General features: G+C 65.2%; 54 protein-coding genes and 1 pseudogene (1 of these 55 running past the window's edge). 18 read left to right on the top strand and 37 right to left on the bottom strand.

What is annotated here, in order from left to right; all coding sequences use genetic code 11:
• A protein-coding gene (locus ACQP2U_RS10255; RefSeq protein ID WP_433714452.1) for a metal-dependent hydrolase crosses the window boundary here: on the bottom strand, positions 1 to 134 show its 5' portion. Its footprint begins 769 nt before the window's first position; only the first 134 of its 903 coding nucleotides appear in the window; its start codon is at positions 132 to 134; the stop codon falls past the left edge of the window.
• Between the two features lie 231 nt (positions 135 to 365).
• Here ACQP2U_RS10255 and ACQP2U_RS10250 point away from each other — a divergent pair, with 231 nt between their 5' ends.
• Positions 366 to 1763, top strand: a complete 1398-nt coding sequence (locus ACQP2U_RS10250; RefSeq protein WP_433714451.1) for a WS/DGAT/MGAT family O-acyltransferase — start codon at positions 366 to 368, stop codon at positions 1761 to 1763.
• Here ACQP2U_RS10250 and ACQP2U_RS10245 read toward each other — a convergent pair.
• Both ACQP2U_RS10245 and ACQP2U_RS10240 read right to left on the bottom strand, forming a co-directional pair.
• Complete coding sequence (locus ACQP2U_RS10245) at positions 1760 to 2725, bottom strand: alpha/beta fold hydrolase (RefSeq protein WP_433714450.1); 966 nt, start codon at positions 2723 to 2725, stop codon at positions 1760 to 1762. The genes ACQP2U_RS10250 and ACQP2U_RS10245 overlap by 4 nt on opposite strands.
• Complete coding sequence (locus ACQP2U_RS10240; protein WP_433714449.1) at positions 2722 to 2943, bottom strand: hypothetical protein; 222 nt, start codon at positions 2941 to 2943, stop codon at positions 2722 to 2724. The genes ACQP2U_RS10245 and ACQP2U_RS10240 overlap by 4 nt, the downstream gene beginning before the upstream one ends.
• A 112-nt stretch (positions 2944 to 3055) precedes the next feature.
• Between ACQP2U_RS10240 and ACQP2U_RS10235 the strand changes: the two genes are divergently transcribed.
• On the top strand, positions 3056 to 3799 hold the full coding sequence (locus ACQP2U_RS10235; RefSeq protein ID WP_433714448.1) for a glucose 1-dehydrogenase: 744 nt from the start codon (positions 3056 to 3058) through the stop codon (positions 3797 to 3799).
• Between the two features lie 289 nt (positions 3800 to 4088).
• Positions 4089 to 4247 (top strand): hypothetical protein, encoded by a 159-nt coding sequence (locus tag ACQP2U_RS10230; RefSeq protein ID WP_433714447.1) that lies wholly within the window; start codon positions 4089 to 4091, stop codon positions 4245 to 4247.
• Between the two features lie 106 nt (positions 4248 to 4353).
• Here the strand turns inward: ACQP2U_RS10230 and ACQP2U_RS10225 are convergent, their stop codons facing one another.
• Both ACQP2U_RS10225 and ACQP2U_RS10220 read right to left on the bottom strand, forming a co-directional pair.
• Complete coding sequence (locus tag ACQP2U_RS10225; protein WP_433714446.1) at positions 4354 to 4725, bottom strand: hypothetical protein; 372 nt, start codon at positions 4723 to 4725, stop codon at positions 4354 to 4356.
• The gene (locus ACQP2U_RS10220) at positions 4725 to 5084 is read right to left on the bottom strand and encodes a hypothetical protein (protein ID WP_397032985.1); all 360 of its coding nucleotides are present in this window, start codon (positions 5082 to 5084) and stop codon (positions 4725 to 4727) included. Before ACQP2U_RS10220 ends, ACQP2U_RS10225 begins: the two co-directional genes overlap by 1 nt.
• Before the next feature lie 325 nt (positions 5085 to 5409).
• Between ACQP2U_RS10220 and ACQP2U_RS10215 the strand changes: the two genes are divergently transcribed.
• On the top strand, positions 5410 to 6300 hold the full coding sequence (locus ACQP2U_RS10215; protein WP_433714445.1) for a helix-turn-helix domain-containing protein: 891 nt from the start codon (positions 5410 to 5412) through the stop codon (positions 6298 to 6300).
• Positions 6297 to 6503, top strand: a complete 207-nt coding sequence (locus tag ACQP2U_RS10210; protein WP_433714444.1) for a DUF397 domain-containing protein — start codon at positions 6297 to 6299, stop codon at positions 6501 to 6503. Before ACQP2U_RS10215 ends, ACQP2U_RS10210 begins: the two co-directional genes overlap by 4 nt.
• A 162-nt stretch (positions 6504 to 6665) precedes the next feature.
• On the opposite strand, the gene ACQP2U_RS10205 is transcribed toward ACQP2U_RS10210, so the two are convergent.
• A complete protein-coding gene (locus ACQP2U_RS10205; protein ID WP_433714443.1) occupies positions 6666 to 7109 on the bottom strand; it encodes a PIN domain-containing protein in 444 nt (147 codons plus the stop codon).
• Entirely contained in the window at positions 7106 to 7336 is a 231-nt protein-coding gene (locus ACQP2U_RS10200; protein ID WP_433714442.1) for a ribbon-helix-helix domain-containing protein, read from the bottom strand. The genes ACQP2U_RS10205 and ACQP2U_RS10200 overlap by 4 nt, the downstream gene beginning before the upstream one ends.
• A gap of 185 nt (positions 7337 to 7521) precedes the next feature.
• Here ACQP2U_RS10200 and ACQP2U_RS10195 point away from each other — a divergent pair, with 185 nt between their 5' ends.
• Positions 7522 to 8376, top strand: a complete 855-nt coding sequence (locus ACQP2U_RS10195) for an NAD(P)H-binding protein (RefSeq protein WP_433714441.1) — start codon at positions 7522 to 7524, stop codon at positions 8374 to 8376.
• A 9-nt stretch (positions 8377 to 8385) separates the two neighbouring features.
• Positions 8386 to 8799, top strand: a pseudogene (locus ACQP2U_RS10190) (anthrone oxygenase family protein); the annotation flags it as partial.
• Positions 8800 to 8825: 26 nt separating this feature from the next.
• Here the strand turns inward: ACQP2U_RS10190 and ACQP2U_RS10185 are convergent.
• The 5 genes from ACQP2U_RS10185 to ACQP2U_RS10165 form a co-directional block, all read right to left on the bottom strand.
• On the bottom strand, positions 8826 to 9506 hold the full coding sequence (locus ACQP2U_RS10185; protein WP_433714440.1) for a TetR/AcrR family transcriptional regulator: 681 nt from the start codon (positions 9504 to 9506) through the stop codon (positions 8826 to 8828).
• On the bottom strand, positions 9503 to 11767 hold the full coding sequence (locus ACQP2U_RS10180; protein ID WP_433714439.1) for an MMPL family transporter: 2265 nt from the start codon (positions 11765 to 11767) through the stop codon (positions 9503 to 9505). The genes ACQP2U_RS10185 and ACQP2U_RS10180 overlap by 4 nt, the downstream gene beginning before the upstream one ends.
• 101 nt (positions 11768 to 11868) lie before the next feature.
• Positions 11869 to 12666 (bottom strand): N-acetylmuramoyl-L-alanine amidase, encoded by a 798-nt coding sequence (locus tag ACQP2U_RS10175; RefSeq protein ID WP_433714438.1) that lies wholly within the window; start codon positions 12664 to 12666, stop codon positions 11869 to 11871.
• A gap of 34 nt (positions 12667 to 12700) precedes the next feature.
• Positions 12701 to 13507, bottom strand: coding sequence for a hypothetical protein (locus ACQP2U_RS10170; protein ID WP_433714437.1), 807 nt, complete (start codon positions 13505 to 13507; stop codon positions 12701 to 12703).
• 90 nt (positions 13508 to 13597) lie between these two features.
• Positions 13598 to 14227 (bottom strand): LysE/ArgO family amino acid transporter, encoded by a 630-nt coding sequence (locus ACQP2U_RS10165; protein ID WP_433714436.1) that lies wholly within the window; start codon positions 14225 to 14227, stop codon positions 13598 to 13600.
• A 65-nt stretch (positions 14228 to 14292) separates the two neighbouring features.
• Between ACQP2U_RS10165 and ACQP2U_RS10160 the strand changes: the two genes are divergently transcribed.
• Positions 14293 to 15186: a LysR family transcriptional regulator ArgP gene (locus tag ACQP2U_RS10160; protein ID WP_433714435.1), complete on the top strand. Its 894-nt coding sequence runs from the start codon at positions 14293 to 14295 to the stop codon at positions 15184 to 15186.
• A gap of 40 nt (positions 15187 to 15226) precedes the next feature.
• On the opposite strand, the gene ACQP2U_RS10155 is transcribed toward ACQP2U_RS10160, so the two are convergent.
• The 3 genes from ACQP2U_RS10155 to ACQP2U_RS10145 form a co-directional block, all read right to left on the bottom strand.
• The gene (locus tag ACQP2U_RS10155; RefSeq protein WP_433714434.1) at positions 15227 to 15625 is read right to left on the bottom strand and encodes a MerR family transcriptional regulator; all 399 of its coding nucleotides are present in this window, start codon (positions 15623 to 15625) and stop codon (positions 15227 to 15229) included.
• 27 nt (positions 15626 to 15652) lie between these two features.
• Positions 15653 to 16660, bottom strand: coding sequence for an NADP-dependent oxidoreductase (locus tag ACQP2U_RS10150; protein ID WP_433716416.1), 1008 nt, complete (start codon positions 16658 to 16660; stop codon positions 15653 to 15655).
• A gap of 215 nt (positions 16661 to 16875) precedes the next feature.
• Entirely contained in the window at positions 16876 to 17838 is a 963-nt protein-coding gene (locus ACQP2U_RS10145; RefSeq protein WP_433714433.1) for an EamA family transporter, read from the bottom strand.
• Between the two features lie 38 nt (positions 17839 to 17876).
• Between ACQP2U_RS10145 and ACQP2U_RS10140 the strand changes: the two genes are divergently transcribed.
• Positions 17877 to 18407: a CGNR zinc finger domain-containing protein gene (locus tag ACQP2U_RS10140; protein ID WP_433714432.1), complete on the top strand. Its 531-nt coding sequence runs from the start codon at positions 17877 to 17879 to the stop codon at positions 18405 to 18407.
• Positions 18408 to 18423: 16 nt separating this feature from the next.
• On the opposite strand, the gene dgoD is transcribed toward ACQP2U_RS10140, so the two are convergent.
• From dgoD to ACQP2U_RS10100, 8 genes are read right to left on the bottom strand one after another with little or no spacing between them, the layout of a single operon-like run.
• Complete coding sequence (gene dgoD, locus ACQP2U_RS10135) at positions 18424 to 19569, bottom strand: galactonate dehydratase (RefSeq protein ID WP_433714431.1); 1146 nt, start codon at positions 19567 to 19569, stop codon at positions 18424 to 18426.
• A complete protein-coding gene (locus ACQP2U_RS10130) occupies positions 19566 to 20321 on the bottom strand; it encodes an SDR family NAD(P)-dependent oxidoreductase (RefSeq protein WP_433714430.1) in 756 nt (251 codons plus the stop codon). Before ACQP2U_RS10130 ends, dgoD begins: the two co-directional genes overlap by 4 nt.
• Before the next feature lie 8 nt (positions 20322 to 20329).
• Positions 20330 to 21274 carry a sugar kinase gene (locus tag ACQP2U_RS10125; RefSeq protein WP_433714429.1) on the bottom strand — a complete coding sequence of 315 codons (945 nt, stop codon included), beginning with the start codon at positions 21272 to 21274 and terminating at the stop codon, positions 20330 to 20332.
• Positions 21275 to 21302: 28 nt separating this feature from the next.
• Positions 21303 to 21914 (bottom strand): bifunctional 4-hydroxy-2-oxoglutarate aldolase/2-dehydro-3-deoxy-phosphogluconate aldolase, encoded by a 612-nt coding sequence (locus ACQP2U_RS10120; protein ID WP_433714428.1) that lies wholly within the window; start codon positions 21912 to 21914, stop codon positions 21303 to 21305.
• Positions 21911 to 22798, bottom strand: a complete 888-nt coding sequence (locus tag ACQP2U_RS10115) for an SMP-30/gluconolactonase/LRE family protein (RefSeq protein WP_433714427.1) — start codon at positions 22796 to 22798, stop codon at positions 21911 to 21913. Before ACQP2U_RS10115 ends, ACQP2U_RS10120 begins: the two co-directional genes overlap by 4 nt.
• A 16-nt stretch (positions 22799 to 22814) precedes the next feature.
• Positions 22815 to 23849 (bottom strand): ABC transporter permease, encoded by a 1035-nt coding sequence (locus ACQP2U_RS10110; protein ID WP_397033019.1) that lies wholly within the window; start codon positions 23847 to 23849, stop codon positions 22815 to 22817.
• On the bottom strand, positions 23846 to 25366 hold the full coding sequence (locus ACQP2U_RS10105) for a sugar ABC transporter ATP-binding protein (protein ID WP_433714426.1): 1521 nt from the start codon (positions 25364 to 25366) through the stop codon (positions 23846 to 23848). The genes ACQP2U_RS10110 and ACQP2U_RS10105 overlap by 4 nt, the downstream gene beginning before the upstream one ends.
• Entirely contained in the window at positions 25357 to 26403 is a 1047-nt protein-coding gene (locus ACQP2U_RS10100; RefSeq protein ID WP_433714425.1) for a substrate-binding domain-containing protein, read from the bottom strand. The genes ACQP2U_RS10105 and ACQP2U_RS10100 overlap by 10 nt, the downstream gene beginning before the upstream one ends.
• A gap of 148 nt (positions 26404 to 26551) precedes the next feature.
• Between ACQP2U_RS10100 and ACQP2U_RS10095 the strand changes: the two genes are divergently transcribed.
• Positions 26552 to 27772 carry an ROK family protein gene (locus ACQP2U_RS10095; protein ID WP_433714424.1) on the top strand — a complete coding sequence of 407 codons (1221 nt, stop codon included), beginning with the start codon at positions 26552 to 26554 and terminating at the stop codon, positions 27770 to 27772.
• A gap of 169 nt (positions 27773 to 27941) precedes the next feature.
• Here ACQP2U_RS10095 and ACQP2U_RS10090 read toward each other — a convergent pair whose 3' ends face one another.
• The 6 genes from ACQP2U_RS10090 to ACQP2U_RS10065 all read right to left on the bottom strand — a co-directional run bounded on the left by ACQP2U_RS10090 (position 27942) and on the right by ACQP2U_RS10065 (position 33093).
• Complete coding sequence (locus ACQP2U_RS10090) at positions 27942 to 28997, bottom strand: DUF4185 domain-containing protein (protein WP_433714423.1); 1056 nt, start codon at positions 28995 to 28997, stop codon at positions 27942 to 27944.
• Positions 28998 to 29013: 16 nt separating this feature from the next.
• Positions 29014 to 29343, bottom strand: coding sequence for a hypothetical protein (locus ACQP2U_RS10085; protein ID WP_433714422.1), 330 nt, complete (start codon positions 29341 to 29343; stop codon positions 29014 to 29016).
• 20 nt (positions 29344 to 29363) lie between these two features.
• Positions 29364 to 30314, bottom strand: coding sequence for a hypothetical protein (locus ACQP2U_RS10080; RefSeq protein WP_433714421.1), 951 nt, complete (start codon positions 30312 to 30314; stop codon positions 29364 to 29366).
• A gap of 143 nt (positions 30315 to 30457) precedes the next feature.
• On the bottom strand, positions 30458 to 31060 hold the full coding sequence (locus tag ACQP2U_RS10075; RefSeq protein ID WP_433714420.1) for a DUF4232 domain-containing protein: 603 nt from the start codon (positions 31058 to 31060) through the stop codon (positions 30458 to 30460).
• Between the two features lie 266 nt (positions 31061 to 31326).
• Complete coding sequence (locus tag ACQP2U_RS10070) at positions 31327 to 32025, bottom strand: hypothetical protein (RefSeq protein WP_433714419.1); 699 nt, start codon at positions 32023 to 32025, stop codon at positions 31327 to 31329.
• 138 nt (positions 32026 to 32163) lie between these two features.
• The gene (locus tag ACQP2U_RS10065) at positions 32164 to 33093 is read right to left on the bottom strand and encodes a PDR/VanB family oxidoreductase (RefSeq protein ID WP_433714418.1); all 930 of its coding nucleotides are present in this window, start codon (positions 33091 to 33093) and stop codon (positions 32164 to 32166) included.
• 144 nt (positions 33094 to 33237) lie between these two features.
• On the opposite strand from ACQP2U_RS10065, the gene ACQP2U_RS10060 reads away from it, so the two are divergent.
• Genes ACQP2U_RS10060 through ACQP2U_RS10025 form a run of 8 tightly spaced genes read left to right on the top strand, consistent with a single transcriptional unit; the run spans position 33238 to position 41008 of the window.
• On the top strand, positions 33238 to 34395 hold the full coding sequence (locus tag ACQP2U_RS10060; protein ID WP_433714417.1) for an acyl-CoA dehydrogenase family protein: 1158 nt from the start codon (positions 33238 to 33240) through the stop codon (positions 34393 to 34395).
• A gap of 9 nt (positions 34396 to 34404) precedes the next feature.
• Positions 34405 to 34983, top strand: a complete 579-nt coding sequence (locus tag ACQP2U_RS10055; RefSeq protein WP_433714416.1) for a YiiD C-terminal domain-containing protein — start codon at positions 34405 to 34407, stop codon at positions 34981 to 34983.
• Positions 34980 to 35867 carry an alpha/beta hydrolase family protein gene (locus tag ACQP2U_RS10050; RefSeq protein ID WP_433714415.1) on the top strand — a complete coding sequence of 296 codons (888 nt, stop codon included), beginning with the start codon at positions 34980 to 34982 and terminating at the stop codon, positions 35865 to 35867. Before ACQP2U_RS10055 ends, ACQP2U_RS10050 begins: the two co-directional genes overlap by 4 nt.
• Before the next feature lie 8 nt (positions 35868 to 35875).
• A complete protein-coding gene (locus ACQP2U_RS10045; RefSeq protein WP_433714414.1) occupies positions 35876 to 37003 on the top strand; it encodes an ABC transporter ATP-binding protein in 1128 nt (375 codons plus the stop codon).
• Positions 37004 to 37027: 24 nt separating this feature from the next.
• Entirely contained in the window at positions 37028 to 38416 is a 1389-nt protein-coding gene (locus tag ACQP2U_RS10040) for an ABC transporter substrate-binding protein (protein WP_433714413.1), read from the top strand.
• The gene (locus ACQP2U_RS10035; protein WP_433714412.1) at positions 38413 to 39264 is read left to right on the top strand and encodes a metallophosphoesterase; all 852 of its coding nucleotides are present in this window, start codon (positions 38413 to 38415) and stop codon (positions 39262 to 39264) included. The genes ACQP2U_RS10040 and ACQP2U_RS10035 overlap by 4 nt, the downstream gene beginning before the upstream one ends.
• A complete protein-coding gene (locus ACQP2U_RS10030) occupies positions 39265 to 40206 on the top strand; it encodes a carbohydrate ABC transporter permease (protein WP_433714411.1) in 942 nt (313 codons plus the stop codon). It abuts the gene before it with no gap.
• Positions 40196 to 41008: a carbohydrate ABC transporter permease gene (locus ACQP2U_RS10025; RefSeq protein WP_433714410.1), complete on the top strand. Its 813-nt coding sequence runs from the start codon at positions 40196 to 40198 to the stop codon at positions 41006 to 41008. The genes ACQP2U_RS10030 and ACQP2U_RS10025 overlap by 11 nt, the downstream gene beginning before the upstream one ends.
• A gap of 20 nt (positions 41009 to 41028) precedes the next feature.
• On the opposite strand, the gene ACQP2U_RS10020 is transcribed toward ACQP2U_RS10025, so the two are convergent.
• From ACQP2U_RS10020 to ACQP2U_RS09985, 8 genes are all read right to left on the bottom strand, one after another.
• Positions 41029 to 41841: an SDR family NAD(P)-dependent oxidoreductase gene (locus ACQP2U_RS10020; protein ID WP_433714409.1), complete on the bottom strand. Its 813-nt coding sequence runs from the start codon at positions 41839 to 41841 to the stop codon at positions 41029 to 41031.
• A 399-nt stretch (positions 41842 to 42240) separates the two neighbouring features.
• Positions 42241 to 43803 (bottom strand): PfaD family polyunsaturated fatty acid/polyketide biosynthesis protein, encoded by a 1563-nt coding sequence (locus ACQP2U_RS10015; protein WP_433714408.1) that lies wholly within the window; start codon positions 43801 to 43803, stop codon positions 42241 to 42243.
• Positions 43800 to 45851 (bottom strand): beta-hydroxydecanoyl-ACP dehydratase, encoded by a 2052-nt coding sequence (locus ACQP2U_RS10010; protein ID WP_433714407.1) that lies wholly within the window; start codon positions 45849 to 45851, stop codon positions 43800 to 43802. The genes ACQP2U_RS10015 and ACQP2U_RS10010 overlap by 4 nt, the downstream gene beginning before the upstream one ends.
• Positions 45848 to 52417 carry an SDR family NAD(P)-dependent oxidoreductase gene (locus ACQP2U_RS10005; RefSeq protein ID WP_433714406.1) on the bottom strand — a complete coding sequence of 2190 codons (6570 nt, stop codon included), beginning with the start codon at positions 52415 to 52417 and terminating at the stop codon, positions 45848 to 45850. Before ACQP2U_RS10005 ends, ACQP2U_RS10010 begins: the two co-directional genes overlap by 4 nt.
• A 29-nt stretch (positions 52418 to 52446) precedes the next feature.
• Complete coding sequence (locus ACQP2U_RS10000) at positions 52447 to 53046, bottom strand: GDSL-type esterase/lipase family protein (protein ID WP_433714405.1); 600 nt, start codon at positions 53044 to 53046, stop codon at positions 52447 to 52449.
• A gap of 64 nt (positions 53047 to 53110) precedes the next feature.
• Positions 53111 to 54361, bottom strand: coding sequence for an NAD(P)/FAD-dependent oxidoreductase (locus ACQP2U_RS09995; RefSeq protein WP_433714404.1), 1251 nt, complete (start codon positions 54359 to 54361; stop codon positions 53111 to 53113).
• A gap of 41 nt (positions 54362 to 54402) precedes the next feature.
• A complete protein-coding gene (locus ACQP2U_RS09990; protein WP_433714403.1) occupies positions 54403 to 56064 on the bottom strand; it encodes an AMP-dependent synthetase/ligase in 1662 nt (553 codons plus the stop codon).
• A 115-nt stretch (positions 56065 to 56179) separates the two neighbouring features.
• Complete coding sequence (locus ACQP2U_RS09985; RefSeq protein ID WP_433714402.1) at positions 56180 to 57112, bottom strand: LysR family transcriptional regulator; 933 nt, start codon at positions 57110 to 57112, stop codon at positions 56180 to 56182.
• Positions 57113 to 57360: the final 248 nt, after the last annotated feature.

The raw sequence follows: 57360 nt of genomic DNA, 5'->3' as shown, positions 1-57360 counted from the left end.
TGCGAGGCGATGGGTTCCGCGGGCATCCAATGCAAGGGAGTGTCCGCCCAGTCGAACCGCACATTGCGCGCGTTGAGGGCGATCTCGCCGGGATCGACATCGACCCGCCGCTGTGCCCTGCGAAGTAGCTTCATCGGTACTCCTTGATCTCACCGCCGCGCCTCAGCCCGAAAAAGACCGCGACATTGCGTACCTTCCTTCATCGCCGTAGCAATAATCATACACATATATGAAACCCTCGGTTACACACATGCTCGACCAGCGCGAACGCCGGCGGAAAGCCCCCTGACGATAGAACGCTCCACTGTGACCGAGATCCCCGCGATCAGGCAGTAAACTAGAACACGTTCTAGTAGGCTTTGGCTATGGAACGACTAACCGGACTGGATGCCAGCTTCCTGTATCTCGAGACCGAGACCCAGCACCTGCACGTCTGTGCACTGCTGATCCTGGATCCCACCGCAGGGGGCGCGCAGTACACCTTCGAAAAATTCAAAGCAGAACTCGGCCGCAGGCTGCGGCTGATCCCGCAGATGCGGCGGCGGATCCATGAGGTGCCGTTCAATCTCGACCATCCGGTCTGGGTGGAAGACCCGAATTTCGATTTGGACCATCACATCCGGCGCATCGAAACGCCGCGCCCGTTGGAACGTCGGGAACTCGCGGACTTGGTCGGCGAGATCGCCAGCGTGCCGATGGATCGCAGCCGTCCGCTGTGGGAGATGAGCGTGGTGGAGCACTTGTCGGACGGGAAAATGGCGGTGATCTGCAAGTACCACCATGCCGCCGTGGACGGCATCACCGGCGCCAACATGATGATGCATCTGTGCGATCTGGAGCCGGGGCTCAGCAAGACCGAACCGGCCGAGGAGTGGCACGCCGAACCCCAGCCCAGCGACTTGAAGCTGGCCGCCGCGGCGGTGCTCAACCTGCCGAATAAACTGGGCCTGTTCGGCATGGTGCCGAAAACCCTTGGCATGGTCGCTGGTTTCGCGCAGCGACGTCGAAACAGCCAGGCGGGCATGGCCTTACCGTTGACCGCACCACGAACCCCGTTCAACGGCGCGATCAGCCCGGATCGCGTGGTGGCCTGTGCCGAGACCGAGCTCGCCGCGATCAAGGAAATCAAGACCGCCTTCGATGTGAAAATCAACGATGTCGTCTTGACCATCGTGGCGGGCGTCCTGCGCACCTACCTGGACAAGCACGACGAGCTGCCCGACAAATCCCTGATCGCCTCGGTGCCGGTGTCAGTGCACGACGCTTCCCGGCACACCGCGGGCATCAATAAGGTCTCCTCGCTGTTCTGCCAGCTCGGCACCGATATCGCCGAGCCGGTGGAACGCCTGCGACAGGTCGCCGAGGCCAACCGCGACGCCAAACAGGAACACGAATTCGTCGGGGCGGATTTCCTGATGGACTGGTCGAAGTACGCTCCGCCGAACACCTTTCAGTTGGCCGCGCGCGTCTACTCGTCGCTGAAACTGGCCGAACTTCATCCGGTGGTGCACAACCTGGTGGTGTCGAATGTGCCGGGCCCCCCGATGCCATTGTATTTCCTCGGCCTTCAGGTCGAGGCCATGTATCCGTTCGGGCCGGTGTTCCACGGCGCGGGACTGACCGTCACCGCGCTGTCGAATAACGGTGATCTGGACTTCGGGTTCATCGCCTGCCGGGAACTGGTGCCCGATCTGCAGGTGATCGCTGATGCGGTTCCCGACGTTGTCGATGAATTGCTCGCCGCGGCACGCGATCTGGGCTAATGCCCGCCGCTGCCCTGTTCGCCATCGCCGCCGAACAGGGCCGCATTCGAAGTTTCCTTCAGTCTTGCGACAACGGCGGCGCAGGCCTCGAGCAGTACCGGTACGAAGCGGTCGGCCTCGAGCACGCAGGATGCGTGACCGGCCTTGACCAGATGAATGCTGGCACCGGGAATCATGGTCGCCATCTCCAGTTGCCGATAGACCGGAATCGCACGGTCACGCGTGGTGATCACGACGGCGGTCGGCATGCGCAGCGTGGAAAGCCAAGCGGTGGCATCGAATCGGCCGACCTCGGCGATGACCTGCGCCATGGCCCAACCGCTACTGCTGCGAAATTCGGTGAGCGCCCAGCGATTCAGCTTTCCCGGGGTCCACGTGCACTCCGGCAATTCGGGTAGCCGACCCACATACTCCGCCGCACGACGGTACGCATACGGGCCGATGGCTCCTGCCACCGCGCCGAAGGCCAGATGAAATGCGCGCTCGCGCAACTTTTCCTGGAACCGATACGGCGTCGCGCACAGCACCAGGCCGCTCACCCGATCCGAATGCCGTTGTGCGGCAAGCAATGCCACGACACCGCCCAGGGAGTATCCGGCCAGGATCGCACGCTCGATGCCGATCGCGTCCGCCACCGCGACGACGTCGTCGGCACAGTCCTGCACCGAGAACCGCTTCGAGCGGATGCCGCGGCCGTGCCAGCGCTGATCGAAGAGGATCACCCGGTAATGCTCGGCCAGCGCCTCGAGCGCCGGGAACCAGGTCAAGTAGCCCGTGCAGGCGGTGGCGTGCAGCAGGATCAGGGTCGGTGCACCCTCGGGGCCGGTGATATCGACGACGTAGGTGCGCCCGCGCCCCGGCAGCTCGACGAGCCGTCCACCGGGCACCTCGGCGATATCGGGCACCCCGGAACGCCGCGAGAACCGGCGCATGGCCACCGCCGCGGGATTCGAATTCGTCATCGTCGGCCTCCTCGCGGTCTTACTAGAACACGTTCTACATCGATGATGCCATAGAGGCCCGTTCGGGCGAGGGCGCGGACGACGCATTCGGCGATGCAGGCGGGCTTATCACCACCCTCGCGTTCGATGGTCGCGTGGACGACGACCTGCAGGCCGCCGGGAACCTCGTCGACGCTCACGATCCGAGCGCGGCCACGGATGCGGGAACCGGCGGACACGAGAGATCGCACAGTAGTGCGCAGTCCCGTTGGTCGATACCGAACCAAGAGCGGAGCGACAATCCTCTGTAACGTGTTTCAGTAAGTTCACGGGGATCGAGAGGAGGCCGCGATGGGGCGGTTGACCGGCAAGGTGGCACTGATCAGTGGCGGTGCGCGGGGTATGGGCGCCGCCCACGCGCGGGCGCTGGTGGCAGAGGATGCACGGGTGCTGCTCGGCGACATCCTCGACGAGGAGGGCGCGGCACTGGCCAAGGAGATCGGCGACAATGCCGCCTATGTCCATCTCGATGTACGCGAAAAGCAGCAGTGGCAGGATGCGGTCGCCGAGGCCGTGCAGTGCTTCGGGTCGCTGAATGTTTTGGTGAACAATGCCGGGATCGTCAATGGCAATCTGCTCGTCGACTTCGAATTGGCCGAGTGGCGCAAGATCATCGATATCAATTTGACCGGGACCTTCCTCGGCATGCAGGCCGCCACGCCCGCAATGATCGAGGCGGGCGGCGGTTCGGTCATCAATATTTCCTCGGTCGAGGGCATGCGCGGCAGCCCCGGCCTGCACGGGTACACCGCCACCAAATTCGCGGTGCGCGGACTCACCAAATCGACCGCACTCGAGTTGGCGCAGTATGGAATTCGGGTGAATTCGATCCATCCCGGAATGATCCGGACGCCGATGACCGAGGGTATTCCGGAGGATTTCCTGCAGATCCCGCTCGGGCGCGCCGCCGATCCATCCGAAGTGTCCGCGCTGGTGACCTACCTGGCCAGCGACGAATCGTCCTATTCGACCGGTGCCGAATTCGTCATCGATGGCGGGCTGACCGTAGGAGTTCCACACAAGACGTTCTCGTGAACGCTACTTCGCGCCAGCGGGCAGCCTACCGATCGACGACTCACGCGGCGTGAACACACTTGTCTGCCAGGGTATTTCGACGCTGCTATGACATCGATCCGTTCGAGGTTGCCGCTGTAGACGCGCTCACCGTCGATGTCCAAGAGTTGCCCCGCACGGCGGCTGATCGTCACCGACCAGTCGATATCGGGCATGGGCTCGAGGAAACGCGCTCACGTAGCAATCGAATCCGGATGCGGTGCGTTCACCACGGTCTCCCCCACAGTCTGTGACGGCGTGCGGAATCGGGGTGGATACGACCGGCCGCTACCAGCGCGTCGAACGCGGCGTGCTTGCGGGCGCAATCGTGGTCGCGGTGCAGTTGCATCGCGAGATGGGCGTCGGCCAGGGTGAACGGGTGATCGGGCGGGCCGCACGTCCATGCCTTCGGCCATTCGATCGGACGTAGACGGCAGCGACCCGCGGCGGGCCGGTGGCGTCGCGGTCGGTCGACCGGCCACACGCAAGCAACCCCGACCATCGCGAACGCACCGCCCCCGATGACCGCGAGCACGCTATGCACCACCTGCCACGTGCCCATGGTCGGTCACCGCCCGCCATCCCTGGTCCGATCGGGTCGCTGGTACCGCTAGTTGCGTGAGCCCGTCGAGCACCTGCTGGAACGTGTGGAGTCCGGGCGTGCCGATGGGCAGGCAATACTCGATGGTCTCGGCCGGGAAAGCGATGCCGCGCCGGTGGGCGCGCTCGCGCGGGCTCAACGCCTGCGGCGTGATCCGACCGTGCCGCACGAGTGTGTAGAAGGCCGCCCACTTCCACGCGCACCGCTCGATCCGGCACGCGCGGTGTTGCCGCATCTGCTGGTGCGCCAACTCGACCTCGGCGCGGCCGCAGATGGTGGGTGTGATGAGGATGGTGTCGTCGGTCATCACTCCACTTCCTGTTCGACGCTGGGCCCGGACATACCGGAGCGCATCCAGATGCCTTGCGGGCAAACGGTTTCCAAATCAAACCCCGCGTCGCAGATCAAGGACGGTCGACAGCCGACATGCTCGAGGTCGAAGACAACGATCACCTCGACCTCGAGACCGGCCGCCAGCCTGAGCGCATACCCGATCGGATCATCGATATCGTCCGGTGGCCGAGCCGTGTAGACGTACTGGTAGCCGCGCGTATCCGCATGCCGCCGAACATCGGTGGCGTGGCGTGGCGCATCCGGACCGGACACGTCATCGCGGACGAACCCGATGGCTTTTGGTTTGTCGCTGGTGGATTGCGTATGTGTCATAGTTCCCCCGGAACGTGGTCGGTGGTCGGTATCTACGTCCGGCGACAACAACCGCCATCGCGCGCGGGCACGTGATCCGAGCCGCGCAGCCGGATAGCTGAAGTTGTTGTGGCTCCAGTAGATTGGCGCTGTTCTCGTGGAGCCGACCTGCGGTGTCATCCGAACGTCGGGGCCAAGCACACCACGAACTTCGAGTGAAATACGCGCTTCCGGAAGTTCCGGACCCAATTGGCCCGAATCACCAAGAAGAGGTCCACCGCCCACGTAAAGTCCCTCCCGCGTTCGGGTTTCGTTTCGTTCCGCTTCTGCAAAGGATGCAAACACCATGACCAGCGACGATGAACCCTCGACCCTGCCCAGGCGACAACTGGGACGTTTCCTGCGCGAGGCGCGCGAAGGCACCGGGCTATCGCTCGAACGAGCCTCTCACCTGGTGGAACTGAGTAAGACCGCCCTGCATCGCCTCGAGACCGGCGGTGTCAAGAAGTCCCGTATCCGCGACATTCAAGCGCTGTGCGAACTGTACGAGGTCAAACCGGCCGACATCGACCGCGCCGTCGAACTCGCCAAACAAGCACGGGTCACCTCGTGGTACACCGCATTCGGCGGGCTCTACAGCGATGCGACGTTCAACATGTACGTCGAACTCGCGGCTGCCGCACGTCAACTGATCGCGTACCACGAGATCGTGCTCGGGCTCGTCCAGACCGCTGACTATGCGCGGGCGCTGATCAGCGCGTTCTACCGTGACAGCGATCCGGAAGACATCGAACGCCGGGTCGAGTTGCGGTTGAAGCGGCAAACTATCGTCACCCGCAAAGCCGATCCGGTGAAACTCGAACTGCTGCTGCATGAATCGGCGCTGCACCGCGTTGTCGGCGGGCCGAAGGTGATGGCCGCACAGCTGAATCATTTGGCCGAGATCGGCAAGCTGCCGAACGTCTCGATCCGTATACATCCGTACGTCGGCGGATGCGCGTTGGGTGTGCTACATGGTCCGTTCGTGCTCCTCGACTTCGGCACAGACGCCAAGGGCCACACAGTGGAACCCCCGTTGGTCTATCTCGAAGGGAACGGGAAGCCGGACTTGTACCTGGAACACACCGATGACTTCCGCCGCTACCATGACATTGCTTCGGCCATACGGAGTACAGCACTGGATGAGACGCAAACGCGAGAACTGCTCAGGCGGGCAGCAAGGAGTTACAGAGCGTGAATACCGAACTATCCAAAGCGAATTGGTTCAAGAGCAGCCACAGCGGCGGCCAGACCGACTGTGTCGAGGTGGCATGGCTCGATGGAGGCAGCGTCGGCATTCGTGACTCGAAGAACCCAACCGGCCCAGCACTGATCTTCGCCCCGGGCGAATGGGATGCGTTCACAGCAGGCGTCACCAACGAAGAGTTCAATCCCGTCTGAGCTAGGCAGAATTCGAGCACCACAACGGCCCCGTGCGACGAGCCCAAGCGTCGCAACGGGGCCGTCTGCTGTCACCCCTGAAAGATTTCTCGCAACAGGTTCGATGGCACCGTAATCATGGGTCGTACGCGGATGTTGCAGGAGGTATGCCCGACCGGAAATTCATTCATCCTGCAGAAGTAGCCGAAACGACGGGTGGGCGGGGGTGAGTGGCCTGAGAGCGCGAAAGTCCTTCTCGTCCAACGTAAGGAGGTCATTTGTAAGGTAACGCTCGGCGAGTACCACAGTGACAGCGTCGGCCAGGTCCAGGCGAAGCCCGCGATACTGTTCGATGATCTTCTGCGCCACTCGAAGATCATCACGGTCGACCGCCGGAACGAGTACCGCGCCCTCCTCGGCCGAGGTGAGCAGGTCGTCGAGGACGAGATCGGCGATACGACGATCCTTGCCAAACCTCGCGATCAGCAAATGATCGATCTCGTCGAGCACCAGCGGCGACACGACGGCCACCGAGGTAGCCAGGAAATCTCGCGCGCGGGTGTGCAACTCGGCGGCACGATCGTAGGCGGCGATGATGGCCGAGGTGTCAGCGATGAAGAAGCTCACTTCCCGTATGCCTCGCCGAGAAGTTCTGCACTGTCGGCGGCGAAGTTCGGATCACCGGAGTCGAACGACGGCCATGGCCGACTGCGGCGAACCTGGTGCGCGCGGAGCAACACGAGGGCGATTCCCTCCCGGATCAGGTCGGCTTCCGATCGTCCAGACTCCTCGGCGGCCTGCTTGAGGCGTGCAGCCTGCTCCGCTTCGAGATACACGCTAGTTTTGGTCTTCATAGAATGTAGGGTACAACGTAGGGCACTCCCGGCGCACCCTGCGGCTGATGCGCGCGACCGGACGCTCCGCGCCCACCTCGTCGACGGGTGCGCACTCCAATGTTACGGAAGCCATATCTCAATGACGCTCCAGCTAATGTAATATGAAAGTCGTACAATATGATTCTCAGAGAGATGGGAGTGTCATGATCCTTGTCACCGGAGCTACTGGAACCGTCGGCCGTCCACTCGTCGAACTGCTTGCCACACAAGGCGTTCAGGTACGAGCCGTCACCCGGTCCCCCGAAAGTGCCACACTGCCCGCCGGGGTCGAGGTGGTGGCCGGTGATCCGGCCTGGCCGGACACTGTTGCCGATGCTCTCGACGGTGTGGCCGCGGCATTCCTGCACCCACGGGCCGTGGGCGATGCCGCCTTCGACTTCGCGGAACTGGCCGGTAAGCGTGGCGTGCGCAGGCTGGTCGCCCTCTCCGCCATCAATATCGACGACCCGCTCGCCGCACAGCCGTCCCGCTTCCGTGGCGACCGGAACAAGGAAGCCGAGCAGGCAGTAGCGGATAGCGGTCTGGAGTGGGTGAGCCTGCGCGCCAGCAGCTTTGCCAGCAATGTCGTGCAGAGCGGCTGGGATGCCCAGATTCGCGCGGGCGATGTGGTGCGCGGGCCCTTCGCCGAATTCGCCGAAAGTCCGCTGCACGAGCGCGATATCGCGGCGGTCGCGGCGCATGCCCTCCTGACCGATGATCTGCTGAGCCGACGAGTGGAACTGACTGGGCCCCAATCGCTTACGCATGCCGATATGGTTCGGATCATTGGCGAGGTCATCGGTAGGCCGCTGCGCTATGAAGAAGTTCCCGCCGCCGTGGTGCGGCAAGGCATGGTGGCGCGCGGCTTTCCGGAGGATTTCGTCGACTCCCTGCTGACGCGCTACGCCGACGGCGTCGGCCAGCCCGCACCCGTCACCAATGATGTCGAGAAAATCCTCGGCAGCACAAGAAATTTCGCTGAGTGGGCCGCCGAGCACGCTGCCGCCTTCCGGAATTGAGTGCGAACCATGCGCGCAATCGCCCAATTCGCGGCCCAGATTTTCAGCGGTGTCTTCGCCGGATTCCTTATCGCCGTCCTCGTCCTCGAACTATCAATGCGTGACGCCAGCGCTGCCGTCTATACCCAGGTCCGGCAGATCGAACTGGAATGGCTCGACGTCCTCGCCAGCGCCACCCTGCTACCCGCTCTGATCGCGACCGCCTTCATCATCGCGATCCGCGTCCGCGCCCGCAGTCCGGTCCGCTGGCTCCCGATCATTGCGTTCGCCCTGCTCGCGGGCGTGCTGATCCTGACAGTCATCGTCAACCTGCCGATCAATGCCGACCAACGCGACTGGCTCGTCACCGTGGCGCCCGATGACTGGGCAACCGTCCGCGACCGCTGGCAGCTCGCCCATGCGGTGCGAACGGTAGCCGCGACCCTCGCCTTCGCGGCCCTCAGCGCGGCTCAGGACACCCGACGGTTCTGCACCGCCCACTCGGCGAGGGCATCGGCGGACACGTCCACACCGAGCACGCTATCGATGACAACCCGACCGACACAGATCGAGCGCATTACCCGATCGGTGAAGGCCTCCACATCACCCCAGGGCAAATAGGGTTTCGCGATCAGCAGCGAGGCGATGCCGTGCGCGCTCGTCCACAGCTCCAAGACGACCGGCACCGGGTCGCCGGGAGCGATCACACCGAGGTTCATGCACTCGGTGATTGTCGCCGCGAAGTGGGCGAAGGCGCTGCTGGTCAGCACTTGGTCGACCGCGCCCGCCGTCTCGCCGGGCGTCATGGCCAGGCGGTACTGCTCGGGATGCTCCCTGGCGAACCGGACATACGCCAGGCCCTGTTGACGCAAACGCTCCATCGGCGACTCGTTCGGATCGGATGCGGCCAGCATTTCCGCGTTCAGATCCTCGAATACTTGGGCCACCACCGACTCGATCAGCTGATCTTTGTCCGCGAAATGGCGGTATATGGACGGTGGGGTGACGCCGACGATCTTGGCGATCTGCCGGATCGACACCGCGTCTACATGCCCGCTACGAGCCAGTAATTTCCTTGTGGCATCGAGGATTTCGGCACGTAGTTCCGCACCGGAGCCACGTGCCGAACGCTGCCTCGGAGTAAAATTCACGGTCGTCCGGCTAGTTGGTGTTTATCGGATTCGTTTGCGCCCAGCAATGTTTCGCCCTCGCTCAAACCGATCTTGGTGTGCAGCTTGGCGAGCGGCACGGGGGCCCACCAGTTCGCGGTGCCGAGCAGCCGCATGAGTGCGGGCGCGAGCAGGCCGCGGATCAGCGTAGCGTCCGCGAGCACCGTCAAAGTCAGCCCCAGGCCCGTCATCTGGATGAACGATACCTTCGAGGTGACCATGGCTGCCATCACGATAGCCATCAAAAGTGCGGCCGCGGTGAAGATCCGGCCGGTGCGCGCGACGCCCAGCGCGACCGCGCGAGCGTTGTCCGCAGCGGTGCGCCCCGAGGCCAGCCACTCCTCGCGAATGCGCGAGAGCAGGAATACCTCATAGTCCATGGACATTCCGAAGGCGAGACAGAACATCAGGATCGGCATGGTCGGGACGAGATATCCGGTCGCTTCATTGCCGAAAACGCTGGACAAATGCCCGTTCTGGAAGATCCAGACCATTGCGCCGAACGCTGCGGTCAACGAAAGCGTATTGAGGGCAAGGGCTTTCAGCGGCAGCAGCACACTGCCGGTGAACAGGAACAGCACCACGAAGGCGGCGAGGGCGATCAGCGCGCCGGCCAGCGGGAGTCGCGCCCCCAGTGCGTCGAGGGAGTCGCGATTGATCGCGGCGCTGCCGCCGAAGAGCGCCGGTCCCGGGCTCGGGACGTCGCGCAGCCGGTCCAGCTGCGTCTTACCCGCGGCGGTGAACGGATCGACCGTCGTCGCGACAGTGAGGAATGCGCCGGTGTCATTCGTCATCTGCGGCGATCCGAGCGCGACCTTCAAGCCGCGGCTATATAGACCGGCACCCGACAGCACTCCGGACACGCCGTCCACCTTCGACAGCGCGGCGGCGTAGTCGCCGATGGCGGCCGGATTTCCGTGGTAGTCGTCGAGCACCACGGTGGCATTGGTCGCGGCGTTGGATTGGAAGTCGGAGCGCAGTGCGTCGCCGACCGTGCGGCTGGTGGCGGAGGCCCCCGCATTGAGGACGCGGTCATCCGGATAGCCGAATTTCACGCCGAGGAACGGGGACCCGATCGCCAGCATCAGCACGATGATCGCGATGGCGACCGGTGCGGCGTGGCGCATAACCCACTGCACCGTGCGGTACCAGAAGTTCTGCTCCGGAGCGCGCTCAACGTGCACGGCACGGCCGAGCAAGCGCGCCAATGGCTTTCGCAGATCCAATGCGTTGACCCGATGCCCCAGCAGCATCAGCACCGCGGGCAGGATCAGGATCGATGCGGCGGCGGCCGCGGCGACCACCGCAACGCCCGCGTAGGCGAAGGATTTGAGGAAGTACAGATTGAAGACGCCCAACGCGGCCACCGACAAGGCGACGGTCAGCGCCGAATACAGCACTGTGCGTCCCGCCGTCTGCACCGCGCGCACCACGGCCGCCTCGATATCGAGACCATTGCCGAGTTCTTCGCGGTAGCGGCTGACAATGAACAGGCTGTAGTCGATCGCGAGCGCAAGACCCAATGCCGTGGTCAAATTCAGCGCGTAAATCGACACATCGGTGAAGACCGTGAGGGTGCGCAGGATCGCCAGCGTCGTCAAGATCGCGAAGATCCCGACGGCCAGCGGCAGGAAGGCCGCGACCAAGCTGCCGAACACCAGGATCAACACGATGAACGACAGCGGGATAGCCACGCTCTCGGCGACCGCGAGATCATGGGTGATCTGCTCGTTCGAGTCGTGGTAGATGGAGCTGAGGCCGCCCTGATAGATGCTGACGCCGTCCTTGGTGCCAGTGACTTCGTCGGCGATAGCACCGGCGGTCCGCTGGGCCACGGACTCCTCGCCGGTGATATATCCGAGCACCAATGCGCTCTTACCGTCTTTGCTGCGCAATACCGACGACAGTGTTTGCGGCGCGTTCCAATAGGACTGGATGCCGATCACATCACCGCGCGAGCGCAGGGTGTCGGTCAACTTCGCACCCGCGGCCTTGGCGGCCGGACTGTCCGCGCCGGATTCGTCGCGCACCAGCAGGATGAGGTTCGGTTCCGCGCCGCCGAAGTTATCCGCGATCAACTTGGTAACCTGCGTGGATTCGGCGTCGCCCGGAGTGAAACCAGCGGTCTTCATATGCGAGGTCGCCGTGGCACCGAATACACCGCAGAGTACGGCCAGCAGTGCGGCGGCGAGCAGGATCGTCTTCGGATGCCTGGTGGCCAGATGGGCGATCCGTACCAGCATGAGCGACTCCCCTAGTTCGACTACTCTCAGGTAACAGCGTTAGCGTAACGCCGTTAACTCAATGGCGATAGTGGTGCACAGCTAACGAATAGTGATCCCGGTCACCCGAGGAATGTGACGATCGCATCGGCGATGGCTTCGGCGTACCTCGCCCGCCCATCCGGCGATTCGATCAGCGCGGCGTCGCCAGGATCGCGCATATTTCCGCATTCCACGAGCGCGGCCGGGCGTTCGGAAAGGTTGAGACCCGCCAGATCCGCACGCGGATTCATGCCATCGGAGCCGACATAGGTCGACGGGACGAAGCCGGACCCGAGCATGGTGTCGCGCAGCGTCGTCGCCAGTCGCTGCGAAGGCTCACCCTGCGCCGGGTTCAGTGGCGGCGACGAGTAGGCGACGTGGAAGCCGTGCGCGCCCGCAGCCGCGCCATCGGCATGGATCGAGACGACAGCCGCTGCGCCACTGCGGTTTCCGATAGCGGCACGTTCATCGACGCAGGGGCCGACGCCCGCATCGTCGTCGCGGGTCAGCACGACGCGAATGCCCCGCGCGGCCAGGGAATCCCGGACCCGAGTGGAGACGTCCCAGGTGAATTCGTGCTCGGTATAGCCATCAGTGCCGGATGTGCCGGTTGTGTTGCAGGCCTTGGTTTTTCCGCGACCGTCCGGCACCTGACGGTTGATCTCGCCGGGCTGGTCGGCATTGCCGCCATTGTGGCCGGGGTCGATGACGACGACGCGGTCATCGGCCATGAAGTGCGGCGGGTTCGTCGTCGGTTCGTCGCTTATTCGCGGCGTCGTGGTGCGCGCCGATGAACCGGAGGCGTCGTGCGCGCATCCGCCGAGCAACATGCCCCACGCGCAGATCGCGGCGGTCGTCTTCCAGCTTCGCCAACGCATGACACCGACACTGCCACAGGCCGCATCGACACAGCTATCGGAAGGCCAGCGCGCCGAGCGTATCCGCGTGCCGGTACTGCAGATACTTCTTGACCGTGTCCGCGGCGACGGCCGCATTGGCGGTGGCCACCGTGACCACGACGAACTCCTTCTCGGTCCCGTCGCGCCATTTGCCGGTGACGAAATTGTCGATGTAGGTGCCCGGCCGCAGGTGCAGGTCCGCATCGGTGAACTTGCCGAGCGCGGCCGTGGCCTGACCCTCGGTCGGCATCGCGAGGACGAATTGGGTGATCTTCAGCCCGCCGCCCTCGGCCCGGTACACCATTTCCGCGGCGTACTGGCAGCCCAGGCCGGTGAGCGTGCCGTTGACCTCGAAATCGCGGCAGTTGGCGTGGTCGCGGCCCTCCACCCAGTCGGCGTGCAGTGACACGTTGTCGAATGTGAAATTCCAGTCCCCGGCGAAGTCGGTGTAGGTGAGCTTGCCCGAGGACGGTTGGCCCGGTCGCGGCGTTGTCGTGGTCGTTCGCGGGGTGCTCGTGCGCGGCGCGCTAGTCGCCGGGACCACGGTGGCCGTGACATTCGATGCCTGCGGTTGATCCTCGTCGCGCGCGGTGATGACGACCAGTCCGACACCGACCACGGCGAGCACCGCGACCAACCCGAGCACCACCGCGACGATCACACCGGTCTTCGGTTTCGGCGGCGGACTCGGCGTCGGCGCGCTGGGATAACCCATCGGATAGCCGGTCTGCCCCCAACCCTGCTGCGCCGAATATTCCACCGGCTGCCCCCATGGCGCCGGGTCCTGTCGCGGCTGCTCCCCGCCGTACGGATTACTCACTGCCTGCCCACCTCTCCCACCGGGGCGGCGACCCCCACCCATCATGTGCTGATCGCGATCCGATCCCACGGCGTTGCAGGTTCTAGCAGCTTAGCCGGTGAGCAATAGGCCCAGCGCAAGCCCGAACATCACGACCGCGATCACCGAATCGAGTACGCGCCACGCGCTCGGGCGGGCGAACAGCGGGCCGAGTTTGCGGGCACCGTAGCCGAGCGAGGAGAACCAGATAATGCTGGCGACCATCGCGCCCCCGCCGAGAAACCAGCGGTCCGGGCTGGTGTAGGTATTGGCGAAGGAGCCGAGCAGTAGCACGGTGTCCAGGTAGACGTGCGGGTTGAGCCAGGTCAGGGCCAGACAGGTGAGGACGGTCGCGCCGAGTGCGACAGTGGCGCCGGTGGATTCCGTGGTCAGGCTCGATGCCGCGCAGACGCGGCGGGCGGCGAGAATGCCGTAGCCGAGCAGAAACGCGGCTCCGGCGTAGCGGATCACCGACAGCAGCGCGGGTGCGGATTCGACCACGACGCCCAACCCGCCGACTCCCGCCGCGATCAGCACGATGTCGGACACGGTGCAGACCGCGACCACGGCGAGCACATGCTGGCCGCGCAGACCTTGGCGCAGGACGAAGGCGTTCTGCGCGCCGATCGCCACGATCAAGGAGAGTCCGAAGCCGAGTCCCGAAATGGCCGCCATGGCCGCCGATGATGCCGTCACATGCATCGACGCTAGATCTGCGGCCGTGACCAGACCAGCTAAATATTCTGAACTACCTTTAGAATTTCTTAATGGACCTCCAGCTCGATCAGCTCCGTGCGCTCAACGCGGCGGTCACCGAGGGCACTTTCGATGCGGCCGCGCGCAGTCTGCGCGTAACGCCGTCGGCGGTCAGTCAACGCATCAAGGCGCTCGAGGACGCCGCCGGTCGGATCCTGCTGCAACGCACAAAACCGGTGCGGCCCACCGAATCCGGGCTCGCGGTGCTGCGCTTGGCGCGACAGATCGAACTGCTGGCTGGAGATGCCGCACGCGAACTCGGCGATATCGAGCGACCCGCGGATCAGCCGATCCGGGTGCCGATCGCGGTCAATGCCGACTCACTGGAAACGTGGGTGATGCCCGCATTGCGCCAGGCGCCCACCGGGGTGTGTTTCGAAATACATCGCGAGGATGAGGAACACACGACTCGATTGCTGCGCGACGGGACGGTGATGGCGGCGATCACCGCCACCGCATCGGCGGTGCAGGGGTGTCGGGTGGAACGGCTCGGCGCCATGCGGTATCGACCGATGGCGAATCCGCGGTTCGCGCGGACCTGGTTCGCCGACGGTTCGAGCGCTGAGGCATATTCCGTTGCGCCCGTTGTGCTTTTCGATCGCAAAGATGATCTGCAGGATCGGCATCTACGGCGGCGGTGTGGGCATCCGGTGGATCCACCGCGGCATTATGTGCCGTCATCGGCCGGATTCGCGGAGGCGATTCGGATCGGGCTGGGGTGGGGCATGTTGCCGGATCTGCAGACTCGGGGTGGTCGGGACCTGGTGCCCATCGATGGGGATTCGTATATCGATGTGCCGCTCTATTGGCAGCAGTGGAAGGTCGATTCGCCGGCGCTCAGTGGGGTTGCTGGTGCCATTGCGGCTGCCGCGGCCGAGGCGCTGTCGGATGGCCCACGGCGGTGAGTCCGATGGTCGGGTTGCCAGGCGGCACCTGCCCGCGCCGCTATTGGACTTCGTCGCGCCGAGCGGTCGGGGAGTCCGCTGCGAGCCAGGGCATGCGGTCGAGCAGCCGATCCCGCAGTTGCGTCAACCGAGTAATGCGCTCGTTCAACTCGGCAACTCGTGGCGGTCCCACGGCCGCGTATCCGGTCGCGCAGCGCGGTTCGAAGGGAAATACGGCGGGCAGGTCCTGGTCCAGGTAGGGAAGGAAGGCCCGGACATCGTCGATGGTGAAACCGATCTCCAGCAGTTCGCGGATGTTGTTCACCTGTTTGATCGCGTTTTCGTCGTAGGTGCGGTACCCCGAGCTGGTGCGTTCGCAGGTGAGCAGGCCCTGTTCCTCATAGAAGCGCAGGGCGCGGGTGGTGATACCGGTGCGCGTCGCGAGTTCACCGATCAGCATCTGTTTTCCTTCCTTCCGTCCGTACGGTCAACGCGCGAGACGTACGACCACCTTCCCGGTGTAGTGGCCTCGGACCAGATCGAGCAATGCCCGCGGCGCGTTTTCCAGCCCGTCGACGAGGGTCTCGGTTTGGACGAGTTGCCCGTCGGCAACCCAGCGACGTAACCGTTGCCCGAATTCCGCCGCCAGATCCAGATGGTCGAGCATGGTGAAGCCACGCAGCGTAATCCGCTTACCGATCACCGGCAACAGATCTCCGGGACCCTCGTCGGGCAGACCTCCGGACCGCTGCCGAGCGAGAGCACCACAGAGCGCGATGCGTCCGCCCACATTCATCACCTCGATCGCCGCCCGCAATTGAGCGCCACCCACATTGTCGAAATACACATCTATTCCGTCCGGCGCGACCGCTCGCAACTGCTCGGCCAGGGGTGCGTCGTGATAATCGAACGCCGCGTCGAAGCCGAGCTCGTCGATGACATGGCGTACCTTTCGCGCCGAGCCTGCGCTGCCGACAACCCGACCCGCGCCGAGCAGCCGCGCGATCTGGCCGGCCATGCCACCGGTGGCGCCCGCCGCGCTGGAAACGAAAACCGTATCGCCGGCACGCAGACCCGCCACGGCGGTCAGGCCCGCGTAGGCGACCAACCCGAATCCGAGATACGTGGACGGCGACGGGTACGCGTTCGGATCCACGATCCGAATCGCGCTCGCCTCGGCCACCGCGTACTCCCGCCAACCGAGCCGATGCAGCACCAGCGCGCCCTCCGGAACAGTCGGATCCGCCGAGGCGACGACCTCGCCGATCGCGTCCCCGAACATCGTGGCGCCAACAGCGAACGGCGGCATGGGAATTCCCGGATAGGCACCGATCTGCATGAGCATGCCCGGATCGATCGACATGTACAGATTCCGCACCAGCACCTGCCCCGGCGACGGATCTGGCACCGGCTGCTCGACCACACGGAAGTCGGACAGTTGCGGAAACCCGTCCGGTCGTGCGGAAAGCTGGACAGCCCGTGCGGTTCGCGTCATAACAGTCATGGGAGTGACGCTAAAGATTGACGTATACGTGAAGGTCAAGCCTGGGCCGGATGCGGTTTCCGCCATAGCCCGGCCGATGTGCCGCGTCCAGATAGCTTCTGAGGCGATTGAGATCCGTCGAGCGCAGTCATATGGCGGTGCCCGCTGGGCGTGTGCCGCGTTTCGACTGCGCTCGGCGAGTGAGCCGGAACGGACAGCGCGGCAACCTAATTGGACGGGGCAGCAGTGGTTTGCGGAGCAGGGGTGGTTTCGCCTTGGCGGACGGTGATTACGCCTATGAGGATCAGGGTGCCGCCGAGGAGCTGGAGGGGGCGAGGGGCTTCGCCGAGGAGGATCCAGGCGAAGGCCAGGGCGGCCAGGACTTCGAAGAGGGCTACGAAGGAAGCGAGGCGCGAGCCGAGAAGGCGGGTGGCGGCGATGCCGGAGACGTAAGCGAGGGCGGCGGTTATCGTGCCGAGCGCCAGGACGGGAAGCCACCAGGAGACGGTGCGGTATTGGAAGACAACGGGGTTGGCGGTCGCATGGAGCGGGACGATGCCGATCGCGCCTGCCGCGAGAAGGGCGAGTCCACCGAGGAGGAGGCCACCGGCGGCGAGTACGGTGCCCGGCAGGGTGCCATCGCCGTGGGCGGAGAGCAGGAAGTAGGCGGCGGCTCCGATCATGGCGGCGAGCGCCCATGCGATGCCGATGCCGCTGGCGGCCAGCCCGGAGCGCAGGTCGATGACCAGGAGCAGACCGGTCATCCCGAGTAGTGCACCGAGAACCGTTGCGGTGCTCGGCCGTTGGCTCTTGCGCAGCCATAGCCAACCGACCACGGCGACCGGAGCGGTGTATTCGATGAGCAGCGCCACGCCGACTTGCATGTGGGCGACGGCGTTGAAGTAGGCGAGTTGGGTACCGGCCACGGCGAGCAGTCCGTAGGCGGTGATCAGGAATGCGTTGCGGCGCAACAGATCCCAGTTACCGCGCAGCTGCACCAGCGCGATCGGAACCAGAACCGCCGCGGCGACCAGCACGCGGACCGCCACCACGGACGCGGAACTCCAGCCCGCATTCATCAAGCCGCGAGCCAGTGAACCGGATAGTCCGAACGAGGACGCGGACACCACCGCGCAGAGCAGTCCCATTCGCAACCGCTGCGCAGTGCTGTCATGAGTCATCGCAACCATGAGTAATGACGCTAAAGTCGGTCAGGTAATATGTCAACATGGTCTTTGCTCATGACACTGAGGCGGCGTTGGTTGCCGCGGTGGAGTTGGTGAATTCGGCGGAGGAGCCGGATACGTTGACCGAGATCGCCCAGCTCGACGAGTTTTTCGTCAAGCACGTCTACACCGGCGCGCACTCCGGGGACGCCGTCGAACTGGCGGCGGTACGTGCCTTACGCACGCCGCTGCGTCGCATGCTGACCAGTGATCGCGATACCACGGTGCGGCTGATCAACGAGACGCTGGCGAAGCATCGTGCCCTGCCGCAATTGGTCCGGCACGGGGATGTCGATTACCACATCCACGCGGTATCCGCGCAGGCTCCGCTCCCTGTCCGCATAGCCGTAGAGACCGCGATGGCAATGATCGATCTGGTCCGCTCCGATGAGCTGAGTCGGCTGTCCCGCTGCGCCGACGAGGGCTGCGAAGGACTGGTTCTCGATCTCTCGCGCAATAGATCGCGCCGCTACTGCAGCACCGCATGCGGGAATCGCAATGCTGTCGCTGCCTATCGCGCCAGGAAGAAGTGAACGGACAAGGAAGGCATCACCACTCGGCGAAGGAACCGTCCTTGCGGTGCCAGATCGGGTTTCGCCAGCGGTGGCCCTGTTCGGCGGCGCGGGTCACCGCCGCTTCATCGATCTCGATGCCGAGGCCGGGGGCTTGGAGCAGGTCGACGTAGCCGTCGCGGTAGGCGAAGACCCCCGGGTCGGCGAGGTAATCGAGCAAATCGGAGCCGGTGTTGTAGTGGATGCCGAGGCTTTGCTCCTGGATGAGCAGGTTGGGGGTGGCGAAGCCGACCTGGAGGCTGGCGGCGAGTGCGATGGGGCCCAGGGGGCAGTGGGGGGCGAGGGCGATATCACGGGCCTCGGCGAGGGCGGCGATGCGGCGGACCTCGGAGATACCACCCGCGTGGGAAAGATCGGGTTGGACTACGGCGATGCCCTGATCGAGGACCGCATTGAAATCCCAACGCGAATAGAGCCGTTCACCGGTGGCGATGGGAATGCTTGTCGCGCGGGTGATCTCGCCGATCTGGCTGCTGCACTCCGGCACGAGTGGTTCCTCGACGAAGAACGGCAGATACGGTTCGAGCAGCGGCAGCACCCGCCGCGCCATCGGAATGGACAGGCGCCCATGGAAATCGACGGCGATATCGAAGTCGTCGCCGGTCGCCTCGCGGACTGCCGCTACTCGATCGACAATGCCGCGGGTCGCGCGCGGTGTATCGATCAACTCCAGTTCGGCGGAGCCGTTCATCTTGATCGCGGTGAAGCCCTGCTCTTTTCGTTCCACGGCCGCCTGTGCGACATCGTCGGGGCGATCGCCGCCGATCCAGCTGTACACCCGAACCCGATCGCGCACGGCACCGCCGAGCAACTGCCAAACCGGTACGCCCAGTGCCTTTCCGGTGATATCCCACAGCGCCTGGTCGATGCCCGCGACCGCACTCGACAGGATCGGTCCGCCCCGATAGAAGCCGCCCTTGGTGAGCACCTGCCAGTGTGCTTCGATGCTCATCGGATCCTTGCCGACAAGGTAGTCGGCCAGTTCGTCGACAGCGGCGGCGACCGTGTTGGCGCGGCCCTCGACTACCGGCTCACCCCAGCCGGTGATGCCCTCGTCGGTCTCGATCTTCAGGAAGCACCAGCGCGGAGCGACCAGGTAAGTGGTGAGTGCGGTGATCTTCACCGGGACTCCTTTCGCACACTCCAGCCGCCGTCGACGACCAGGTTGGCACCGGTGATGAAGGATGCGTCGTCGGAGGCGAGGAAGGCGACCGCGGCGGCGACCTCCTCGGGTGCACCCATCCGGTCCAGCGCGGTGGCCTGGGCGGATTGCCGCCGACCTGCCTCGTCTACGTCATCCCACACCGGGGTGAGAATCGGGCCGGGCAGTACCGCATTGACCCGCACATGCGCGCGCCCGTACTCCACGGACAGCTGCCGCACCAATGCGGTCAACCCGCCTTTGGCGGCGGCATAGACCGGATAACCGGGCAGCCCGAAGTGGGCGTGCACGCTGGAGACCGCGACCACATTGCCACTGCGGCTGCGCAGATCATCGATGAAGGTGTGCAAGCCGAGGAATAGCGGGGTGAGATTGACCGCGAGACCGTCATCCCATGCCTGCCTGGTCAACTCGTGTGCCGGGATGGTGGCCTGTCGGGATGCGTTGCTGCACAGGAAATCCAGCGGTCCGAACAGTTCGTTGACGCTATTGCGTAGCTCGATCCAGGAAGCCTCCGAAGTCACATCGCACCGGACGAATTCGGCGCGATGACCGGCAGCACGGATCTTCGAAGCGACCTCGCGCCCAGCCGTTTCGGCGATATCGGCGATGACTACCGCCGCGCCATCGGCGGCGAGCCGGTGGGCGGTGGCCGCACCGATGCCGGACGCACCCCCGGTGACGACCGCGACCCGGTCTGCCAGACGACTCATGCTCTTCCCTATCGGTTGATGTCGGCGCCGGTGAGCAGGCCGAGTTCGTGCCGGAACGGCAGACCAGCCCAATCACCGGGTACGGATACGGCGAATGCGCCGCAGGTGGCGCCCAATTGCAGGCTGTGCCTCGGCGACCCGTTGTCGAGCACACCAGCGAGGTAGCCCGCGACGAACGCATCGCCCGCGCCGACCGGGTCGACGCTGCGGATATCCACCGCTGGCTGCTGGATCAGCTCGCCGTTGTGCAGTGCGAGCGCGCCTTCGGATCCGAGTTTGATCACAACCTGCGAAGGGCCGAGTGCGGCGAGGGATTGCGCCATCTCGGCTGGGGTCGCGGCAGGTACCAGAATGGCCGCTTCATCCATGCCGGCGAACACGATGTCCGCGCGCGAAACGAGCTTCGAAAGTTCCACGGCCGCATCGGATTCCGACCACAATGCGCGGCGGTAGTTGATATCGAGAGAGATGGTCGCCCCGGCATCGACGGCGATATCCAATGCCGTGTGGACGGCGTCGCGAGCGGATGGGCTCAGTGCCGGGGTGATGCCGGTGAGATGCAGCACCCGTGCGGCGGCGATCTGGGCCGTATCGATATCGGCGGCCGACAATCGAGATCCAGCGAAACCCTTGCGGTAGTAGGTGACTCGCAGGTGGGCGGCGGTTCGTCGCTCGCGCAGCATCAGCCCGCTCGGCAGTTCCGCATCGATTCGGCACCGCGAGATGTCGACCTGTTCGGCGCGAAGTCGATCGAGCACCATGGTGCCGACGGCATCGGCACCGACACTGCCTACCCACGCGCTCTCGTGCCCCAACCGGCGGACGCCGATGGCGACAGTCGCTTCCGCGCCGGCGAAATCCATGCGCATTGCCGCGCCGGGAGCCAGTGGACCGGGCTCAGTGGCGGCGATGACACCGAGTGCTTCGCCGAGAGTTACCAATCCGCCGGTCATTGCCGCGGCTTTCGCGCGGAGAGAGCCCTCATTGCAACGCCTTCCGGACCGCGGAAGCCCGCTCACGCAGCGCATCCAGATCACCACCGATGCACGCATCACCGACGAGCGGCGAACCCATGCCGAGTGCCCTGGCACCCGCATCCAGATACGCCCTGGCATCGGCGAGGCCGATACCACCGGTCGGCACCAGCGGGATCTCCTTCAGCGGACCCCGAATCGCCTTCACATAGCCGGGACCGCCGATCGAGGCCGGAAAGACCTTGACCATGGTCGCGCCCGCCTGCCACGCACTGTGGATTTCGGTGGGCGTGAACGCGCCGCAGATCACCGGGACGCCCATGCGGCGGCCCTCCGCGATGACCTCGGCGCATACCGTGGGAGTGATCAGGTATGCCGCACCCGCGTCCACAGCTCGTGCGGCATCGCTGGCGGTGAGCACGGTGCCCGCGCCGACAGCGTGGGCAAATCCGGCGCACTCGCGCAGTGCGTCCAGTGCCCCTGGCGAATTGAGCGTGAACTCCACTGCCGTGATGCCCGACTCGTGCAATACGGCGGTCACCTCGGCGAACCTAGCGGCCGTCGGCGCGCGCAGTATTGCGATTACCGGTGGGTCCAGGGTGAGGACGTGATCGGTCATGGGTTACTCACCAACCTCGCATCGGAGTAGGTATTCGGCGCAAGACCGGTCACACCCGGCCTACAGGTGAACAGCCGCCCGGCGTCCGGTTCAGCGGAACCCTCGGCGGCCGTGGTGATGACGAGAACATCCAGGTCCGATCCAGCGAAAGTACAACTGGAGACCTGCGCCGGGCCGACATCGATCACCGCATACGGCCGACCCGATGGATCGAACGAACGCACCTGTCCCGCGCCCCACACCGCGACCCAGACGAAACCCCTGGCGTCCACGGTCAATCCATCCGGCAGGCCGTCGGGAAACTCGGCGAAGGTACGCCCGTTGCCGAAAGTGCCGGTGGCCGAGTCGTAGTCGAAGGCCTCGACTCGATGTGTCGGGCTGTCCGCGTAATACACGGTCGCACCGTCCGGGCTCCAGCCGAGCCCGTTGGAGATCGTCACCTGCTCACGCACGGTACTCAGCTGTCCATCGGGATCGAGTCGATACAGCGCTGCGGTACCCGCGATTTCGTCTTCGGACATGGTCCCGGCGAACAGTCGCCCCCACGGGTCGGCCTTGGCATCGTTCATGCGCCGCCGTACCCCGTCATCGGGCAGCGACAGGGCCGCGACCTCGGTCATGGTGCCGTCGACGAGATGCAAAAAGGTGTCGACGGCAGTCGCGATCAGCCCGCCGGATGCACACGGCACCACCGCGCTGACCCGCTTGCCCACTGCCACGGTGGACCGCTGCACGAGATCACCGTCGCGCAGTTTCGCGCGATGAATGCGTCCGGCCGGTATGTCCACCCACAGCACCTCATCGGTTCGGTCATCCCAGACGGGTCCCTCACACAACCTGCCGGGCCTCGGCGAGCACCGATCGGCCTTCAGTTCGATCATCATTCGCTCCTGACGGGTCCTAGGTCGGCAGCCCGACCGCACGTTCCCCGCTGCGCCGCTGCTGAATAACAACCGCCGCCACCAGCAGTGAACCCTGTGCGACGTTCTGCCAGAACGTATTCACACCGACCACGTTCAGCCCGTTGTCCAGCGCACCGAGCAGTACGACGGCCAACAGCGTGCCACCGATCGTGCCCTTGCCACCCTTGAGCGCACATCCACCCAACGCCGCCGCGGTAATGGCCTTCAGCTCGAGCCCCTCACTACCCGAGACCGGCTGCCCGGAGCCGGTCCGAGCGGTCAGGATGATTCCGGCAACAGCGGCCACGGCACCAGCCAGCACGAACACCGCGATCAGGTACTTGTTGATATTGATGCCGGAAAGCCTCGCGGCCGTGTCATTTCCACCGATGGCATAGATATTGCGCCCGATATCGGTGTACTTCAGCAGCACATGCATACCAATCGCGACCACCGCGAGAATGACCACCGGCACCGGCAGACCCAGAATCTTGCCGCGAGCGATGAAGATGAACACATCGTCGCCCAGCACGAATCCCTGGGCCTTGCCACCGGATATCAACTGCGCGACACCTTTGAACGCGGCGAGGGTGGCCAGGGTCGCGATCACCGGATTCACGCGACCGTAGACGATGATCAGCCCGTTGATCCCCCCGAGTACCAACCCGACACCGATCGCGGCCAGAATGCCCAACCAGGGATTATCGGCGGTCGCGGTGAAGGCCATCGCACTGATCACCGACGCGACACCGGCCTGTGAGCCGACCGAGATATCGAGCGCACCACAGATGATCACGACCGTCTGGACCACGGCGAGCAGGCCGAAAACCGTTACCGCTTCGCCGATTCCGGCCAGATTCGCCGGATCCAGATAGCCGTCGTTGAGCCAGGCGAAGATCGCGACGACCACCACCAGTGCGCCGATCAGACTGAGATTTCCGGTGCCGATCGCCCGCACCAGCCGACGCGGGGTGAGCATCGATGGTGCGGCGACGGCGGCCTGCGCCGGAATCGAAAGTTGTTGGTCTGTCATGGGTTTCCTCGCGATGTATGCGATAGATCGGCGGCCATGGCCAGCGCGAGGATCGCCTCCTCACTGGCCTCTTCGCGGTCCAGTTCACCGGTGACCCGGCCGTGCTGCATGACCACGATCCGGTCGGCCAGGCCGAGCACTTCGGGTAGCTCCGAGGAGATCACCAGCACCGCGACACCGGATTCGGCCAGTTCCTCGATGATGTGGTAGATCTCGATTTTGGCGCCGACATCGACGCCACGGGTCGGCTCATCCAGGATGAGCACCTTGGGTTTTCGAGCGAGCCAGCGGGCCAGCACGACCTTCTGCTGATTGCCGCCGGAGAGCTTGCGCACCTCCTGCTCGATGGAAGGTGTTCGCACCCTGAGTGATTCGACGTACCGGCGGGCGAGTCGGCGCTCCTCGCCGCCCCGGACGAACCGCAGCCGCCGCAGGCGGTCGAGCGTCGCGAGCGAAATATTGTCGCGCACACCGCGATACAGCAGCAGCGCTTGTGCCTTGCGTTCCTCCGGCGCGTACCCCATCCCGGCCCGCACCGCATCTCGCGGTTGCCGAAGACGCAGTTTCTTACCGTCCACCCTGACCTCGCCGGAGCGGATCGGCAGATCGCCGGCCAGCGCACCGGCCAGTTCCGAGCGGCCCGCACCGACCAGCCCGGCCAGCGCGACCACCTCACCGGCGTGCACCCGCAGACTCACATCGTGGACATCATCGGTGGTCACCGCATCCGCTTCGAGCACCACGCGCCCCGGCGTAGTGTGCTTGCGCGCGAACAATGTCGACAGATCCCGGCCGACCATCATCCGCACGATCTCGCGATCGGTGGTGTCGGCGGTGGCCCGCGCGCCGACGAGCGCCCCATCGCGCAGCACCGCGACGCGATCGGCCAGCCGGAAGATCTCCCGCATCCGATGCGACACATAGATCACCGCGAGACCCTGTTCGCGCAATCGACCGATCAGCGCGAACAGGGATTCGGTTTCGTGGTCCGACAACGAGGAGGTCGGCTCGTCGAAGGCGATCACCTTGGCGTCGGTCGTCAAGGCGCGCATGATCTCCACCAATTGGCGTTGCGCCGCGGTGAGTTTCGATCCGACGGTGTCCGGATCGAGGTCACGGTCGAAGCCGAGTCGGGCGAGGTCGGCGCGCATCCGTTCGCGCAGGGCGGCCTGGTCGAGCAGGCGGCCCGAGCGGCGCGGCAGCGATCCGAGATAGACGTTCTCGGCGACGGAAACATGCGGCACGATCTCCGGTTCCTGGCCGATTACCCGGATGCCCGCCGACCGCGCGTCGGCAGGGGTGGCCAGCTCGAGTCGCACACCATCCAACTCGAGCCGGCCACCGTCCGGGCGGTGATCGCCACCGAGGATGCGGATCAAGGTGGATTTACCTGCCCCGTTCTCACCCATCAGTGCGGTCACCGCGCCAGCGGGAAAATCCAGGCTTACTTCGCGCAGGGCCGGCACCCCGGCGAAGCTCTTACTCAGCCCGGATACCCGCAGTCCGGTCAGCTGCATGTGACGCCCGCCTGCTGCCAGTTGGTCGAGTCGACCATCTTGGTCGGCGCGTAGGCCTCGGGCGGCATCTGCTTGCCGTTCTTCAGGTAGTCGTAGATCGTCTGAACCGACAATGCGCCAACGTCTTTGCCATTGATGAACAGCGCCGCCTTGAAGCCGGTCGGCTTGCCGCCGCGCCATTCCTTGCAGGCCAGATAGGCGCCGAGGCCGACGCCGAGCACATTGTCGGCGGAGTATCCGGCGTTCTGGATCGCCGCGACGCCACCGCTGACGTTCTCGTCGTTGCAGCCCATGACAATCCAGTTCTTCACCGACCGATTGCCCGACACCGTCGCCGAGATCTTGTTCTGCGCGTCCGACGGGGTGTTGTCGGTGCCGACCTCGATCATCTTGACGTCCACACCGGCGGCCTCCTTGAATGCCTTCTGATTGGCCTTGACCCGGTCGGTGCACACGGTCACGTCCTGTTTCCAGGCGTCGATGATCGCGGTCTCCTCCGGCTTCCATCCTGCCTTTTTGAAGTCCTGACCGGCCCGGGTGCCGACCTCGGTCCCCATCTGGGTACCGCTGAAGCCGACCCGGGGCACCAGATTGTCCTTCGCGCAGGACGACGGATCCGGTCCATTCGTACAGACCTGGTCATCGGAGGTGAGCAGTGCGACACCACCGGTCTTCGCGAGCTGGGCGACCTGCGGACCGACCGACGGATCAGGCACTACGACGATCACACCGCTGGCCTTCTGGTTCACCGCGTTCTGCACCTCGGTAACCGCCTTGTTCGCGTCATTGCCGAGATTCACCACCTTCAGATCGATGCCCAACTCCTTGGCCTTGGCCTTCGCGCCCTCGGCCTCGCCGATGAAGTACTCCTGATCGCCCTGCTTCTGCGCGTAGACCAGGCTGATCGCGCCGGTGCTGTGCTGCGGACCGCTCGCCTGCGAATCGTCTTTGCCCGATGAGCAGGCCGATACGGCCAGCGCGAGCGATACCCCGCAGAAAACGGCTCTGGTCCAACGGCTTCGGTGGGTCCAGGACATGGGGTGCTCCTCTGAATACTGCGCCGGGCGCTCGGCGTCTTGTAGTGACCTGGGTTACAGTAGGACTTCGGATAACCGTTGTAAATAGTCTTGTCATAAGTGCTCGGGTAGCGTCTGCGAATATCAATCGGAAGGAGATGGCCCGACCGTGTACCAGCTGACCGCGCGCGATATCCGCCGCCGGAATCGGTTCTATGTACTGCAGGCGGTCTATGCCGCCGCGGGCCACACCAGCCGTCAAGAGATCGCCCGCGCCACCGGGCTCTCGTTCGCGACGGTCGGCAATATGATCGCCGAACTACTCGATGTGGGGGTGCTCGCCGAACTCGGCTACGACGCGCCCGGCATCGGGCGGCCGCGGGCACAGCTGGCGATCAATCCGGCGCGCGGCACTCTCGTCGGTGTCGATATCGCCGAAACCAGTATTCATCTAGACCTTTTCGACCTGGCCATGACGGTGCTGCGCTCGGTGGAGATCGCGGTTGATCCCACGGCCACCCGACCCGAGGACGTCACCGAGTTGATCGTTCGCGGCATCGGCGAGCTGACCGCCGACGATGCGGAGCGGGTGCTCGGGGTCGGATTGAGTGTGCCGGGCTTGGTAGCACCCGAAGACGGCGTCTCGGTGTTCTCGCCGTACTGGGACTGGCACGACGTGTCGTTGAAATCGCTGCTGCAACCGCGGGTGCCGCATCCGCTGTATCTGGACAACCCGTTGAAAGCCAGTACGGCAGCCCATCTTTGGTTCGGCGCCGGTCGGGATGTGGACGATCTGATCGTGGTCACGCTGCGTGCCGGAGTCGGCATCGGCGTCGTCATCGATGGCGCGCTCTATCGCGGCGTGACCAATAGCGCGGGCGAATGGGGCCACACCAACCTCGTCATCGACGGACGCGAATGCCGCTGCGGGCGTCACGGCTGCGTCGAGGCCTATGTGAGCGCGCGCGGAATCGTGCAGACCCTGCGCGAAATCGCACCGGCCAGTCCACTTCTCGCGGCCGACGATGCCGCCACCATCGCGGCCATCGCCGCCAGCGATGACCCGATCGCCAGCGAGGTCATCGAAAAGACCGGCAACTACCTGGGTGTCGCCGTCGCGAACTTGGTGAACCTCTTCAACCCCCGCACCATGGTTTTCGGCGACTTGGTCGCGAATGTTCTCGGCGAACGCCTACTCGACGCAACCCGCCGCGTAGCCGCCCACCACGCCATGTCCGACCCCTTCGCCGCGGTAACCCTGCAACTGTGCACCCTCCCCCACAACCCCGTCAGCCTCGGCGCCGCCACCTTCGCCCTCGAAGGCTTCCTCGCCGACCGAGAAACCTTCGGCTCCATAGCCGCGCGGCGCGCCATTCGCTCGACCACATAGCTCGTTGGTATAGAGCGCAGAGGTCATCGGTCGCCGTGTCGCTCGGTCGGCTATAGCGGCGACCACACACCGATGCGGCCAGGCTCGTCGGCGCGTCCTGACGATCCCGGTCGTGCGCTGCGGCGGCGAGTTCGTAGGGGAGCGGCCCGCCGCCGTCGAGGCATGGTGGCTACGGCGTGATGCCGTCGAATTGCATGACCCAGTAAGGACTGTTCGTGGTGGTATTCCATTGCGAGACATACAGGGTCACGTCGGTGGGCGAGGTGGAGCGGGGGTGAATGTAGCCGCCGTAGAGCTGGGGGAAGGAACGGACCCAGAACTGCCACCACGGGACGGCACCGTAGATCTGCCGTTTCGCTCCGGTCCATACCCGGTCGATTGCCGGTGCGGTGCGGGTGGAGATGCAGTAGCCGCCGACGTCGAAGTAGGACATGACCCACGTTCCGGCAAGGTTTTTCACACTCAACTCCCCGATGGGGCCCATCCCGGCGAACAACGGGGTGGGTGTCAGGTTGCCCCATTGCCAGGCCGAGCCGTTGTAGCCCCAGTACTCGTAGTCGGCGCGGCTGGCGATCTGCTGCCACGGCACGCGCATCAGGATCGGACCTCCTCGATTGTGGATGCGCCCCCACTCTTTCGACACGACATACAGGTAGCCGTCGCCGTTGTTGTTCCCGATGCCAGCGAAGGACTGCATCATGAACGGGCTCCAGCCGTCGTAGCCGTCGCTGCCGTCGTTGGGCCACACCATCGCGTAGTCGGTCCACGTATCGCCGTCGTCGTCGGAGTAGGCCAGCGCGCAGAACAGCGCCCCGTACCGATCATTGGGCACGTTCCAGTCGTGAACGCTGGTGTAGGTCAACCACGTTCGCCCGTTCGGGTCGACGAAGGCGTCGTTGGGAATCCGGGTGACCTCGAACCCGTAGCCGTTGTCGGCGTTGTGGTTGTAGGTGAGGGCTTGTGTTGCCTGCGCCCCGCCGGGCGTTGCGGTGAAGGTGGTGGTGGCATCCGGAAGGTCGGGGCTGAACAGCAGGATCGGCGAGCCGAGCCATGCGCCGGAGCCTTGGCTGTCGCCGGTGAAGGTGTCACCGAAGACGAATCCCGACCGGCCCGGCTGGAAATGGCCGCGGTCATAGGGGATCCCGAGGTCGGCGCCACCCACCCTGAACTGCCTGGCCGTACTTCCGGCGTACCCGGTGATCGCGGTGCCCCAATGTTTCGACATGGGTTCTCAATTCGACTTATCCGGCGGCGAGGACGAATCGGGTCCATGCCGCGGCTCGGTTGGCGTTCTCGGTCCAGACCTGCCTGGTAATGAGGTCGATGGCATAGACACAGCCCTCGCGGACCCCACCGTTGTAGGTAGCGAACCACGCGGTCGGTCCGGCTTGCGCTGTGGCGCAGGCTGTTACGTCGGCGAACGCCCCTTCCGGGAACGTGATCTCGGCAACGGTGGCAGCGGTGAGGGCCGCCAGGGTGCCGCCCGCGGCGGCGGCCGCCGCCGCCCGTACCTGTGGCACGCAGTCGGTGATCACGAAAAAGCGGCCGTTCGTGCTGGCGATTGTCGGCATGCGAATACTCCCTCGAAGGACTATCGAGTGGGTGGCTGGAACCCTGCGATATCGAGCTTCTGTCCGATTGCCGCGATCGCGTCGACGAGGGACCACCCGCCGAGTTGTGGCCAGCCGCTGCCTTGTACACCCCGCATCTGAATCCACTCGTCACGAATGCGGCCGTCGGGGTCACGCGGCAGCGGTACCTGGGTCGGCCCCGGCGGTGCTGCGAACCCGGGCAGCCCGAGAGCCTGCCCGACGGCGGCGACACCGTCGACGAGGGTGTGATCCGCCAACTGCGGCCAGCCGTTGCCGCCGATACCCATGAATTGAATCCACATATCGGTCACCGGATCCGGCGCGACGACTCCGACACCGACCTGGTTGGCGAAGTCCTCCGGCGAGAAACCGTCGGCGGAGTTCATATCGCAGTTCCCGAAGGGCGGGGCGCCCTCGGGCAGGCCACCACCATATCCCTGACCGTCGGTGTACTGGTGGGCGATCTGACCGGGCAGGTTGGGATTTCTGCCGTAGCCGGCGCCGATCATATTGAGCCCATCCGGGCGCACCGGCCACATGCTGTCGAAATCGGGCCGGTTCGCATAGCCGATGACCCGGCGGGTGGAGCCCAGCCAGTCGGCCAGCCGCCAATAGGCGCGATTGATACCGTCGGACTCGTCCCCACCGGGATTGCCGCCCGACTCCACATCGATCATGGAGATCATCCTCGGATGCGGGCCCCCTGCCTGGCCGACCATGCTCCGGTGGGTGTCGACGGTGTCGAGCCAGTTCGGCCGCCAATAGAAGTAGACGATGAAGCAGGCTATTCGCCCCTCGTCGGCGGCTCGAGCAGCCCAAGCATAGTTCGTGTAGAAGTTGTGGTCCCGGTAGGTCCCGTCGTTGGAGCGACACGAAAAGATTTGGTACGGATAGGAATCATCGACCGGAACTTGGAACTCGGACACATCGGCGAAAAGGGAATCGACCATAATCCCCTCCAAGAGGTCGACCGGCCCACGGCGGGACCGGATCTCGGGTGATAGCTATCCATTCTCCGGGACCGGGCCTGCCACGTCATCGATAGTGCACTTCTCGTGACCGCGTCGTAATCGGCGGCGCCGCAACGAAACAGCTACTGGCCCCGGGCACCCGCAACGACGGCACGGACTCTCAGCTGGGCCGTAGTCACCTGCCCGGCACCGCACGCCGTCGCGGCGCGCTCGAGATACAGCGATGCGGTGTTGTCGGGCGGGTAGATTCGCAGCCCCGGCACCGTCACCGGCCGACACTGCTCGGTCGGAATGTTGCCGACATTGACCGCGAATACAAGCGCCGACGCCTGGCCGCCGGGAGCCAACCGGACCGGACCGGACGAGGTGCCCTCGCGGGCGGCAGCCGCACCGACAGGTGCGCTATCGGGGCCGGTGACATAGGAGACACCCGGGAAACCTTCGAGTACACACGGACCGGACCCGTTGTTGGTGAACACGATCGGGAAGGCGACAGTTCCGGCAGCCGCGGTTTCCGGTCCGAGACCAGCGGCCAGATCCGATGTCCGACATTGCGGTGCAACGGCATCCGAATCGCGCACGGACGACGTCCGGGCGGCCGACGATTCCGAAACCACATGCAGCGCCGGGCCCGCGCTGTTGCTCGTCGTATCCGGCGCCGAGGGTTGCGAACCGCAACCGCTGACCGTCGCGACTGTAGCCGCAGTGAGCAGCCACCACGCCATCCGCCATCTCCTCACAACATCTCACCGTACTCCGCGAGCAGGCCGATGTGCAGCGGAAACGCCATCACCACAACCGGATACGCCACGCAGGATCGGTCACGGTCGGCGCGAACAACCCGATATCCCGGGCCCGATGACATGCACTCACGAGCTGATTCGCAGGCGAATCCCGGCGTACGGCGATACAACGAAGACCCCGCCCGGGGTGAGAACCCGGGCGGGGTCGGGTGTCCCCCAACGAACGCCGTTGGGATCTTCTTCGCTATCTACTTCGCCGGAGTCACAGGTGGCTCGTTGATAGTGGAGAAGTACTGGATGACCGCGCCGATGGCGACCGGGGCGGTCACGAAGATCTGACCGGCCAGGGTGCCGAGGGCGCCGACCGCGAGGACGCCGCCGAGGCATCCGATGGCGGCAGCCGGGATGAACGCGCCGAACAGGCCGATGATGGCGGCCGAGGCAACCGTGGCACCGGCGATACCGCCTAGGACACAGCCGATGGCGCCGCCGCTGAGGCCGCCGACCAGGGTGCCGATGGTGGCGCCCATGGAGATGGTGCTGGTCATTCGGGACCAGGCGGCCTGCTCACGGTCGTACTCGCTCTTCCACGGCGCCTTGTCCTCGAAGGGCAGCGCGACCGGCTTGTAGGTCGCGTGCGCCATGTCGAACTCCGGCGTCAGGGTGGCCGAGCGGTCGGCGATTTCGGCGGCGATCGGGAACTCGAAGTCGTCGACGCGGAATTTCAGCGGCATTCCGGTGAGCACGGTGCCGTTACTCGCCTTGATCTTGAAGACGCCGTCCTCGACGACCATGGCGCCCGCGTCGGTCTTGATGATGGTCTGGGTATCGGTGGCGGAGGCGGTGAATCCGACCGCTTCGTCACCGTCGGTCTGCGCGCCGGCCGTACCGGCGGCGATCCCGACCGCGGCGACCAGTCCGGCGGCCACCGCAACGATTTTCCTCATCGTTATTACTTTCCTCTCGGATTTTCGGGGACGTCGGCGCGCGAGCGCGCCGCATGCCGGTCGCGGATCGCGCCGACAGGTTCAGAGGTCACAGCGACCAGTCAGGTGCTGTGTTGATGGTTCCCTCGCTGCGCTCGGCTACAGGTCGAGGACGAGCACCTCCGACCCCGCCCGGGAGACGCACAGCATCATCGTGTCGCCGCGTGCCTGCTCTTCGGCAGTGAGCACTGAATCGCGGTGGTCGATATCGCCTGCGAGCACGGCGGTTTCGCAGCTGCCGCAGGTGCCCTCGCGGCAGGCGGTGATGATCTCGATCCCCGCGGCATCGAGGATGTCGACAATGGACTGAGTCGCGCCGACGCGGAAAGTTCGTCCACTGCTCGCCAATTGGATCTCGAAGGAGCCGCGCGCCTCGAATGCCACCGGCCGCGGCACGAACCGTTCGACATACACGTCCGAATTGCGCCGCGCTCCCTCGGTTTCCACGGCGGCCAGCAGCGGTTCTGGTCCGCAGCAATAGATCGCGGAATCTGGGTGCTCGGCGAGGATGCCGGGGATCGGCAGCAGTCCGTGCTCGTCCTGTGGCAGCAGTCGTGCCTGCGGGTAGCGAGCGATGTCCTCGGCGAAGGCCATATGCGCCAGGGTCCGTCCGCCGTAGTACAGCTCCCACTCAGCACCACCGGCCTGCGCGGCGGCCATCATCGGCAGGATCGGAGTGATTCCGATACCACCCGCGATGAACACGTAACTTCCACGCCCGACGAGCTCGAAATTGTTACGGGGAGCCGAAATACGCAGCTCCGAGTCCACAAGCGCCGTCCGGTACAGATATTCGGACCCACCGCGCCCCTCCGGTTCGCGCAGCACCGCAATCCGCCAGTGCGGCCGATCCGCAGGATCACCACAGAGCGAGTACTGCCGCACCCCCGCGGCGCCGACCGCCACGTCGATATGCGCGCCCGGCTCCCATGACGGCAGCTGCCCACCCGCGACCGGGGTCAGCTCGAGCGAGAACACTCCCTCGGCCTCGTCACGGCGGGCCGACACCCGTACCGGAAACTCCGTCATCTGGTCCCCTCGGCTATCTCGTCTTCGCGACTACCGTCGCCGAGAGACCACCGATTCGCACCGGACGAATGCGCAGTCGATTCGCACAATCGACGTTGACTATCGACCCGACTCGGACGCCGCCCGCCCACCGAAACTGACGCCATGAACACTGTGGCGCATGTGGTGGACAAGACCACCCAGTTCATACGTGACCAGGTAATTCCGGTGGAACGCGAGGTCGTCGTCGACGGGCGCGTCATGGACGACGCGCTGCGGCTCGAGCTACAGAAGAAGGCGAAGGAGGCGGGCGTCTTCGGCCCGCTGTCCGCCCCGGAGTACGGCGGGCTCGGCCTGGACACCCGCGCCCAGGCGCGGGTGTTGGAAGCGGCCGGTGCGAGTCTGCTCGGCCCGATCGCGGTGAACGCCTGGGCGCCCGATGACGGAAATATCCACCTGCTCGCCCATGTGGCCGATGCCGAACAGCAGCAGCGCTATCTGGCCCCGCTGGCGGCCGGTGAGGTGCGTTCGGCCATTGCGATGACCGAACCCGCGCCGGGTGCCGGATCCGATCCCGGCATGCTGCAGACCGTCGCGGAGGAAACCGATGACGGCTGGATCATCAACGGCGCCAAACATTTCACCACCGGCGCGCAGGGCGCCGCGTTCACCATCTGTGTCGCGCAGACCAGCGACGGACCCACCATGTTCCTGGTGGACCAGGACAATCCGGGGCTGAAGATCGGCCGACGGATGCCGACGCTCGATCACTCCAGTGCACCGGGCGGGCATTGCGAGATCGCTTTCGTCGACTGTGCGGTGCCGGATTCGGCCGTGCTGGGCGCGGTTGGTCAGGGACTCGTACTCGCCCAGGTCCGGCTCGCGCCGTCGCGTCTGGTGTTCTGCATGAACTGGCTCGGCCTGGCCGTGCGTGCGCATCAGCTAGCTATCGAACACATCAGCACCCGAAAGTCTTTCGGTGTGCCGATCGCCGACCACGGTCTGGCGCAGGGACTCGTCGCCGATAACGAGATCGATATCGCCGCGGCACGTGGCGTGATCCGCACGGCGGCCGAGACCATCGACGAGCAGGGGCCGACGTCGTCGCAGGCGCGCCACGATGCGTCGATTGCGAAAACGTTTGTCTCCGAGGCGGTCTGGCGGGTACTCGACCGGGCCGTGCAGCTGCACGGTGGACTCGGTGTCTGCGAGGACTACCTGGTCGCCCGATTCCTGGTGGAGGCCAGGGCCTTCCGCATCTATGAGGGTCCGTCCGAGGTGCTGCGCTGGTCCATTGCCCGTCGCGCACTGCGCAATCGCTGAAGGAGAGAGATGAATACAGTATCGCGAAGCGATTCCATGAGGGGTGGCGGCCGGGTGGCGGGTGGGCCAACGCGTGAAATAGTCGGGTTCGCCGCCGCCTATCCCGAACTCGATTGCGATGCGGTCGATTATGAATATCTGCGGACAGTATCGCAGGATATGGTGCCGTTCGGACGATACGTCGGCACCCTGATCACCGAGATCTCGCCGGACCGCGCGGTCGTGGAGATTCCCGCCAGCGACAGCGTGCGCAACCACATGGGCACCGTGCACGCCGGTGCGCTGTTCACCGCCGCCGATATCGGTGGCGCGGCCGCCTTCGTCGGTGCGGCCGCCACGCGCCTGAACAGCGTCGAGCGGCTGGTACTGCGCGCGGGCACGGCGTCCTATCGCAAACCGGCGGTCGGTCGGATCCGCGCCATTGCCACCGTCGATCAGCGTGAACTCGCCGAGGTGCTGGCCGCCACCGCCTCCAACCGTTTCGAACTGTCCGGCAAGGCGTCGCTGCTCGATGACGCCGATGTGGTCGTCGCGAAGTTCACCTTCGACTACGTCTGCGATATCGCGATCACGGAGGCGCAGCAGTGACAAGCACCGCACCTCAGCAGGAGTTCAGCACCCTGGAGTCGACTACGGTATCCACCGCCGATGGCGTCGAGTTCACCGTGCGCTTCTTGCCCGGCAAGAAGTCCGATGCGCCGGTAGTGCTGATCCTGCCCGCCATGGCGATGAAAGCCAAGAACTACCTGAAGTTTGCCAAAGAACTACACGCCCAAGGCCTTTCGGTCGCCACCTGCGATTTGCGCGCACACGGTGAGGCGAAGCCGGAATTCGGCCTGCACCGCGATTTCGGCTACCGCGAGATGTTGGAAATCGATGTGCCCGCAGTGGTTTCCGCCGTGCGCACGCGATTTCCGGAGGCGCCGATCCATCTGTTCGGGCACAGTCTCGGCGGCCAGCTCGCTCTGCTGTACGCCGCTGCCGAGCCCGACCAGGTCGCCGGAGTGACCATCATCGGGACCGGCACGGTGTTCTGGTGGGCATTCGGACCGCGCCGCTGGTTCGAGGCGCTGAGCCAGATCCAGTGGATCGGCTTGGTATCGCGCTGGAAGGGCCACTGGCCCGGCGGCGTACTCATCCCGGCACCGATGCCGGGCCGCGTGATGCGGGACTGGTCGATGCACTCGCTGACCAGCTACTACCGCCCGAAAGGTTCTGCGCGACAGTACAACACGCTGTTGCGCCGGATGACGTTGCCGGTGCTGGTCATCTCGCTGTCCGAGGATGTGCTCGGCCCGAAGTCCAACGTCGACTTCCTGGTCTCGCGGATGCCGAAGGCGCGGGTCACGCGGTGGCATATCGACGAGCATGCGCCGGTCGAGCACCGAGATCACTTTCAGTGGGTCAAGGATGCGCCGGCGATCGCGGCCCGGGTGGCGACCTGGGTCGTCGCGGGCGAGCTGCCGGTCTAGGAGATCTGGTGGCACGACTGCGCATCGAGCGGGTATCCAAGCACTTCGGCACGACCTATGCGGTGCGGGAGGTGAGCCTGGATATCGCGGACGGTGAGTTCATGGTGTTACTCGGACCGAGCGGCTGCGGAAAATCCACCCTGCTGCGGATGATCGCGGGTCTCGAGGATCCAACCGATGGTCGAATCCTATTGGACGACACCGATATCACCCATCGGGCACCGCAGCAGCGGGACCTGGCCATGGTGTTCCAAAGTTACGCGCTGTATCCGCATCTAACGGTGGCGAAGAATATCGGCTTCCCCTTGCGGGCACGCCGCACACCGCGCACGAAGATCGCCGCGCGAGTTGCGGAGGTGGCGACAGCGCTGGGGTTGGACGAGTTGTTGGGTCGCAGACCTGCCGCATTGTCGGGTGGGCAACGACAGCGAGTTGCCCTGGCACGCGCCATGGTTCGTGATCCAGGTGCGTTTCTGATGGACGAACCGCTGTCCAATCTCGATGCGAAATTGCGCAGTGCCACTCGGGCCGAACTGATTTCGCTGCATCGCACATTGCGAGCGACGTTCCTGTACGTCACCCACGACCAAGTCGAGGCGATGACCATGGCGGATCGGATCGCACTGCTCAATGACGGTCAGGTGGAGCAGGTCGGCACCCCGACCGAACTCTACGACCGTCCACGCTCGACCTTCGTCGCTGGATTCCTCGGTGCGCCACCGATGAATCTGTTCCCCGCGACCGTCACCCAACGCGACGGTCGCCTGTTCCTGATCGCCGATGGCATAGACACCGAATTGGCCATCGCCGCAACGGATTTCGACGCCGACATCGAGGTCATCGCCGGAATCCGCCCTGAACAACTGCGCATCGACTCGGCCGACGCCGCCATCCGCGGCCACGTACGGATGGTCGAGAACCTGGGTAGCGAGGAACTGATCCACTTCAGCATCGGCGAGCAGACACTGTGCGCCCGCGCGCCGCGTCCGGCCGGAGTGCGCGCCGACGAACCGATCGGGCTGCGCGTCGATCCCGCCTACCTGCACTTGTTCCACCCGGAATCCGGTCTGCGCCTGACTTGGCGAGAGCCGCAGCGGGATTCGATGAGCGGCGGCACTGTTGTCGCCGTCGCCTGATTCGTAAACAACCACCCTTCAGCGATGAGGAGAACCACCGTGAAACGCACCGTGCCCGTACTGGGCCTGGTGTTCGCAACCACCGTCGCGCTCAGCGCCTGCGGCGGACTCGGGAGCACCACCACCGACTCGAATGCCGACACCACCCAGATCCCGGAACTGAAGCCGGATCAGCAGGTGTCCATCGTGTTCGAGTCCTACAATTACGGACTCGCGGGGGCGTGGACCGACACCTTCAACGCGCTGATCGCCGATTTCAGCAAGAAGTACCCGAATATCAAGGTGACCGCGCAGAAGCCGCAGGGCAATAGCCCGAATCCGGCCACAGACACCATCTCCAGCATTCAGAACCAGATGGTCGCGGGCACCCCACCCGACGTCGCGCAGCTCGGCTTCAGCGATCTGGACTACACCATCCACCAGCTCGGCGCCAAGCCGCTGGACACGCTGGTTTCCAAGCAGGAAGTCCAGCACAACTTCGACGGCGCCAAGTATCCGTTCGCCCCGAAGGCGCGCACGCTCGCCGATTGGGACGGCCACACATACGGTGTTCCGTTCGTATTCTCCACGCCCGTCCTGTATTTCAATGCCTCGCTGTTCACCGAGGCCGGGCTCGATCCGGCCAAGCCACCCGCCACCTGGCAGCAGGTCTCCGATGCGGCCGCCGCGATCACCGCGAAGACCGGTAAGGGCGGTGTGTACATCGATTGCCTGACCAAGACGGCCAAGGACTGGTGTTTCCAGTCGATGGTGCGCTCCAATGGCGGCCGGGTCATCTCCGAGGACCGCAAGACGCTGTCGTTCGCGGACGCGCCCGCGGTCGAGGTCACTCAGATGAGCAAGCAGCTGGTCGATTCCGGCAGTATGCCGAAGCTCAACCAGAAGCAGGGTTATGAGGCGTTCGCGCGCGGTGAGATCGGCATGATCCTGGAGACCAGCGCCATCCAGGGCACCTTCGTTACGGGCGCCAAGGACAAGTGGGATCTGCGAGCGGCACCCATGCCGAGCTTCGGCAGCAAGCCGACCGTGCCGACGAATTCCGGCGCATCGCTGCATATCCTGTCCAATGACCCGGCCAAGCAGCGGGCGTCGTGGGATCTCATCGCATTCCTCACCAGCGAGGACGCCTATACCAAGATCTCGCAGGGCATCGGCTATCTGCCGCTGCGACCCGGTTTGATGGACGATCCGAACGGGCTGAAGACCTGGTCGGAGCAGAATCCCTTGCTGAAGCCGAATGTCGCGCAGCTGGCGAATATGGAGCCGTGGATCTCGATGCCGGGTAGCAACTATCTGCAGATCCGTGACGGCATGATGGACGCGGTCGAGTCGATTGTGTTCCAGGGCAAGGATCCCCAGTCCACCTTGACCACCGCCCGGCAACGGGGCGCCGAACTCCTGCCCGCGTCATGAGCACGGTGACGGTCGTTCAGCTGACCGATACCCACATCCGGGCCAGCGGGGAGCGGGTGCACGGCAACATCGACACCTACGCCAACCTCACCCAGGTGCTACAGCAACTGCGGGCCTCGCGACAGCGCATCGACGCGCTGGTGTTGTCGGGGGATCTGACCGATAACGGTTCTCCGGAGGCATATCGGCGGCTGCGTGACGCGGTGGAGCCGGTGGCCGCCGAACTCGGCGCGCGGACGGTGTACGCGATGGGCAACCATGACGAGCGCACGGCGTTCGGCATCGAGTTGCTCGGTCTCGAGTCGGTCGATCCGGACCTCACCCACGACCAGGTGGTCGACGTCGCCGGACTGCGGATCATCGCGCTGGACAGCAGCACACCGTGCCGGCACGACGGACGGCTCGAACCCGAGCAGCTGGACTGGTTGACCGATCAACTGCGCGAGCCCGCACCGCACGGCACCCTGCTGGTGCTGCACCATCCGCCGATTCCGTCACCGGTCGCGGCAACCGAATATCTGCGGCTCGAGCAGCCGGAACTGCTCGGTGAGGTGCTTGCCGGATCGGATGTGCGACTGATCATCTGCGGGCACAACCATCTGACGGGCGCGGCCGCCCTCGGCGGCATTCCGGTGTGGATCGGGCCCGCACTGGCCTATCGCATCGATACGATCGCACCGCTCGGACGGCACCGTGGCCTGACCGGTTTCGGTTACAGCCGCATCGATCTGCTCGGTACGACTCTGGTGGCCACCGCGATCGAGGCGACGCCCGCCGAAACCGTCTACGACCGTGCCGAAGCCGATGTGCTCGAGCAGTTGGCCGCACTGGCCGCCGAGGCCAGGTAAATGTTTGTAGTCGAAACCCCGACTGCGGCACCGGATAACGTAACGATTCCGCAGACGCCCCGTCTCGTCCGATTCCGCAGGGCGGGGCGGTTCGTGGTGCCCTACCTTTACCTCGCGCCTGCGCTGTTCCTGCTGGTGGTGTGGATTTATCGGCCGCTGGTGCAGGCGTTCGAGTTGTCCACCTATTCGTGGAATCTCCTGCCGACCTCGCCGATGAAACCCGTCGGAACCGGCAATTACGAACGGCTGGCACAACTTCCGGCGTTCTGGGATTCGGTCGAGCGGACCGGAGTGCTGATTCTAGGCATGCTTCCGTTTACTGTTGTGCTGCCGGTGTTGGTCGCGCTGGCCAGCAGGAGGGTGCGGGCCCGGACCTTCTACCACGCCTTCATCTTCGTGCCGTTCCTGGTGGCTCCCGTCGCGGCAGCGGCGGTTTGGCGGTGGCTGCTGCATCCCGGCAGCGGCTTCGTCGACCAAGTGCTCGGCTCGGATCGCAACTGGGTATACGACGCGGACACCGCGCACGCCGTCATCATCGGGATCACCGGCTGGCAGTTGCTCGGATTCGCTGTGCTGGTGGTGTGGGCCGGATTAGCCGGCATCAGTGGCGATTACGACGAGGCGGCGCAGGTGGACGGCGCGAGTCCGGGACAGATCCGGCGCTGGATCACTCTGCCGCTACTGTCCCCCACACTACTGTTCCTGGTACTGACCACCGTACTGCTCAGCCCGACATTGACCTTCCCGCTCATCGATTCGATGACACAGGGCGGTCCCGCGCAGGCCACCACCAATATCTACTACCTGCTGTGGGACTACGCCTTCCACAGTTTCGACGCCGGACTCAGTGCGGCGGCCGGTGTGCTGCTGTTCGCCGGATTCGGCGTGATCGCCGGGATCCTGGTCTGGATCTCGGAAAGGGTTGCCTTCCATGATGATTGACCGTCTGCGGACCGCGACCAGCCATCTGCTGCTCGCGGCCACCGCCGTGGTGTGCGTTTTCCCCATCTATTGGCTGTTCGCCACCTCGCTGCGGCGGCCCGAGGACGTCACCTCGCTGTCCCCCTTCCCCTGGCCGATCTCCTTCGCCAACTACACCGATGCCGCCGAAAAGGTCGATGTAGTCGGCTTGATCGCCAATACCTTCTTCGTGGCGGCGCTGTCCGCGGCAGGACAGCTGCTGGTGGCGCTGCTGGCCTCCTACGCGTTCGCGATGTACACCTTCGCGTTCCAGCGGATCCTGTATCTCGCATTCGTCGGCACCTGGTTGGTTCCGTTCCAGGTGACGATGCTGCCGAACTACGTGCTGCTCACCCGGCTCGGACTGGTCAATTCCCTGATCGGCGTGGTGCTGCCGACCCTGTGTTCGGCACTCGCGGTGCTGCTACTGCGCCAGCACATGGCCAGCTTCCCCAAAGAGCTCGTCGCCGCCGCAAAAATCGACGGCCGCTCCTCCTGGTCCATCCTCTGGACCGTCGTCGTCCCCAACCTCCGCCCCGCCCTAGCCGCCCTGGCCATCTTGCTGTTCATCAACGCCTGGAACGAATACTTCTGGCCCGCAGTCGTTCTGCGCCAATCCAATAGCGTGCTGCAGCTGGGGTTGCGCAGTTTCATGGGTACCGAAGGAGATCAATGGGGGCCGATGATGGCATTGGCAAGTCTGGCCTGCCTGCCGGTGTTGCTGATGTATCTGCTGCTGCAGCGGCACATCGTGAACGCGTTCGTGCGGTCGGGGTTGAAGTAGCCCGAGTTGAAACCTGAAACTCAGTCGACGAGTGCGCCGCCGGACAGATTGGCGATTGCTCCCGTCATGGATCCAGCTCGATCCGAAGCCAGGAACGCGGCCGTCTCCGCGATGTGGGACAGCGTAGGCAACCTCTTCAGCAGCGTCGCCTGCGCCATCGCCCCGCCTTCGAGCAATTCCTGCACCGACTGCCCGGACGCTGCCGCGATTTGCCTGAAGAGGTCCTTGGTGTAGGAACCCGCTGCCGGCGCGTCGACGACAGCGTGTGGACGGATACCGATGACCCGAATGTTGCTGGGCGCCAGCTCCGCGGCCAGGTTCCGTGCGAAGGCCTCCTTGCCGGCCGCGCTCACACTGTGCCCCAAGATGCCGCCCACAGCCAATTTGGCACCTGGCTCGGACAACGTCAGGATGACGCCGGGACGCTGGCGACCCATGTGTTGTGCCACAGCCTTGCTGGTAATGAACAGGGCTCGCAGAAAGCCGTCGATCGGCCGCATGAACTCCTCCAGCGAGAGGTCCGCGAGCAAAGTCCCTTGGTCGTGCATGACACTCACGGCGTTGAGGGCGATGTCGATCTCGCCGACCGCCGCCGCGATCGCATCGGCGTGCTTTTCGACCGCCTGTTGATCGAAAACGTCAACTTGTGCGGTTTCGACTGTTCCGCCCATGGCGCCGATATCACGCGCCACGGCGTCGAGCTTCGCCTGCGTGCGCCCGGCGATGAAGACCCTCGCGCCCTCCCGGGCGAATACCCGTGCGATAGCGCCGCCGATAGCGCCCCCGCCGCCATAGATCACAGCGCTCTTATCCTCGAGGAGCAAACCACTCATGTCCGATCACGTCCCATTCCATTGATAGGCAACCATTGGTTGCACATCACCCTGCCACGAAGGCCGGAGACACGCAACCTTTTGTTGCGCAATAATGGCGAAGCGCATCGCATGCGCAGACCCACGCGGTTCGTCGCGGCTGGCCGGCGACCCGGCGGCAGCCCGGTCACGGTCCGGAGCGACGCAGGTTCGCCGCCGAAAACCGGGACGGTGCCCTCGGATGATTCTGGCTGCGCTCGGGCAGCCGCTTCGGGAGATCCGATGAAGTTCGGTACGCAGGGCACGATCGGCCAGCCGGATCCGCACCGAATCAGCGTCGAGCTCGGAATATACTGCGAGCGGAGATTCCGAGCTCGACGCTGATCCGGATCACGCGGGACGGCGATCTCGCCGCGCTGGTCAGCGCTGCTGTATAGGTCGCGGCACGAACCGGGTGCATTCGGCTGGTAACCGCACGCCTGCCGTGCGCAGTTGGGCGATCCTGGTGAGGTAGGCCGTGCCGAGCATCATTTGGTCGGCGATCTCGGATACGTGGCGGTTGTCGAGGACAGCGAGGTAGGTTCCGGCGACCCATTTGTTGAAGCCGCCCATGGCGGGGCCACACCAGATCTGGTAGTCGGGGGTGCGGTCAGCTTCACCACGGATGCTCCAACCGGAGGACAGGCCGAGGTACCAGCGGAATACCAAGGCCATCTTGCGTTTTGGATCTTCGGCCGCGCCGATCAGTTGCACGGGGTCGCGCTCGGTGAAGTAGGTGACGCAGTCCTGCCAGACCGTTTCGAGTGGCCGTCGGAAGAGGGTGGCTTCGAGATCGCGGCGTAGGTCGGTGGGGATGTCGTCCAATCCGGTGTAGGCGCGATAGGTGTCGTACAAGCGTTGGGCGCGGGCGGCGAACATGGTGCCTCGACGCAGGACTTGGACCTGTACACCCAGTTCGAACATGTCGGAGGATGGGGCCATTGTGCAGTCGGCGAAATCCGCTCGGGCGAGTAGTTGTTTGGTTGTTTCGCATTGGGCGGCCTCGCGGGTGGCCTGATTGATCGAGCCGGTCACCACGTAGGCGGCGCCGAGTGCGAAGGCGGCCGCGGCGGCAGCGGGGGTGCCGATGCCGCCCGCCGCGCCGATCCGTACCGACGCCGCTGCGGGGACCGTGGTGGCGATTCGATCGCGCGCGGCGACCAGTTCCGGGAACAGTACGAGCAGTGGTCTGCGATCGGTGTGGCCGCCGGAATCGGCTTCCGCGGTGATGTCGTCGGCCATCGGCACCCGCTCGGACAGGCGGGCCTGTTCCGATGTCAGATCACCGGATTCGACCAGTCTGCGGAGCAGATCGGCAGGTGCAGGGCGCAGAAAGGGTTCGGCGACCTCGACTCGGGACACCTTGGCGATCAGGCGATTGCGCACCTCGAGCCGGCCGTGCCGGTCACTGCTGAGCCCGGCCGCCCGGTATCGCACGACCTCGGTGGTCAGGCCCATGAATGCCGAGGCCTCGACGCAACGCACGCGGTGCCGCAGGCAGGAATCGACAATCGCGCGCTCCAACGCCGGTTCGGACGGACTGTGAATCAGGTTGCAGGCAAAGGGCTTTCCCAGCGCACTGAGTTCGGCCAGCGCCGCATCGACCGCAGCGGGGGCCACCCCGGCCGCACCGTAGGAGGCCAGGTAGCCCGCCCGCGCCATCGCCGTCACCAAAGCCGGTGCGGCGATGCCATTGGCCATCGCACCCGCCGTGTATGCCGAGCCGACACCGTGGGTCGAGCGGAACCGCTTGTCCCCGAGCGACTCCGGCGGCAGCGGCGCGACCGCCGTGAGCACTTGTGATCGGGCCGCGACCGCGGCATCCGAGGTCGCGCCCATCCGGCCGTCGTGCCGCACGATCCAGCACGGCTGCCGCACGTCGAGCAGTACGTCCGTGATTTCGGCGGCGGTCTCCGCGACGACGCTGGTTGACGATGTGGTCACGACCGCTCCTCTCGCGTACCGAGTTCGACCGCGAGGTCGATGAGTTCATAGATCCGCAGCCCCGGCTTCCACAGCGAACCGTCCGCGATCACGGTGACACCCTCTGCGCCCCTGCGGATTTCCTTGATGTGCGCCTCCAGCCGCACCGTCGCATCGGTCGGCAAGAACTGGCCGCGGTAGCGCCAGGTGAAGGCGATATCGCTGGGGATGCGGAAGACCGGATCGGCGATCGCGTCGGCGAATCCGGCATCGAGCATCCACTCCTGGATGGCGTGGATGACCGATTCCACCCCGAGCGATCCCGGGATCACCGGGTCCAGGTGAAAGTGGCGGGCGAAATACCAATCCGACGGGTCGATTTCGCGCAGCGAATGCAGATAGCCCGCATTGTATTTTCCGCCGCCGTCGACCACGTCGATCCGGTCGATCAGTGCCAGGGTGCGGCGCGCGCACAACCGCCCGTTCGGATCCGCTCGGCGAGCGGCGACATCGATGGTGCGGGTGGCTTGCGGATGCTCGTCCAGCCAGGTCGGGACGGACCGCCCCGCGTCGAGGCCGGTTTGGTTCGCCAGTGCTTCGTCGCTGAAGTACCCGAACATGGTCTCGCCGGTGTAGAAGGGTTCTCCGTCCACGCTCAGCGTGTAGTCGAAATTCTGCAGTGATGAGCCGGGCAGGATCGTCGTCGACAGCAGGCGCGAGGTCTGCTCGATAGTCTTGTCCCGCAGATCGACCTGGCGCAGAACGGTTGCGGTGCCACCGAGGTTGCGCAGGCTCAGGGTGACCCCCGGCTGGGTGAGGGTGGGACCCGCGTAGTAGCCCATCAACAGTGCCGCCTGCAGCGAGGTCTCCATGTACACGAAATGCGGCATGGATTCATTGGCGGTATCGCCGTAGTACCAGGAATCGGCGGGTGAGTCGTATTCGGTGCGGTACGTCGCGGCGTCCAATTTGCCACGGGCACCCTGGAATTCGAGCACACGGTCGACCAGGAGCAATCCGCCCGTCGGCAGGCGGGTTGCTCGGACGCCGGTGTATTCGGCGAACTCAGGGCCCATGGCGATGGCTTGGTCGCCGCGGGCGAGGTGGGTCATGTGGAATTCGTTGAGCAGTAGGCCCGGGACCGCGTCACCTGGCCCCACGCCCGTGCCCGTCGGTTCCGCCACCCTCACGGTGACTTCCAGTGGAACGGAACCCGTGACGGTGGCGGTACCGGTGACATGCGGACGGGGAACCAGGTCGATCTCCGTGACTATGAATTCGACTGTGCCAGCGCGACTTTCGGATGTGGCCGACTCGCTGGCCAGGGTGCTCCGCGACAGGCACAGCTGCATGCCGGTGAACAGTGCGAATACCTCGGCCGCCTGTACTGCGGCGGCTCGTGCATCGCCGTCGAAATGCGCTACCACGCGGCCCTTTCCGGTGCCCCCGCGCAGTTCGATTGTTACGACCTCGGTGAGGGCCAAGGGGCCCGCCGCCGCTAGCCGCGCCACGGATTCGACGCCGGAGCGCCGATATCCGAACGCACCGGTGGCATCGCCCTGGGTGAGGCGTACCAGTGCGGCCCGATCAAGACTGGTACAGGTCGTGCGGACCAGCGGTTTGAATGCCCACTCCGGTGCGGCGGAGATGCGTGCACTCGAGATGGACGAGTTGCTGAGGCCCCGGCCCGCCACCGGAACCTGCGGATGTACCGTCAGCTGCCATATAGCCCGTTGCAGTGCGACCTGGGCGGTCAGCGCGGCGCGGTGGGCGGCGACGACGCCCGAACGTATCTCGGTGAGGGGTCCCGGAGTTTGCGGGCGCGCCTTTGCTGCGGCGGTCGACGTTTCGACTTCCTGCACCGCAGGCGTTTCCTGCCTTGGCGTTTCACTCCTCGCAGACGCCTGGTGCGCAGCCGGTCTCTCGTGCACCGGTGGTTTTTCGCGCACCGCCGGACTCCCGTGGACCACCTGGCTCTCGTGGAGCGCCGGGCTTTCCTGGGCCGTACCCTTGGCCGCGGCAGCACCGACCGGATCGAATGGCACCCCGTCGAATTCGAGCACCGTCATGCCGACCACCCCCGCACCGAAGCCTGGAATTTCGCGGTCAGATCCGGTGTCGTCACCACGGTGACGTCCGAGAAGCGTTGTAGCACTGTCCCATCCGATGTTGTCGCGGTGGCGTCGATCCGGACATCGAAGCTGCCTGGCCGTGGGTTGTCCACGGTCAGCAGGAACGGCTCGTCCGTGGGCAACTGCCGGTAGTAGTCGACCCGGCCGACGCCCAGTGGCAGACAGGCTGCCCCGAGGAGTCGGTAGCCCAGCACCGGTGGGCCCTGCAGGATCAGGTCGGCTAGAACCGGATCGTGCAGGCGACCGGCATAGGCGCCATCGGCCACCCGCGCGGCGGGCAAGGCGCAATGGAAGACGATCGCCTCGTCCGAGGCCGCCAGTACCGTACGCAAGCCCTGGAGGGCAGGCGCGTGGAACTGGATGGCGTCGCGGTAGATATTGGCGTCGCTGACCGATCCGGTCGGGATCGCCTTGGTTGACGGCTGATCTGGTTCGACAGCCAGCAGCAACGTCGCCCGGAAGTGCAGCGCATCGTCACTACGGACGGTCGCCATGACCAGCATTCGACCGTCGGCCGACGCACCGGGGACGAGTTCGAGTTCGAGTTCATCCACCGGATAGTCGAACACGATTCCCTTGAGGACCTCGAAATCCCTGGCACCGATAACCGTTCGACCGGGAAGGCTGCGCTCGGCCAGGTTCACCATCGCGCCGATACCGAAAGTGGCTGGTAGCACGATGTGTTCGCCGATTCGGTGCGCCTGGATAATCGGATCGTCGGTGAGCCCGGTGATGATCCGCCGGGCCTGCATCGCGGGTGGTTCGACGGTCGTATCGCCCGTGAGGCTTTCGGCTGGACCGATCAGTACTACCGCGTCGTCGCAGCGGTCCGCAGTGAACTGTTCGGTGAAGGCCGCCGCACCCGTTCCGGGGTCAAGCAGGGCGATGCCGCGAGCGTGGAAATGCTCGCGCAGTTCGGGCGTCACCATGCCGCCGTCCCAGGCTCCCCAGTCGATCGCGGTGACGTGGCAGTCGGGATGGCGTCGCCGATAGCTCAGCGCGAATCGAGACAGTGCTTCGTTCGCCGCCGCGTAGTCGGCCTGACCCGCATTGCCGAATAGCCCGGCCACCGAGGTGAACAGCACCAGATGCCGAAGTTCGCCCAGCGCGGCCAGTACAGTGGCCAGCCCGGAGATCTTGGGATCGAGCACCCGCTGAATGGATTCAGCCGTCTTATCGGTGAGCATGGAGTCCGCCAGCACACCTGCCCCGTGCACGACGCCGGTTATGGTGTCGCGCCACGGTGCGAGTGCGGTGCGCACCGCCGCTTCGTCGGTGGCATCGACGGCCAGATACTCTGCCCGCGAACCCAATTCGGTCAGAGTTCCGGTGATTTCGCGGGTGGACCGCACTCGGGCGCACGCACGCTCGATATCGCGTGGCTTCGCTCCGGTGCTGACCAGTGCGCGCACGGCCGCGGCTCTGAGTTCGGCATCGGGAACGCCTGCAGCCCAGTCGGGTTCAGGTGACAGCTCGGAGCGGCCGAGGAGCACGAAGCGCGCCTCGCTGCGCTGCGCAAGCGCACGGACACAGGTGGCGGTAACGCCACGCGCGCCACCCGTGACGAGCAGAACATCCTCTGCCGTAAGCGCACTCGGCCCTTGCTCGTGACGCACGAGGCCTATCGGACGGGCGGACGCGTGCGCACTCGGCACCAGCGTCCTACGCTGCTCCGCCGCATCGATACCCACCTCGAGCGTGTCACGTGCGGCATCGTGCAACTCTGCGTTGACCAGCTCGGCCAGTCGCGCCGCTGTTATTTTCGGGTCGATATCGAGTGCCCGGCAGAACAGCTCGGGCTGTTCGGCCGCAAGGGTTTTCACGACACCGCCGACTCCGCCGAGCAGCGCGGCAATCGGACCCGCCGTGCCGAGGAAGCCGAGGCGACCATCGAGCCGGGTCACCGTGACGAACGCCGCCCGACCATCGGTCTTCGCCAAGCGCGGCACCGCGTGACCTGCGGTCAGCACGGCTGCGCCGAGCCACCGCTGCGCGGCCTCCCAATCGGCGAACTCACAGCTCAGCACCGCGATGCAGATATCGACGGAATCGAGATTCGGCAGGCCTGCCGAATCCGTACGATGCACCAACCAGCCCTGCTCGGTGAGCATGGATTCGATGGCGGCGCAGTCTGCGTCCGCCTGGCCGGTGAGGTCGACCAACGCGACCACACCGTCCTCGCGATACGGGGCAACGGCCCGGTCCAGCGACGGCAGGGTGATCAGTTCGACGGCATACCGCGGCGTTTCGGCCGCGGCCTCAGCTTTTGGGTGGACATCACCACCCACCGACGTCGCGAGCTCGTCGACGATCTGATCCACAGTGCGTAGCGTGCCGAGCTGCTCCGGACCGAGGCTGGGTAATTCTGGAAACCGTTCCTGCAGCGCGCCGATCACCTGGACTCGTTTGATCGAATCGACGCCGAGGTCGGCCTCCAGATCCATCGACGGATCCACCATCTCCACCGGATAGCCGGTCTTCTCGGCTACGACCTGTCGCAATGCGATCCGCAGGTCGTCACCGGTGGGCGCGGCGGCCGACGCGCGTGCGGCACCGACTGTGGGTGCGGCCGCCGCAGCAGTCCAGGCAGCGTCCCTAGGCGCAGCGGGCCCGGCACCACCTGGGGGTGTGGCGGCCGCAGCAGCTCCGGCAGCAGCCCCAGGTGCAGCAGTAGCTCCAACCGTGGGCGCGGCCGCCGCGGCAGTTCCAGGAGCCGCCGTTGGTGAAGCTGTGACAGCTCCGGCACCAGCTGTAGGCGCGGCACCTCCGGCAGCACCCGTGGGCGAAGCCGCCGTAGGCGCACCAGCCAGCCCGGAGACTGTCCCGTCCCCGAACAAATCCGCGATCTGATCGAGCGTGCGCAGCGTTCCCAACTGCTCCGGACCCAGATCGGGCAGCTGTGGAAACTGCTCCTGCAGCGCACCGATTACCTGAACCCGCTTGATCGAATCCACCCCGAGATCGGCCTCCAGATCCATCGACGGATCCACCATCTCCACCGGATAGCCGGTCTTGTCGGCCACGACCTCGCGCAACGCACTCAGCAGTGCCTCGGCGGATGTCCGAGAGCCGGATGCCGCGCTGGACGCGCCGCCCTCAGCCCCCGCGGCAGCCGCGCCACCATTGGCCTGGAACTCGGGACCAGTCGCAACACCACCGTTGAACTCGGAAACAACCGGCCCACCGTTGGTGGAAATCCCCGAACGCCCCGCCCTGATTCCGGCAGCATCCGAGCTGTCCACACCCGTCGAAGCCAACGGCCGCCGCTCGGGGGCCGACTCGATCGCCGCCTGCCGAGTGGACTCCACCCGCCGCGTCACGGCCGATGTCCGCGCAACAGGGGCGAATCCACCCTCCAGCTCCGCCAACTGCGCGAGCACTTCACTTGCCCGCGAATGACTTTCACTGATCGCGACACCGTGATCCTTTACGGCTTCGATCGCCCGCAAGGTCGCCTCGTCGAGCGATCCACTGCCGAGCGCACCGGCCAAGCCGCGTGCCATATCCAGCTGTCCGTCCAGGAACTGACGGTGGGTCTGTAGGTGCTGCACGAGCGCACTGTCGAGCGCGTCCGACTCGTAGGGCTGATACACAGTCGTCTCCGTAGGTTCGGCGAACATTGCTGCCACCGGCAGCGTTTCGGGCTGAGGATCGACCACGGTGTCGACCGGAGTCGGTGCGGAAACACTGACTCGATAACCGTCATCGAGTGCGGCCGCATACGCCGCACGCCTACTCTCGGGCACGTACTCCGGCGCCGAGATCGTCACGGTCATCGCACGATTCGAGGCACGCGGGGCTGGCAGAGGCGCGGCATCCCGATTGATTCCGTGCAGGCCGAAGCCGAGCACGGCCAGCCGCACCGCCGCCCGTACCAGCGCGAGATCGCTATTGCCGATGGGACCGGAATCGGTCGCAATGGCGATGACATCGTCGCCGAGGGTGCGCCGCACCAATGAGGTCAGCACCTGCTTCGGTCCGAATTCCACGAATACCGTGCAGCCATCGGCACGCATCGCGGTCAGCGCGGCGACGAATTCGACCGGCTTACTGAGCTGTTCGGTCAGCAGTGCTCGATTGGCAACCACATCGTCGCCATAGCGAGCGCCGGGGGTATTCGCGTAGACCGGCGCGTCGGGCGCACCGACGTTCACCGCCGCGGTCGCGTCGGCGAACGCGTCCACCGCATGCGCCACATACGGTGTATGGAACGCTCCCGACACCGGCAGGGCCCGCGTCGCCACCCGACGCGCACCGGCCTGCTCGACGACGGCGGCGATCCCCTCCGGCCCGCCGCCGACCACGACCTGATCGGGCGCATTGTGATTGCAGATCCAGACATCGTCGATACCGGCGAGTAGTTCCTCGGCGATTTCCCTCGACGCACCGAGCGCCACCATGGTCCCGGCCTCGACTCCTGCTGCCGGTGTCATCGCCGCCCCGCGTGCCCGGGCCAGGGCGAAGAAGTCCTCGGTAGCGATCGCACCGGAGGCCCATAGCGCGGTGAGTTCGCCGAAACTGTGCCCCAGATATCCATTCGCACGGAATCCGCACTCCGCCAGCGTCTGGAATTGCCCGGCCGATAGCGCACCGATCGCGGGTTGCGCGAATTCGGTTCGGCGCAAGGCCTTTTCCTGTTCCGACGATGTCTCTTCATCGAATGCTGGGGGCGGGAATACCACTGACGACAGCCGTACCGGCGCCCCGGTGAATGCGATATTGGCGGCGTCGAAGGCGGCACCGACAGACGGATTGCTCAGCACCGCATCCGATCCCATATCGACGTACTGACTGCCCTGCCCGGCGAACAGCGCACCGATCCTGCGCTCCGGCAGTGCCGCCGCCCGGAAGTACACGCCCTCCGGGTGATCCCACGCCACGGCCGCGGGGTTGCGCACCAGTTCGTCGACCGCCAGCGCCCGCAGGTGCGCGGCATTCTCGTCGTCTACCGAGACGAATCCGATGCGCGCGTGGTCCTCCGGAATATCGCCGCCGTCGATGCCATCCACGCTGCGAACCGCGTCCACCAGTCCCGCCACATCGGGCGCATGCCACAGATGGGCCCGCGCCGTGCGATGCAATACCGGTCCGCGAACGGAGTCGGCCTCCTCCAACACGACGTGGAAGTTGGTGCCACCGAACCCGAATGCCGAGGCGGCGGCCCGACGCACCGGCCGCTGCGGATCCCGGATCCACGGCCGAGTCCGGGTATTCACGTAGTAGGGCGCGTCATCCGATGCGATCTCCGCATTGGGTGCGGCCACATTGATGGTGCCCGGCAACACCTTCTGATGCAGTGCGAGTGCCAACTTCATCACCGAAGCGGTACCCGCGGCGCCCTTGGTGTGCCCGATCTGCGACTTCACACTGCCTAGCGCCGCGAACCGTGGCTCCGAAGTCGCTTCGGACAGTAGTGATTTCAGCGCGGTGAGTTCGGTCTTGTCCCCGACTGGTGTACCGGTCGCATGCGCCTCGATCAGCGCGACATCCGCAGGCGAGCAATCAGCGTCGGCATATGCACGATCGAGCGCGACCCGCTGGCCACCCGCGCGCGGCGCGTAGATGCTCTTCGCCCGGCCATCGCTGGAGGAACCGAGGCCGCGGATGACGGCATAGATTCGATTGCCGTCGCGACGTGCGTCTTCCAGCCGTCGCAGTGCGAGCATGGTAATGCCCTCGCCGAGCAGCGTGCCGTTCGCATCGGCGGAGAACGGGCTGATCTGTCCGTTCGCCGACAGTGCGCCCACCTTGCTGAAGCACATATAGATGAAGATGGTGTTCTCGGTATCCACACCGCCGGTGATCATCATGTCGGCCCGGCCGTCCTGCAGTTCGGCAATCGCGGTCCGCAGCGCGGCAAGCGATGCCGCACACGCCGCATCGACGGTGCAGTTGATACCGCCGAGGCCGAGCCGATTGGCGACCCGGCCCGCGGTGATATTGGCCAGCAGACCCGGGAACGAATTCGCCTCCCACGGTGCGAAAGCCGCGACGAACTTATCGGCGATGGTATCGGCGTCGGTATCGGAGAGCCCGACCGAGCGCGCCGCCTCTTTCAACACCGGTGTCGAAAGGCGCGCCGCCAGTGGATGCATCAGCGGCACCGGTCCAGTGGTGCCGAGCACGACGCCGGTGTTGCCCGGGTCGTACCAGGTGGAATCGACCGCGCCCGCATCGATCAGCACATCGCGCGCCACGCCGAGACTGAGCGTCTGCATGGTGCTGGTGACTTCGAGTTGATTGGGCGGGAGCCCGAATTCCACTGGGTCGAAGTCGATATCGGGCAGGAACGCGCCGCGACGCGAGTAGGTCTTATCCGGGGCGTCCGGATCGGCGTCGAAGTAATCGTCGAGGCTCCAGCGCGAGGCGGGCACCTCGGTGGTGCAGTCCACGCCGTCGACGATGTTCTGCCAATACTCTCGATGGTTGTGCGCGTTGGGCAGCAGCCCGGACATCCCGACAATGGCGATCGGGTTGCGCGCCAGGCGTCTGTCGTCTGTCACGAAAGTTCCTCTCGAACCGGGTGGAAAGATCAGGCGGCGACGGTGGTCGCGGTACGCGATGCGACGAGTTCGGCCGCACCCGCGGCGAACATGTGGTGACCGAGCGAGCTCGGGTGCAGACCATCGGCGGTCCACACCTCGGGCTGCTCCCATTCGGGCAGTGTGGCGATATCCAGCAGCAGCGTGCCGGTTTCGGCGGTGACGGCAGCCAGCACCGTATTGGCGAAGACGAACCGATCCCGCAGCAGTGCACGGAATCCATCGGGCACCGGCAAGCGAGCCGGAATATCCGGGTAGCTCGCCGTGAAAACCGTCGCGCCAGTGCCACCTAGCGTGTCGAACACCGTCCAGAGATTGCGTTCGAACCGATTCGAATCGAAATCGCTGACCAGATCGTTCACACCGACGACCACACCGAAGAGACTGGCTCGCGTCGAAACAGCCTGGCGCAGTTGATGTTCGAGCACACTGCTGGTGGTGGCACCGTGCGTACCGAAGTTGCGCACTGCGGCCGGTCGCAGACCGAGCTGGCCACCCAATCGCGGCACCCAGCCGCGGTAACCGCCACCGGCCGCGGCGTCACCGCGACCCTCGACGAAGCTGTCCCCCAGTGCCGTTAGTCCACTCACGACCGCACCTCGCTGACGCTCGGCTGCGTCGTGCGCGATGCGCGCTGTGACATGGTTCGCTCGCTCATGCCGACACCCCATCCTTGGTGATATGCCGCGCGTCGACCGGGAAGTCGACCTTCTCGTACAGCTCGGTCAGCTCCTGCTCGCCGAAGTACTTGTCCGGCGAGTAGGTTCCGGCGATCAGCCCGAAGAACTTCTTCGAGTAGTCCTCGTCATAGCTGGTCGCGCGGAATACCGAGTCGTAGTACGGCGTCAGGGTCAGCTCCGAGAGGCTCTGTGTCAGTTCGTAAGTGCTGGCACTTTGGGCGTCGCGTTCGACCTGGTACTCGGCAAGCGCCGCATCGAGCGGCCTGGCTCCGGAGAGGCCAGCGTCGACCAGCTCGGCCAGCAGCTGGGCGTACTTGAAGGCGTCGGTAATGCCCCAACCGGTGAACGGGTCCTTGTGGTAACCGGCGTCGCCCACCAGCGCCCAACCGGGTCCGTAGGAGCGGCGACGGTAGTTGTCCGGGTAGAGCATGGGGCGGAACTGCTCGACCCGCTTGCCCGTATCCCGCAGGCGCGCACCGAGTCCGGGGTCGATCTGGTCGACGATCTCCTGCACACCGGCATCGGGATCGGTGCGGAAGTCGCGGAAACGGTCGCGCTTGCGCATCACCGCCACCAGCGAGAGTCCGTCATTGGTCGGCCACGCCGCGAACTGCTGCTCACCGAATCCGGTGCGGTGCTGCATGCCCCAGTCGACGCCGTCATAGTAGGAGTAGTAGACGAAGCACGCCGCCGGGGAGCCCTCGTACACCTCGGCGCCGACCGCCTTGGCCACGGTCGAATTCGAGCCGTCGGCACCGATCACCAGACCGGCACGGAACTCCTGTTCGGCGCCGTCACGGACGCGCCCGCGGATGCCGACCACGCGGTCCTCGTCGAACACCAACTCGGTGACGGAGAACCCGTGGATCACCTCGACGCCGGCATTCCCGGCCGCGTCGACCAGGATCTTGTCCAGCACGGTGCGGCGCGGGCAATACACGGCGTCGATGCCGTCGGCCGCCACATCGGCGAAACCCTTGATGACGATGTCGGTGTAGGAGAAGTTCAGGTGCCGGATGGGCGGGCAACCGGAGGCCACCACCTGCTCCAGCAGACCCCACGACCGCAGCAAGCCGAGTCCGGCCTGGTGGATGTAGTGGGTCGAGGGAGTGTCGCTCGGGAAGGTGGCACGGTCCACGGCGAGGACCCGGTAACCCTTCCTGGCGAGCAGCATGGCCAGCGGGGAACCCGCGACCCGAGTTCCGACAACGATGACGTCGTACATATTCGCATCACTTTCCGGTAGTCGAGATTTCGAGATCGCGCCTATTGCGCGGGTTGGCGTGCCGGGTAGAGGTAATCGATATCGGTGGAATAAGCCGCGGCGATCGCGGCTCTGCGCAGTTTCCGGGACGAGGTGAGCAATCCCTCGTCAACGGTGAAGTCGCCGTCCACAATTCGAAATGTGCGGATCGATTCCGCACGGGAAACAAGGGAATTCGCATCGTCGATCGCGGTCTGCACGGCGGCCTCGAGATCACCGTTGGGATGGTCGCCGCGCCAACGTCGCAGTTGCACCGGATCCAGCGTCACCAATGCGGTGACATAATCGCGGCCGTCTCCGACCACCATGCAGTTACTCACCAAGGGGTGCAGTCGCACCCGGTCCTCGAGCGGCGCGGGCGCGACATTCTTGCCCCCAGAGGTCACCAGGATCTCCTTCTTGCGGCCGGTGATGCGCAGATAGCCATCGGCATCGAGTTCACCGAGATCGCCGGTGTGCAGCCAACCTTCGTCGTTCACGACGGCCTGGTCCGCTGCCGTGCCCCAATAGCCCGGCGAGACGTGCGGTCCACAGACCAGCACCTCGCCATCGGCGTCCGCGATCGCTACCGATGTCCCCGGAATCGGTCGCCCGACGGTGCCGAGCCGATTGGTTTCCGGGGCACTGACCGTCACGGCGGTCGCCGCCTCGGTGAGCCCGTAGCAGTTCAGCAGCACCACCCCGAAGCCGGCGTAGAACCCGATCGTCGATTCGTCGAGCGAAGCGCCGCCGGAGATGACGTAGCGCAGCTGCCCACCGAGCGCGGCCGCAACCGGATGGTCGGACGGTTCCGGCATCGCTCGGTCACCCAGCAACGCCAGGCCACGCGCCACCGCCTCCTGCTCCTCGGTGCCGGACAGCAGGGTTCGGCAGTACTTGCGAATCTTTTCCAATCCGTAGGGAATCAGCGCCAGGAAGGTCGGCCGCAGCGTCGGCAGCACCGGCACCAGATCCGGGATGCCGGGCAGCAGATGGGTGCGGCTGCCGCCGAACAAGCAGGCGAACAGGATGGTCTGTCCGAAGACGTGCGACAACGGCAGCGCCAACACGGTCGTGCCATCGAAGAGCGCACCGGTCTGCCGCACGGTATTGGCCGAGGACACGAACATATTGCGGTGCGTGATCAAGCATCCCTTGGCGACACCGGTGGTGCCGCTGGTGTAGACGATCATGGCCAGGTCGTCGGCGTGCACCGTGGCGATGCGGGCATCGAGATCCGCGTCGATTTCGGTCGTCGTCAGCTCCGCGATCAGCGCGAAGGTCCAGACCTCGCCCGCACCCGCGGCACGCAGGCGCGCCGCATCGGATTCGTCCTCGCCGACGAAATACGCACTGCCACTATCGCGCAGGATGTGCTCGATCTGCGCCGCCGAGGAGGTCGGATACACCGGAACGACCACCGCGCCGAGGGCGAGCAGTGCGCAATCCAGCAGCGCCCACTCCAGACTCGTGCGGCCCAGGATCGCGACCCGATCCCTCGCTTGCACGCCACGCCCGGCGAGCGCCGAGGCCAGCGCTCGTGCCCGCCGGTCCACCTCGGCGCAGGTGAGTTGCGTCCCGTCCGCGCCGCACAGCGACTGCCGTCGCGGATGTGCCGCGGCCGCACCGGAAATCACCGAGTACAAACTCGCGTCGTCCGGTAGGTCGATTCCGTTCTCGGTCACTGACACTGACACTGACACTGTATTCACAATGTCGAATTCTGGTCGGCGGCAATGAATTACGTCCCCGCCGACATAGAGGTTCCTACCGCGCGAATGTCATGGCCTATCGAAGGACTCAGGCCGACAGCGCACGGGCAATATCTATACGGGCCGGTTCCGGGGAATCGATGCACTCCAGGAAAAACGAAACCGCCGGATTCGTCTCGTCTGTACGCCACACCGCGTACAAATCCAATGTCGGCACCGGATCGAACAGTTTGACCGCCACCGAGATACTGCCCGGGGCACCCATCCCCATCGAGATGGCACGCGGTAGTGAGGCGAATCCGACGAACGGACGCACCGATACCATATGCGCGGTCGCACCGGGATCATCGGCGGTCTGCGCGACGGCCAAGCTGATCCTGGTGTCCGCCGCCGCGCGGAAGATGGAGTCGTACATGGCCGGACACTGTTCGCGGGCGAACAGCACACACTCCTGTCCGGCCAATTCGGCGAAGGGCACGCCGGGACGGTCGGCCCAGCGGTGTCTGCGCCCGACCACCGCCACCAGCGGAACCCGGTGCAGTAACCGGCGATAAGCGAAATCCGGGGTGCTCGGGTGGCCGTAGACCAGCGCCAGGTCGAGCGAGCCGTCGGCCAGCGCCGCCAGCTGCGGGCCGGTGCGCTTCTCCCACAGCGACACCACGATATCGGGATGCCGTTCGGTCATTCTGGTGAGCGCATCCGGGAGCACATGTCTGCTGGCCGGAAGGTTGTAACCGATATTGAGGGTGCCCGCGCGCCCCTCGGCGGTCGCCTTGGCGACCTGGGCGGCCCGATCCATCTGGGCCACAATGATGCGGGCTTGACTCTCGAATTCTCGGCCCGCGGGGGTCAGTTTGACCTCGTGGGAGTTACGTGCGACCAGTTGCACGCCGAGTGATTTCTCCAGCTTCTGCAGCTGGGCACTGAGACTGGGCTGCGTGAGATGCAAGCGCTGCGCTGCGCGGCCGAAATGCAGCTCTTCGGCAATAGTGATGAATGAGACCAGATGTCGGAACTCCATGCCGCCGGCTCCTTATTCCGCGTACCCGAAACGTTAGCGGAGCCAGGTAACCAAGGATGAACCGCGATCGGACGGATATCGCCGAGACCATTGCGACCGGGTGAACTGACCCCGGTGCGTGCGGCGGTGTGCTATCACGGGCCGCGACCATTCAGCATCCCGGAAACGATGGGCCGAGACAAGAGCGAATAACTCAGGACTGCGCCTCGCTGGCGCCGCCCACCTCGGACCCGACGTGCCGTTACACC

The sequence above is a fragment of the Nocardia sp. CA-084685 genome (assembly GCF_050955785.1).
Lineage (GTDB): Bacteria > Actinomycetota > Actinomycetes > Mycobacteriales > Mycobacteriaceae > Nocardia.
Note: the sequence above shows the minus strand (reverse complement) of the source record. Positions and strands in the feature narration are given on the sequence as shown.

Bases quoted from the DNA above. Each gene is read 5' to 3' on its own strand.
- ACQP2U_RS10225 (WP_433714446.1), bottom strand. From the start codon at position 4,725: ATGACCGACGACACCATCCTCATCACACCCACCATCTGCGGCCGCGCC.
- ACQP2U_RS10115 (WP_433714427.1), bottom strand. From the start codon at position 22,798: ATGATGATCGAACTGAAGGCCGATCGGTGCTCGCCGAGGCCCGGCAGG.
- ACQP2U_RS10120 (WP_433714428.1), bottom strand. From the start codon at position 21,914: ATGACCGATCACGTCCTCACCCTGGACCCACCGGTAATCGCAATACTG.
- ACQP2U_RS10130 (WP_433714430.1), bottom strand. From the start codon at position 20,321: ATGAGTCGTCTGGCAGACCGGGTCGCGGTCGTCACCGGGGGTGCGTCC.
- ACQP2U_RS10195 (WP_433714441.1), top strand. From the start codon at position 7,522: ATGATCCTTGTCACCGGAGCTACTGGAACCGTCGGCCGTCCACTCGTC.
- ACQP2U_RS10125 (WP_433714429.1), bottom strand. From the start codon at position 21,274: ATGACCGGCGGATTGGTAACTCTCGGCGAAGCACTCGGTGTCATCGCC.
- ACQP2U_RS10155 (WP_433714434.1), bottom strand. From the start codon at position 15,625: ATGCTGATCGGTGAACTCGCGACGCGCACCGGTATCACCACCCGCGCC.
- ACQP2U_RS10010 (WP_433714407.1), bottom strand. From the start codon at position 45,851: ATGACGGTGCTCGAATTCGACGGGGTGCCATTCGATCCGGTCGGTGCT.
- ACQP2U_RS10090 (WP_433714423.1), bottom strand. From the start codon at position 28,997: ATGTCGAAACATTGGGGCACCGCGATCACCGGGTACGCCGGAAGTACG.
- ACQP2U_RS10080 (WP_433714421.1), bottom strand. From the start codon at position 30,314: ATGGTCGATTCCCTTTTCGCCGATGTGTCCGAGTTCCAAGTTCCGGTC.
- ACQP2U_RS10075 (WP_433714420.1), bottom strand. From the start codon at position 31,060: ATGGCGTGGTGGCTGCTCACTGCGGCTACAGTCGCGACGGTCAGCGGT.
- ACQP2U_RS10165 (WP_433714436.1), bottom strand. From the start codon at position 14,227: ATGCATGTGACGGCATCATCGGCGGCCATGGCGGCCATTTCGGGACTC.
- ACQP2U_RS10065 (WP_433714418.1), bottom strand. From the start codon at position 33,093: ATGACGGAGTTTCCGGTACGGGTGTCGGCCCGCCGTGACGAGGCCGAG.
- ACQP2U_RS10030 (WP_433714411.1), top strand. From the start codon at position 39,265: ATGTTTGTAGTCGAAACCCCGACTGCGGCACCGGATAACGTAACGATT.
- ACQP2U_RS10040 (WP_433714413.1), top strand. From the start codon at position 37,028: ATGAGGAGAACCACCGTGAAACGCACCGTGCCCGTACTGGGCCTGGTG.
- ACQP2U_RS10145 (WP_433714433.1), bottom strand. From the start codon at position 17,838: ATGGTTGCGATGACTCATGACAGCACTGCGCAGCGGTTGCGAATGGGA.
- ACQP2U_RS10085 (WP_433714422.1), bottom strand. From the start codon at position 29,343: ATGCCGACAATCGCCAGCACGAACGGCCGCTTTTTCGTGATCACCGAC.
- ACQP2U_RS10235 (WP_433714448.1), top strand. From the start codon at position 3,056: ATGGGGCGGTTGACCGGCAAGGTGGCACTGATCAGTGGCGGTGCGCGG.
- ACQP2U_RS10245 (WP_433714450.1), bottom strand. From the start codon at position 2,725: ATGACGAATTCGAATCCCGCGGCGGTGGCCATGCGCCGGTTCTCGCGG.
- ACQP2U_RS09985 (WP_433714402.1), bottom strand. From the start codon at position 57,112: ATGGAGTTCCGACATCTGGTCTCATTCATCACTATTGCCGAAGAGCTG.
- ACQP2U_RS10150 (WP_433716416.1), bottom strand. From the start codon at position 16,660: ATGACGCGAACCGCACGGGCTGTCCAGCTTTCCGCACGACCGGACGGG.
- ACQP2U_RS10025 (WP_433714410.1), top strand. From the start codon at position 40,196: ATGATGATTGACCGTCTGCGGACCGCGACCAGCCATCTGCTGCTCGCG.
- ACQP2U_RS10055 (WP_433714416.1), top strand. From the start codon at position 34,405: ATGAATACAGTATCGCGAAGCGATTCCATGAGGGGTGGCGGCCGGGTG.
- ACQP2U_RS10250 (WP_433714451.1), top strand. From the start codon at position 366: ATGGAACGACTAACCGGACTGGATGCCAGCTTCCTGTATCTCGAGACC.
- ACQP2U_RS10100 (WP_433714425.1), bottom strand. From the start codon at position 26,403: ATGTCCTGGACCCACCGAAGCCGTTGGACCAGAGCCGTTTTCTGCGGG.
- ACQP2U_RS10020 (WP_433714409.1), bottom strand. From the start codon at position 41,841: ATGAGTGGTTTGCTCCTCGAGGATAAGAGCGCTGTGATCTATGGCGGC.
- ACQP2U_RS10220 (WP_397032985.1), bottom strand. From the start codon at position 5,084: ATGACACATACGCAATCCACCAGCGACAAACCAAAAGCCATCGGGTTC.
- ACQP2U_RS10160 (WP_433714435.1), top strand. From the start codon at position 14,293: ATGGACCTCCAGCTCGATCAGCTCCGTGCGCTCAACGCGGCGGTCACC.
- ACQP2U_RS10140 (WP_433714432.1), top strand. From the start codon at position 17,877: ATGGTCTTTGCTCATGACACTGAGGCGGCGTTGGTTGCCGCGGTGGAG.
- ACQP2U_RS10105 (WP_433714426.1), bottom strand. From the start codon at position 25,366: ATGCAGCTGACCGGACTGCGGGTATCCGGGCTGAGTAAGAGCTTCGCC.
- ACQP2U_RS10175 (WP_433714438.1), bottom strand. From the start codon at position 12,666: ATGCGTTGGCGAAGCTGGAAGACGACCGCCGCGATCTGCGCGTGGGGC.
- ACQP2U_RS09995 (WP_433714404.1), bottom strand. From the start codon at position 54,361: ATGTACGACGTCATCGTTGTCGGAACTCGGGTCGCGGGTTCCCCGCTG.
- ACQP2U_RS10060 (WP_433714417.1), top strand. From the start codon at position 33,238: ATGAACACTGTGGCGCATGTGGTGGACAAGACCACCCAGTTCATACGT.
- ACQP2U_RS10110 (WP_397033019.1), bottom strand. From the start codon at position 23,849: ATGACAGACCAACAACTTTCGATTCCGGCGCAGGCCGCCGTCGCCGCA.
- ACQP2U_RS10200 (WP_433714442.1), bottom strand. From the start codon at position 7,336: ATGAAGACCAAAACTAGCGTGTATCTCGAAGCGGAGCAGGCTGCACGC.
- ACQP2U_RS10215 (WP_433714445.1), top strand. From the start codon at position 5,410: ATGACCAGCGACGATGAACCCTCGACCCTGCCCAGGCGACAACTGGGA.
- ACQP2U_RS10180 (WP_433714439.1), bottom strand. From the start codon at position 11,767: ATGCTGGTACGGATCGCCCATCTGGCCACCAGGCATCCGAAGACGATC.
- ACQP2U_RS10035 (WP_433714412.1), top strand. From the start codon at position 38,413: ATGAGCACGGTGACGGTCGTTCAGCTGACCGATACCCACATCCGGGCC.
- ACQP2U_RS10070 (WP_433714419.1), bottom strand. From the start codon at position 32,025: ATGAGGAAAATCGTTGCGGTGGCCGCCGGACTGGTCGCCGCGGTCGGG.